Source organism: Actinomadura oligospora ATCC 43269 (genome assembly GCF_000518265.1).
Lineage (GTDB): Bacteria > Actinomycetota > Actinomycetes > Streptosporangiales > Streptosporangiaceae > Spirillospora > Spirillospora oligospora.
In genome coordinates this window covers 57,672-113,382 of the sequence record NZ_JADG01000008.1, presented here as the reverse complement: position 1 = coordinate 113,382, position 55,711 = coordinate 57,672, and the positions used below count along the sequence as shown (strand labels likewise).

Genomic DNA, 55,711 nt, shown 5'->3' with positions numbered 1-55,711 from the left:
GACTTCCTGACGCCGCGTCCGGACGAGTTCGAGCCGGGCTTCGAGGACGAGCTGGAGACCGTCCGGCGGACGCCCGCCGCCGTCGTCCGGCGCGACCTCTCGGCCGCGCACGCGCCCGACGACCTGCCCGAACCGCTGCGCGACACCTCCACGGCAGGGCTTCTTGAGGCGATCTGCGACGCCCTGCACCGGTTCTGGGAACTCGCGATCAGGCCGCACTGGCGGCAGATGCGGCTCGTCCTCGAAGCGGACATGACCTACCGCGCGCGACGCCTGGCCGTCGGCGGCGCGCGCCTGCTGTTCGCCGACATGCACCCGAACCTGCGCTGGCAGGACGGCGTGCTGCACATCAGCAAGATGATCAGCCATCACCACGTCGCGGCGAACGGACGCGGCCTGCTGCTCATGCCGTCGGTCTTCGTCCACAAACCCGCTCCGCCGCTGAGCCCGGACGAACCGCCCGTCCTGGCGTATCCGTGCCGGGGCGTCGGCACCCTCTGGGAGCCGCAGCCGCCTCCCGACCTGCCCGCATCGGAGGCGCTGCTCGGCGCGTCCAAGGTCCGCCTGCTGATCCTGCTCGCCGAGCCCCTGCCGACGATCGAGATCGCCCGCCGCCTGCGCGTGACGCCGAGCGCGGTCTCCCAGCATCTGCGGGTGCTGCACGCCACCGGCCTGGTGAGCCGGGCCAGGGACGGGCGCCAGGTGCTGTACCGGCGCACGTCCCTGGGCGACGGCCTCATCAGCCCGTGACGGAAGTCAGGCTGTGGCCGTCGTCAGCCCGTGACGGCCGTGAGGCGGCGGATGGTCATGGGCTCGGCGAGGATCCCGTCGAACACCAGCTCGACGTGCTTGAAGTGCGGCGTCGCGAAGTGCTCGGCCAGGGCGTCCGGGCCCGTCCACTCCTCGACGACGACCATCCGGGACGCGTCGTTGGGGTCGGTGTACGGCCGGTAGGCGAGGCAGCCCGGCTCGTCCAGGGACGGCTCGATCATCGCCTCCAGCGCCGTGCGGAGCCTGTCCTCCTGCCCGCGCACCGCCCGGATCTCCGCGACCACGAAGAGCGTCATGTCCTGCTCCCTCATCTCTCGTTCGTTCATGCCGCGTGAGTTCACGGACGGGCCGGGCCGGTGCCCGCGCCCGAAGCCTCGATGGCGGCGGAGACCTCGTCCAGGTCGGCCTGCGTCAGCCGGACGCCGGACGCACCGATCCAGCCGTCAACCTGCCGGGCGAAACGGGCGCCGACGATCGCGCCGGTGATGCCCGGCCAGGCGAGCGCCCACGCGATCGCGACCTCCGCGACGCTGACGCCGTGCCGCGCGGCGATCGGCCGCAGCGCCTCCGCGACCCGGAGGTTCGCGGTCAGGCCGGTGGTGAAGTCGGCGTGCCCGGTACGCCAGTCGTCGGCGGGCAGGCCCGCGACGCGCTCGGCGGAGAACGTGCCGGTGAGCAGCCCGGACTGGAGCGGCGAGTAGCCGATCACGGCGGTGTCGTGCTCCCGCGCCCAGGCGATCTCGGCGGCGGCCGAACGGTTGACCGCCGAGAACGGCGGCTGGATCGCGTCCACGTGCGCGATCGCCTCGGCGGCGTCCAGCAGCTCGGCCGAGTGGTTCGACAGGCCGATCGCGCGGACCTTGCCCTCGGCCTTCAGGTCGGCCATGACCTGCCAGTACTCCTCCAGCGGCGTGGCGTTCGGCGACACCGCGCCGAAGCCGCCGCCCGCGTACTCCAGGGACTCGCCGGTGTCGGGGTAGTGCACCTGGTACAGGTCGATCCGCTCGACGCCGAGGCGGCGCAGCGAGTCCTCGATCTCGCGGCGGACGCTGGGGGGCTTCATGATCCGGCGAGGCGCGGCCGACGGGTTCTCCGGGTCCCAGACCAGGCCCGCCTTGGTGAACACATACGGACGGTCGGCCTCCGGGAGCCCGGCGATCGCCTTGCCGACCAGCTCCTCGGAGTGGCCGAGGCCGTAGACGGCGGCGGTGTCGATCCAGTTGACCCCGGACCTGATCGCGTGCCGGATCGCCTCGATCGAGTCGGCGTCGTCGGTCTCGCCCCAGCCGAACGTCCAGCCTGCCCCGGCCACCACCCACGACCCGAAGCCGAGGCGGGTGACGTCCATGTCGGTGCGGCCGAAGCGAACAGTGTCGGTCATTTTCGTGGTGCTCCTTGCTCGGTGGATCGGATGACCATCACTGTGCTCGGGCGCGAGCGGCCCACCCAGTGCCCGCCCGTGCCTGGGCACGGCGTGACCAGGCTGCGCCGATCACCGCGCGCGATACTGGGGCCATGGCACTGGACAGGCGCGCGGAACTGGGCGAGTTCCTGAGGTCACGGCGGGCGCGGCTGCGGCCGGACGAGCTGGGCCTGCCGGACTACGGCGGACGCCGCCGCGTCCCCGGGCTGCGCCGCGAGGAGCTGGCCCTGCTCGCCGGGGTCAGCGTGGACCACTACGTCCGGCTCGAACAGGGCCGCACGCTGCACTTCTCCGAGGAGGTCCTGGACGCCGTGGCCCGCGCGCTGCGGCTGAACCCGGACGAGCGCGAGCACCTGTTCCGGCTGGCGCGGCCCTGGTCCGGGACGGACGCGCCGTCCGCGCCGCAGACCGTCCGGCCGGGGCTGCGGCGGCTGCTGGACGCGGCGTCCGACGTCCCCGCGTACATCGTCGGGCGCGGCACGGACGTCCTCGCGTGGAACCACCTGGCCGCCACGCTCATCACCGACTTCGGCGCGCTGCCGCCGGAGCAGCGCAACCTGGCCCGGCTCCTCTGCCAGGACGAGGGCATGCGCGCGCTCTACGAGGACTGGCCCGGCAAGGTCTCCGACATCGCCGCCTACCTGCGGCTGGACGCGTCGCGCCATCCGGACGACCCGCGCGCCGCCGCGCTCGTCGAGGAGCTCGCGGCGACCTGCCCCGAGTTCCGCGCGGCGTGGGCGGAGCAGCAGGTCAGGGACAAGACCCACGGCCGGTACGTCTACCTGCACCCGGCGGTCGGACGGATCGAGCTCAGCTACGAGACGCTCCGCCTCCCCGACGATCCGGACCAGGCGCTCATCGCGCACACGGTCGAGGAGGGCTCACCGTCCGAGGCGGCGCTGCGCATCCTGGCCACGCTCGCCCACCGCGCGCCCCTCACCGCTCACGAGCCGCGCGGTGTTCACGAGCCGCGCGGTGTTCACGAGCCGCGCGGCGTGACCAGGCCGGACTCGTAGGCGAGGACGACCAGCTGCGCCCGGTCGCGCGCGGACAGCTTCATCATCGCGCGGTTGATGTGGGTCTTCGCGGTCACCGGGCTGATCTCCATGCGCACCGCGATCTGGTCGTTGGACAGGCCCTGCGCGACCAGCGCGACGGCCTCGCGTTCGCGGTTGGTCAGCTCCTCCAGGCCCGTCCCGGCCCCGGTGCGGGCGGGCTGTGTGACGTACTGGCTGATCAGGCGCCTGGTGATGGACGGCGCGAGCAGCGCGTCGCCGCGCGCCGCGACGCGCACCGAGTGCAGGAGGTCCTCCGGCTCGATGTCCTTGACGAGGAACCCGGCGGCCCCGGCGCGCAGCGCGTTGAAGACGTACTCGTCGAAGCCGTAGTTGGTCAGGATGACGACGTGGACGCCGCACAGCTCCGGGTCGGCGGCGATGCGGCGGGTCGTCTCGATGCCGTCCATGACCGGCATCTGGATGTCGACGAGCGCGACGTCCGGCAGGCGCTCGCGGGCGAGCCGGAGGCCCTCGGAGCCGTCGGCGGCCTCGGCCACGACCTCGATGTCGTCCTCGGCGTCGAGCAGCGCGCGGAAGCCGCCGCGGAGCAGGGGCTGGTCGTCCACCAGCAGGACGCGGATCACGTCGCGGACACCACGGGCAGGTCGGGCGCGACGGGCAGCTCGGCCTCCACGCTGAACCCACCCTCGCTGCGGGGTTCGGCGCGCAGCCGCCCGCCGAGGGCGGTGACGCGCTCGCGCATGCCGAGCAGCCCGACACCGGGGACCGGGGCGCTGCCGGGCCTGGCCCTGCCGTCGTCGTCGACGCGGATCGCGAGCATCCCCGGACGGTAGTCGATCATGATGTTCGCCGTCGTCGCCGCCGCGTGCCGGGCGGTGTTCGTCAGCGACTCCTGGACGATCCGGTACGCCGTCCGGTCGACGGCGGTCGGCACGTCCTGCGGCTGGCCCTCGATCGTCAGGGTCGTCTCAAGGCCCGTCCCCCGGGCGCGTTCGACCAGGTCGGGGACATGGTCGAGGCCGTACACCGGGGTGCCCGAGTCGTCCCGCAGGGTTTCCAGCGTCGCGCGCAGCTCACGGGTCGCCTCGCGTCCGGCCTCCTGGATCGCCAGCAGCGCCTCCGGCACCCGCTCGCCCCGCTTGCGCGCCAGGTGGACGGCCACCCCGGACTGCACCTTGATGATCGAGATCTGGTGGGTGAGGGAGTCGTGCAGCTCGCGCGCGATGTGCAGGCGCTCCTCGCTGGCGCGCAGCCGCGCGGCCTCCTCGCGGGTGCGCTCCGCCTCGTCCGCGCGCCGCTCGGCCTGCCGCAGCGCCTCCCCGGCGGCCCCGGCGGCGATCAGCCACGCGATCTCCAGGACGCCCCGGGCCTGCACGAACGACTCGCCCACCGACCAGCCGTGCGGCGAGACCAGGGCCGCGAGCGGCAGCGTCAGCAGCAGCATCACGCTCGCCGCGATCGTGACCAGCCGGTGCCCGGCCCGGACCGCCGTGAACGTCGCGAACAGGTACGCGACGGCGGGCACCTCGAACCCGACCGCCTGGTAGCCCGCCACGCACATCCAGGCGGTGAACAGCACCGGGATCGGGGCGCGGCGGACGAACGCCATCGCGAGGCCGCTGACCACGATCAGCGCGTAGCCGCAGAGGTCCAGGCCGACGGCGGGATGCCCCTCGCCCGCGGCGGTGATCAGCAGTGCCGCCGCCAGGAAGGCGGCGACCAGCCAGTCCCTGTGCTTGGACCAGACGGCGGACAGTCCGGTGCTCATAGGCGCAACTTAACCAAAACCGGGCGTCGGCACCTCCTGCGCGCGGACGAGGGGACCGCTACCGCGAGCGCAGTAGATCCACGGCGTCCGCAGCAGAAACGGCCCGGAAATGCGGCGCGGGACGTATCGCGAATTCACCGCGTGAGGCGGACGACTCGCGCGATTTCAGCCGGAATCATCAATTCCGCAAGGCCGCAGACAACGGCATGAGGAGTTTGATGATGACGACCGAGACCTCCCGCGAGGACGGTGTCCTGGCAGGGCTCGCACGCTTCTGCTACCGGCGACGACGCCTGGTCCTGCTGGCCTGGATCGTGGGCGTGCTCGCGGTGGCGGTCGGCGGGTTCGGCTTCGGGGCCGCTTCGAGCAACGATTTCTCCGGCGGCGGATCCGGATCCGCCCGGGCACAGAAACTGATCGAGCGCCATTTCCCCGAGCAGCAGGGTGACACGCTCACCCTCGCCATCAAGGCCGACCGCGGGATCGACGACCCCGCCGCCCGGCAGACGATCGAGAAGGTCGTCTCGGTCCTGGACGCCTCGCCCGTCACGGGCCCGGTGACCTCGCCCTACACCGACGCGTCGCTGGTCACCAAGGACCGCCGGATCGCCCGCACGACCATCCCGCTGACCAGCCAGAACGTGAAGACGACCGAGGTCAGGCCGCTGGTCGACGCGGTCAAGGACGCGTCGGGCGGCGCCGTGACGCTCGGGCTCGCGGGCGACCAGGCGCAGAAGGCCGAGGCGCCCGCGCAGGGTCCGGGCGAGGCGGTCGGGATCCTGGCGGCGGCGATCATCCTGTTCATCGCGTTCGGCTCGCTCGTCGCGATGGGCCTGCCGATCGTCACCGCGCTGATGGCGATCGTCGGCGGGATCGCGCTGATGAAGCTGGTCGGGTACGTCTTCCCCGCGCCGGACTTCACCGCGATCGTCGCCGCCCTGATCGGGCTCGGCGTCGGCATCGACTACGCCCTGTTCATCGTGACCCGCTACAAGGACGCGCTGAAGGACGGCGACAGTCCGGAGGCGGCGACGGTCAAGGCCATCACGACCGCCGGGCACGCCGTGCTGTTCGCCGGGACGACCGTCGTGATCGCGCTGCTCGGCCTGGTCGCCATGGGGCAGAAGCTGATGACCGGCGTGGGCATCGCGGCGTCCGTGACCGTGCTGGTCACGATGGGCGCCGCGGTCACGCTGCTCCCCGCGTTCCTCGGCTTCACCGGCTACAAGATCAACTCGCTGCGTCGGCCCCGGCGCGGAGCCCGGGGCGAAGGCCCGGGCACGGGCACGGGCACGGCCCGGCGGACGCCCGCCGAGCGCTGGGCGACCGCGGTGCAGCGCCGTCCGGTGATCGCGGCCGTCCTCGCCGGGACCGGCCTGCTGGTGCTCGCCGCGCCCGCGCTGTCGATGCGGCTGAACATGGCCGACGCCAGCGTCCAGCCGCACGACCGCAGCAGCTACGCGGCCTACCGGATCCTGTCCGAGGGCTTCGGGCCCGGCTACAACGCGCCGCTGGTGTTCGCGACCCCCGTCGCATCCCGGGACACCGACCTGCGTCCCGTCGTCGAGGCCGTCGGGAAGACCGAGGGCATCGCCTACGTCACGCCGCCCCAGGCCAGCAAGGACGGCCAGGCCGCCCTCTTCATGGCCTTCCCCAAGACCGACTTCCAGGACAAGGCCACCCCGGACGTCGTGCACAGGCTGCGCGACGACGTCCTCCCCGGCGTCCCCGGCGGGAAGGACGTCCAGGTCGGCGGGCCGAACGCCGTGGCGATCGACTTCTCCGACGCCGTGGAGTCGCGGCTGCCGCTGATGATCGCGGTCGTGCTCGGGCTGTCCCTGATCCTCCTGGTCGCGCTGGTCCGGTCGGTCACGATCGCGATCCAGGCCGCGGTGATGAACCTGCTGTCGATCGGCGCCGCGTACGGGGTGCTGACCGCGATCGTCCAGTGGGGCTGGCTCGGCAAGGCCCTCGGGTTCCCGACCACCATGCCGGTCAGCAGTTGGGTCCCCATGATGATGTTCCCGATCCTGTTCGGGCTGTCCATGGACTACGAGGTCTTCCTGATCTCACGGATCCGCGAGGACTACGCCCGCACCGGCGACACCCGGGCGTCGGTGGCCACCGGCCTCGCGAGCACCGCCAAGGTCATCACGGCCGCCGCCGCGATCATGATCGCCGTCTTCATGACCTCCGTCCTCGGCCCGGACCTCGAGGTCAAGCAGATCGGGCTCGGCATGTCGATCGCCGTCCTCGTGGACGCCACGATCGTCCGGCTGGTGCTCGTCCCGGCCGTCATGGAGCTGTTCGGCAAGGCCAACTGGTGGATGCCGTTCCGCCGCACCCCGGCCCCCGTCCCGTCCCCGGTGGAGGAACCCGCCGGAGTCTGACCCCCCGAACGCGAGAGCGCGGGATTCCGGAAACGGAATCCCGCGCTCCCCCGTCTCCGGGGATCACGCCGTGGGGTCCGAAGGCGTTCCGGACGCGTGGCGGTGGGCGTTCGCCGCGCGGTTGACGGCCCAGGCGTCCGCCACAGGGCCGAGGTGCGCGAGCTTGTCCGGGTTGATGACCGTCCGGATGGCCTGGATCCGCCCGTCCAGGATGTCGATCGCCCACGTGTTGAGGATCCGGCCGTCGGTGTCGCGGAAGATCGCTCCCGGCTCCCCGTTCACCCGGTGCGGCGCGGCGACGACCCCGACCGCCGCGAGCGGCCCGGACATCGCGGCGAGCAGCCGCAGCACGTTCGCCGCGCCGACCACGCCCTTGCCCCACTGTGGCGCCTTGCCGCCGCTGTCGCTGACCATCTGGACGTCCGCCGCGAGCATCCCGGCCAGCGCGTCCACGTCGCCGTCGCGGAACGCGTCGAGGAAGCGCTCGGCGAGTTCGCGCCGCTCGCGCCGGTCGGCCTCGAAGCGCGGACGGCCCTCGTTCATGTGCCGCCGCGCCCGGACGGCGAGCTGGCGGCACGCGGCCTCCGACCGCTCCACGGCCGACGCGACCTCGGGGAAGCCGAACCCGAACACCTCGCGCAGCACGAACACCGCGCGTTCGAGCGGGCTCAGCCGCTCCAGGAGCAGCAGCGCGGCCATCGACACCGAGTCGGCCAGCTCCGCCGACCGCTGCGGGTCGTCGTACGGGTCGACCAGCAGTGGCTCGGGCAGCCACGGCCCGACGTACTCCTCCCGCCGGACGCGCGCCGACCGCAGCACGTTGATCGAGATGTTCGTGACCACCGACGACAGGAACGCCTTCGGCGAGTCGGGCACGGTGTCCGACGCCTCGTACCGCAGCCACGTCTCCTGGACCGCGTCCTCGGCCTCGACCACGCTCCCGAGGATCCGGTAGGCGATCGAGAACAGCAGCGGCCTGAGCTCCTGGAACTCCTCGTCCCGGGTCACGCGAGCGCGTCCTTGAACCCCTGCCGCCAGGACGGGTGGACGAGTTCCCAGCCCAGCTCGGCCTTGGCCTTGGCGTTGTTCGACCCGAGCCCCCTGGTCATCATCGACACCGCGACGTCTCCGGCCATCAGCTTCGCCAGCCACGCGGGGAAGTTCATCGGCGGCTTCGCGCCCGCGCATTCGGCCAGGTAGGGCAGCCATTCGCTGACCTTCGCCGGTTCGTCGTCGACGATGTTGTACACGCCGCGCGCCTGCTTCTCGACGGCCAGGACGGTCGCGCGGGCGGCGTCGTCCAGGTGGATCCACGACCAGACGCCCGTCCCGCCGCCGATCATCGGGAACTTCCGCTTGCGGACGAGTTCCGCCTGGTCGTCGGTCGCGCCCGGCCCGTAGAACCAGCCGTAGCGCAGCGCCGCGCCGCCCGCGTCGAGGACGGCCTTCTCGGTGTAGCGCAGCGACTCCATCGACTCGCGCGGGGCCGTGCTGGAGTCCAGGTCCAGCGGGTCCTGTTCCGGCGTCTTCCAGCCGCCCTCCCGGGGCCCGTTCCCGCCCGCGTTGCTCTGCGCGACGAAGTGCGGCACGCCGGACGCCTCGGCGGCGGCCAGCAGGTGGTCGGTCCCCTCGGTGCGCAGCCGCTTGGTGTTCCGGAAGTACCGCTCGGACCGCATGTTCGTCCCGGCGTGGGTGACGCCGAGCGCGGTCATCTGGTGGACGATCACGTCCGGCCTCGCGGCGGCGACGGCGGCGCGCACCGACGACGCGTCCAGGCCGTCCATGACGACCGCCTCGGCGCCCAGCTCCCGCAACCGTCCCAGCTTGCCGGAGCCGGTCGTCGTGGCGGTCACCTCGTGCCCGCCCGCCACCAGCAGGGGCACCAGCACCTGTCCGAGAACCCCGCTCCCACCTGCGACGAATACCCGCATGACCTCACCGATCCGACTTGTGATCCTGTCCCGACGTTCCCGAGACAAGACAGCCGCGCCACCTGTGACATGCGGGCGGAACCTCACGGTTTCACCCGGCTCGCCCTGCCCTCCAGGTACCGCTGCTCGGCGAGACTCGCGGTGGCCTTCGCGGCGCGCCGGTACAGCTCGTACGCCCCGGACGTGTCGCCGGTCTTCTCCAGCAGATGCGCCCGCACGGACAGCAGCCGGTGGTGGCGGGCCATCCGCTCGTCGCCGTCCAGGGTGGCGAGGAGGTCGAGCCCGGCCTCCGGCCCCTCGAGCTCGGCCAGCGCGATCGCCCGGTTCAGGGTGACCATCGGGTTCGGCGCGATCCGTTCGAGGACCAGGTAGAGCGCGTACACCTGCTTCCAGTTGGTGTCGGCGGCCGTGGCCGCGCTCGCGTGCGTCGCGGCGATCGCCGCCTGCAGCTGGTACGGCCCGAGCGTCGTGTCGGCCAGGGACGCCTTGACCAGGGCGGTCCCCTCGTCGATCAGCCCGCGGTCCCAGGCCGAGCGGTCCTGCTCGTCCAGCGGGACCAGGTCGCCGGACGGCGTCGTCCGGGCGTCGCGGCGGGCGTGGGTCAGCAGCATCAGCGCCAGCAGGCCGCTGACCTCACCGTCCTCGGGAAGCTGCGCGTGGACCATCCGGACGAGCCGGATCGCCTCCCTCGCGAGGTCGGCGCGGGACAGCTCGCCGCCCGACGACGCGATGTACCCCTCGTTGAAGATCAGGTACAGCACGTGCAGGACGACCCGCAGCCGCTCCTCCCGCTCGGCCGCCTCCGGCAGCGTGAACGTGCCGCCCGCGGCCTTGATCTTCTGCTTGGCCCGGCTGATCCGGGCCGCCATCGTCGACTCCGGCACCAGGAACGCGCGGGCGATCTCGGCCGTGGTCAGCCCGCCGACCGCGCGCAGCGTCAGCGCCGTCTGGGACGCCGCCGTCAGCGTCGGGTGGCAGCACAGGAACAGCAGGATGAGCGTGTCGTCGGCGTCCGGGACGTCCTCGGGCGCGGGCTCGGCGGCCTGCTCGGCCGCCAGGGCCGACTCGCGCTCGCGGCGCGCGTGTTCGCTGCGCATCTGGTCGATGAGCCGCCGGGACGCCACCGCCACCAGCCAGCCGCGCGGGTTGTCCGGCACTCCCTCTGCCGGCCACTGCACCGACGCCGCGAGGACGGCCTCCTGCACGGCGTCCTCGCAGCCCTCGAACTGCCCGTACCTGCGCACGAGCACGCCGAGGACCTGCGGCGCGAGCTCACGCAGCAGGTCCTCGAATCCCTCCCGGGGGTCGGTGGAGTCGCTCACGCCTCCAATTGTCCGTCAGAGAACATGACCTGGCGGACCTCGACCCCCAGGCCCTCGATGCCGGCGTCCGGGATCTGGGCGGCGAGCTCGATCGCGCGCTCGCGGTTCTCGACGTCGACCAGGTAGTAGCCGCCCAGGAACTCCTTGGCCTCGAGGAACGGCCCGTCGGTCACGACCGGCTGGCCGTTGCGCACCGACACCACCGCCGCCTGGGACGGGTCGGTCAGCGCCTGCGTGAGGACGAACTCGCCGGACGCCTTGCAGTCGGCCATGAACTTCCCGTGGCCCTCGCCGAGCGCCTGCTTCTCCTCGTCGGTCAGCGCGTCCAGCACGGCCGGGTTGATGTGCATGCTGATCAGGAACTGCATCTCGTGCTCCTCATGTTCTGTCTCGGGTCACCGGGACCCCGGAGGACCCTCGCCGGGGCCTGGTGGGCCCCTTCGACCCGTTGGTCGGAGCCGCGGCCGTCTTCTTGACATCCCTCGGGAGGATTTCTCGAAAAAACTGCTCCGATCGTGTCGTCCCCACGGTGTCAAGAAGCGCGTCCCCGCTCCGACCAGCATGCATGACGAACGAAACCGAACTGAAAGCCGATCGCCGGGCATGGCTGGGCCTGATCATCCTGGCTCTGCCGACCCTGATCGTCGCGATGGACATGACGGCCCTCCTCCTGGCCCTTCCGAAGCTGAGCGCCGACCTCGGCGCGAGCAACGTCGAGCAGTTGTGGATCAGTGACGGGTACGGGCTGATGGTCGCCGGGCTGGTCATCACGGCGGGCACGCTCGGCGACCGGATCGGCCGCCGGAAGCTGCTGCTGGTGGGGGCCGCGGGCTTCCTGGTCCTGTCGGTCGTGGCCACGTTCTCGGTGAACCCGCTGATGCTGATCGTCGTCCGGCTGCTGCTGGGCGTGGCGGGCGCGACGCTCACGCCGTCCACGCTCGCGCTGATCACCAACATGTTCCGGGACGAGCGGCAGCGCGGGAAGGCCATCGCGATCTGGGCGACCAGCCAGTTCGCCGGCGGCGCGCTCGGGCCGGTGCTGGCCGGGTTCCTGCTGCAGTACTTCTCGTGGGGCTCGGTGTTCCTGATCGCGGTGCCCGCGATGGCCGTGGTGCTCCTCGGCGGGCCGTTCCTGCTGCCCGAGTTCCGCGGCGACCGGTCCGGACGGCTCGACCCCGTCAGCGTCGTCCTGTCGCTGGTCGCGGTGCTGCTCATGATCTACGGCTTCAAGCAGCTCGCGATGCAGGACGAGCCGCTCGTGCCGGGCATCGCGCTCGCGGTCGGCGCGGCCGTCGGGCTGGTGTTCGTCCGGCGGCAGCTGACGATGGAGACGCCCCTGCTGGACCTGCGCCTGCTCCGCAACCGCCGGTTCACGGCCGTGCTCGTCTGCCTCGGCCTCGCCGGGACCGCCATGGCCGGGACGGGCCTGCTGGTCACCCAGTACCTGCAGAACGTCCTCGGGCACTCCCCGGCCACGTCCGCGATGCTGTTCGCGCCGATGGGCCTGGGCGTGGCCGTCGGCACCATGACCGCCCCGGCGTACGCCAAGCGGATGAAGCCGACGACGGCGATCGCGGGCGGCCTGGCCCTGTCCGCGCTGGGCTCCCTGCTGCTGGTCGCCGTCCACGGCTCGGGCTCGTTGCCGCTGGTCATGGCCGGGATCACCGTCCTCGCGGTGGGCACCGGACCGCTGTTCGCGCTGGGCACCGGGCTGGTCGTCGGGTCCGTCCCGCCGGAGCGCGCCGGGTCGGCCGCGTCGATGTCGGAGACCGCCAACTACTTCGGCGGGTCGCTCGGGTTCGCGCTGCTCGGCGTCCTGGCCGCGGTCGTCTACCGCGAGGGGACGGACGGCGCGTCCGACTCCCTCGCGGGCGCGGTCGCCGCGAGCCACAATCTGCCCGCGGGCCAGGGCGCGGAGCTGCTGCGCACCGCGCGCGACGCCTTCACGACGAGCCTGCACGTCACCGGCCTGGTCGCGGCGGTCCTCTTCGCCGCGCTCGCCGCGCTCACGCTGGCGGTGCGTCCCCGCGCTCCGAAGACCGTGGACGTGGTGCAGGAGGCCGAATCCGCCGCCCTGTAGATCGCTGTGGCACACGTCACGCGATCGGCCATGTCACGAAATCCCGGTGGCCGGAGTCATGTGTACGACCGGGCGGCACAACTGATCGGTGGGACCTCATGACTTCGGCTCTCGAAAACCTCCGTCGCGACTTCGGCGGCGACATCATCGAACCGGGCGACGCGGCGTACGCATCGGCCGCGCGCTCGGTTCTCGCGGCGGGAAGTCCCGCCTATGTGCTGCGTCCCGGGAACGTGGACGACGTCCGCGCCGCAATTCGCTTCGCGGTGGACGCGGAACTGTCCCTGTCGGTGCGCGGCGGCGGCCACGCCTTCTCGGGGTTCAGCACGAACGACGGCGGCGTCGTCATCGACCTCGCCCGCCTCGCGGACGTCGAGATCGCCGACGAGGACCGGCACATCGTCCGGATCGGCGGCGGCGCGACCTGGGGTCAGGTCGCGGACGTGCTCGCGCCGCACGGGCTGGCGCTCTCGTCCGGCGACACCCGCAGCGTCGGCGTCGGCGGGCTCACGCTCGGCGGCGGCATCGGCTGGAAGGTCCGCAAGCACGGCCTGGCCATGGACAACCTGGTCGCGGCCGAGGTGGTCACCGCCGCCGGGGACCTCGTGCGCGCGAGCGCGGACGAGAACCCGGACCTGTTCTGGGCGCTGCGCGGCGGCGGCGGCAACCTCGGGATCGTGACGTCCTTCGAGTTCGCCGCGCACCCGACCACGGACGTCTTCTTCGGGAAGATCACCTTCCCGGCCGCCGAGCTCTCCACCGTCCTGCCCGGATGGGCGGACCACCTGCGCGTCGCGCCGGAGGAACTCTCGTCCACGGTGAACTTCGCCAATCCCTTCCTGGGCGGCCCGGACGCCCCGGTCGAGATCCTCGTCGCCTTCGACGGCGACGACCCGGAAAAGGCCGCCGAGGCCATCGACCCGATTCGCGCGCTGGGCATGGTGACGTCCGACGACGTGACGCTGAAGCCCTATTCGGAAATCCTCGAGGAGGGCCTCGTCCCGCCGCCCGGATTCGGCTTCGTGACCCGCGCCGCATTCGTCGAGGCCGAGTCGGTTCCGGAATTCCTGGCCATTGTCGGCGAGGTCGGCACGGCGGCCGGATCGCCGTTCTTCTCCGTCCGCGGCGTCGGCGCTGCCGTGTCCCGGGTCCCGGCCGACGCGACCGCCTACGCGCACCGCGGCGCGGAGCTGATGTTCGTGGCCACCATCGGGGGCCCGGCCCCGGTCGTCGAGGCCGCCCGTCCCGGCCTGGACGCGGCCTGGACGGGCCTCGCCCCGCACGTCACCGGCGCGTACGCGAACTTCCAGACCGCCGCCACGGACGAGGACGTCGCCGCGATCTACCCGGACGCGACGTACAAGCGCCTCGCGGCGGTCAAGGCCCTGTACGACCCGGAGAACCTGTTCGCCGCCAACCACAACGTCCGCCCCGAATAGCGGAACGGCCCGCCCGGGGACACGATCTCCGGGCGGCCGTCCTGGAAGGTCAGACCGGGAAACGATCCCTGGACGGCCGTTCTCGCAGGTCAGACCATGAACTGGTCGTGGCGCGCGTAGAGCTCGGTCCACTCCTCGGGGCTGAGCTCCCGCCCGCTCTCGACGATCTCGGCCAGCGCCTCGAAGTACGGCTCGCGGGGCGCGCCCGGCGCGAACAGCACCAGCATCGCCGCCGGGCCGTCCGCGTTCCGGAACGCGTGGATCCCGCCGGGCGGCGCGTACAGGAAGTCGCCCGGCTCGCGGGTCGCCCAGGCGTCGCCGTCGTAGAGGTCGACCTTCCCCTCGAGGATGAAGAACGACTCGGAGAACGTCCGGTGGAAGTGGGGCGAACCGCCGGTCTGCGCGGCGCCCATCTCCCACCGGTACAGCCCGAAATGCCCGTCGGTGGTGGCTCCGGTGGCCAGGTGGTGCACGTTCGTGCGGCCCCCGCCGATGCTCAGCTCCGGCGGCGCGTCCGCGGTGCGGAACACCGCGCTGACCTCGCCCTCGTCGGCCAGGTAGGTCGCGTCCGGGTACGTCATCTCTTTCCCTCTCCTCAGCGGCTCAGCGTCGTCTCGCGCTGGACGCCCGACAGCTTCTCGGGGTTCCGGACGACGTACAGCCCCTTGACCTTGCCGTCCTGGACGTGGACGCCGATCACCGCGTCGAGCTCGCCGTCGCGGTACAGCATCAGCGCCGGGTTCCCGTTGACCTCGGCGGATTCCAGCGTCACCGGGCCGGACATGCGGCTGAGCAGCCCGGCCACCGTGTCGACGCCGACGAACGGCTCCAGCGCGGCCACGACGACCCCGCCGCCGTCGGTCAGCATCACCACGTCGGGAGCCAGGACGTCGAGGAGTCCTTGCAGGTCACCGGTCAGGGTCGCCTGCCGGAACGCCTCCACGGCGTCCTTCTTCTCGTCCGCCGACACCGCCTCGCGCGGACGCCGCGACGCCACGTGCGCGCGGGCCCGGTGCGCGATCTGCCGGACGGTCGCCGGGGCCTTGCCGACCGCGTCGGCGATCTCGTCGTAGCCGAGGTCGAACACCTCGCGCAGGACGAACACGGCCCGCTCGGTCGGCCCGAGCGTCTCCAGCACGAGCAGCATCGCCATCGAGACGCTGTCGGCGAGCTCCACGTCGTCCGCCACGTCGGGCGTGGTCAGCAGCGGTTCCGGCAGCCACGGCCCGACGTAGGACTCGCGGCGGCGGCCGAGCGTCCGGAGCCTGCTCAGCGCCTGCCGCGTCGTGATCCGGACGAGGTAGGCGCGCTGGTCGCGGACCTCCTCCAGGTCGACGCCCGTCCAGCGCAGCCAGGTCTCCTGGAGGACGTCCTCGGCGTCCGCGGCCGACCCGAGCATCTCGTAGGCGACGGTGAACAGCAGATTCCGGTGCGCGACGAACGCCCCGGTCGCCGCGTCGACCCGCCCCTCGTCAACGTGCGCGACGTCGCCCTTCGCCGTCTCATCCATGATCGTCCCCCTGTCCGTGCCGAACCTGCCGTACGAACGACACCGGACGCAGCCCCCCTGTGACGGTGATGTCCGTCACGTCGCGTTTCAGGCGGGACGCCGGTACTCCGGCAGCGGACGCGCGTTCCTCGCCTGGACGGCCCGCTCGACCCGCTCGGCGGCCCTCATCAGCGGCGACCGCGCCAGGGTGTCGCGGACGCACCGTCCGCCCTCGGTCTTCGGCACCATCAGCCGGACGTTCGGCCCGATCCTCTGCTTGCGGTCGACCAGCGGCCGGTGGACGGCGTCGAACCGCGCGAACGCGACCTCGTGGTCACCGCCCGCCGCGGCCAGCTCGCCCGCCAGCCGGTACGCGCCGACCAGGGCCAGCTCGGCGCCCGCGCCCGAGGCGGGGGACGCGCACCAGGCGGCGTCGCCGACGAGCGCGACGCGCCCGTTCGACCAGGAGTCCATCCGGACCTGGCCGAGCGCGTCGAAGTAGAACTCCGGGTCGGCCAGCGCCGCCGAGAGCAGCCCTCCGGTCGGCTCCCACGCGTGGTCGGCGAACGCCTCCGCGACCAGGCGCTTGTGCTCGGCGACGTCGCGGTGGTCGAAGTCCAGCTCCTCCGACCGGAACACGAAGTACGCCTTGGCCTGCGCGTGGTTGCCCGAGCGGTAGATCCCGGCCATCGTGCCCGGGGTGTTGAACATCGTGACCCAGCGGTCCTCGCCGAGCGAGGCGTCCGCGTCGGCGAACGCGAAGTAGTGGTCCTTGAACCGGACGAACCGCTCCTCGGGCCCGAAGGCCAGCCGCCGGACGGTCGAGTGCATGCCGTCCGCGCCGACGACCAGGTCGAAGCGGCGGGCGGGCGCGTTCTCGAAGGCGACCGTCACGCCGTCCGCGTCCTGCTCCAGCTCGCGGATCGAGTCGCCGAACAGGATCTCCACGTCGGTGATCTCGCGCAGCAGCGCGACCAGGTCGCCTCGCATGATCTCGACCGAGCCCGCCGCGCGGGTGTCGACGCGGGCGACGGCCCGGTCGGCGGCGTCCACGAACTTCATCCCGTGCACGTCGGCGGCCCGCTCGCGCACCCGCTCCATGATCCCCATCCGCTCGACGACGGCCGCCGCGTCGTCCCGGACGTCCACCCCGTTGCCCCCGGTCCGCAGCCCGGGGGCGCGCTCGACGATGGTCGGACGGAACCCGTGCCGGGCCAGCCAGTGGGCCAGGGTCAGCCCGGCGATGCTGGCTCCGGAGATCAGGACTCGCTCGTTCACGGCGGCCTCCCGCGCTAGGGTAAATGAAATAAGCGTTCCAGTTCGAGTATGTGGAAGGGGCATTCCACTTGTCAACACCCTCCGGCGCGAGGACTCCAGCCGAACCCCGCCGCCGCGCGGACGCCGTGCGCAACCGGCAGCTGGCGCTGGACGCCGCCATGACCCTGCTCGCCGAACCGGGCGCGTCCCTGACCGTCGAGGCCATCGCGAAGCGCGCGGGCCTCGGCGCGGCGACGGTCGTGCGCGCCTTCGGCGGCAAGGACGCCCTGCTCGACGCCGCCGTCTCCCGGCTGCTCGGACCCGTCGTCCAGCGCGCCCGCGACCTGCTCGCCGAGGCCCCACCCCACGCCGCGCTGCGCGCCTTCCTGCGCGAGCTGATCGACTTCCAGACCGCGCACCACGCGGTGAACGACCAGCTCGGCGGCCTGGATCTGCCCACCACCACCGCCCTGCGCGCGGACCTGGTCAGCGCCGTGAAGGAGATGATCGAGGGCGCGCGCCGGGACGGCGAGATCCGCGCCGATCTCGACCCCGCCGCCACGACCACCCTCATCGGCGAGACCGCCCTGGCCGTCGCCCGCGCCCAGCCATCCACGCCGGGCCTGGTCGACACGTACCTGACCGTCCTCCTGGACGGCCTCCGCCCACCCACCCCCTAGCCACCGCCTAGCGGTCGTCGCGGGCGACTCGCCTGACCTCGTCGTTCACGGCCCAGGCGTCCGCGACCGGTCCGAGGTGCCCGAGCTTGTCGGGGTTGATCACGATGTGGATGGCCTGGACGCAGCCGTCCGCGATGTCCAGCGTCATCGTGTGCAGGACGCGGCCGTCCCGGTCGCGGAAGACCGCGCGCGGCGCCGACGTGACCCCGGTCCGGCTGGACGTGACCTCGGACGAGTCGGTCGCGAACGCGCTGCGGACCGTCCGGGAGCACACCGACCGCCTGGACGTCCTGGTCAACAACGCGGGCGCGCCCGGTCACGCCGTCCCGCCCGCGGACGTCACCATCGAGGAGATCCACGCCGTCTACGACGCCAACGTGTACGGGCCGATCCGCGTCACCAACGCCTTCCTCCCGCTGCTCCGGAAGTCTGACGCCCCGAGGGTCGTGATGGTCTCCAGCGCGGCCGGGTCCTTCGCGGTCATCACCGACCCGGACCAGCCCGTCTCGCGGATGCACGAGCTCGCCTACAGCTCGTCCAAGGCGGCGCTGAACATGATCACCGTCCGGTACGCGCAGGCGCTCCCGGACATCAGGTTCAACGCCACCACGCCCGGCGAGGTCGCGAACCACACGTTCGCCGCCACCGACATGAACGGGCACCGGGGCCGGCTGACCGTCACCGAGGGCACCGACTCGATCGTCCGCCTCGCGACCCTCGCCCCGGACGGCCCGACCGCCACCTTCACCGACCGCCTGGGCCCCATCACCTGGTGACCTGGCCCCCACCCGTTGAGCGGACGCACCGCCCGTTGAGCGGGCACGCCACCCGATGACCGGGGGCTACGACCCGTCGCGCCCGTGAACGAAGCCGTTCAGCACGTCGAGCAGCACGCGCCGCTGCTCGGCGGGCTCGGCGGTGAGCGGATCCGCGCCGGTCAGATGCCGGAACACCAGCCCGTCCAGGCACGCGACGAACATCTGCACCTGCCCGTCGGGGTCACTGGCCCCGATGCCCGCGAGCGTCCGCCGCGCCAGCGCGCGGTAGTGGACGCGCGCCGCGTCCAGGACGGTCTGCAGCTCCGGACGCCGTCCCGCCTCCAGCATCAGCTCGAAGCGCGCCAGCGTCCGTTCGCGCATGACGCTCGTCCAGTACCGGATGACCTCCACGGCCGCCTCGGCGACCTTCGCCGGGTCGGCGCTGTCCCCGAAGATCTCCGCGTGGGCGACCAGATCGGCGGTGTCGGCCTCCACGAGCCGCTCGACCGTCGCCTGGAGCAGCGCCTGCCGGGTGCGGAAGTAGTACGAGCAGGACCCTTCCGGCAGCCCGGCGGCCTGGTCGACCGCCCGGTGCGTCAGCCCGCGCTGCCCGGCGCTCGCCAGCGTCGCGATCGCCGCGTCCGCGATCAGCCGCCGCCGCGCCGCACCATCAGCGGCCCGCGCCGCTCCGTCCGCCGCTTCCCTTCCCGTCCGGACGCTCGTGGTGACCGCCATCGTCGTCCCGACGGTCGTCTACGCCCTGCTCCCCGCGATCCTGCGCGCGCACGCGGCCCTGCGCCGCCGCTGACCGGTCAGACGGGGCGTCCCCAGCGGCCGATCCGGGCCTCGACGCCCTTGAGCTCCCACCACTCCCGGAGGTTCCCGGCGAGGATGGCCACCAGCGCCGGGGCGTTCACCTCCGGCTCCAGGTCGAGCGGATCCATCGGAACGTCGACCTCCCAGACCCCCAGCGAGGCCGAGTCGTCGGAGACGACCACCCGCACCCGCACCTCCGGCCGCGCGGACGTCCCGCCCGGCTCCACCCGTTCGACCCGCATCCGGACGCCTCCGACGGGCATGCCCAGCGTCTGGTTGAGCAGCCAGGCCAACTCGTCCCCGGACAGGGGCAGCTCGGCGGCCATCAGATGTTCTGGTGGACCGAGCACGGCCTGCGGGACGGCTCCCGCAGCCGGACGCTCATGCGGTCCCGGCAGTAGGCGGTGATGATCCCCTGCGGCCGGACGTCCTTCTCCCGACAGGCCCGATACCCCAACACGCGTCCCCCTCGGCAGGAGCTCGGCGAGCAACCCCCAGGGCGGCGGTCACTCCACAGAGAGACACGCTAAACACCCACGGTAGTCAACTGAACCCCCCGCGCGGCCAGGGGTCTGAGACCTGAGGGGGAGGGGGGAAGTGGTCCCGCAGCAGGACGATGGATCGGACGGGCGGTTCCTAGAGTTCTCATGATCGCGAAATCGGGAGGATGTTCATGCGCCGCCAGCTTCTCAGCCTCGGGTTGGCCGTGACGGCCGTCGTCACCCTCACGGCCTGCGACCCGGACATGGACAAGATCCACCGGGACGCCGCCGCCCTCACCGCGAAGGTGACGGCGGTGAGGCTGGACGGCATCCGATCCGGGAGCGTGAAGGTCGTGGGCGGCACGGCGAAGGCGTCCCTCACGCGGACGATCCACTACGCCGACAAGCGCCCGGACGGCCCGACCCACCGGATCGAGAACGGCGTGCTGGTCCTGTCCGGCTGCGACGTCTCGGACTGCTCGATCAGCTACGACATCAAGGTCCCGGCGGGCGTGCCCGTGAGCGGCGGGACGACCAACGGGTCGATCACGCTGTCCCACGTGGGCCAGGTGAACGTGACCACCCACTCCGGCAGGGTCGAGCTGGACGGCGTCTCCGGATCCGTCACGGCGCGCACGCACGACGGGCGGATCAGCGGCAGCGGGCTCGGCGGCGACTCCATCGACGTCCAGACCTCGAACGGGGCCGTCGACCTCACGCCGACCAAGCCGGAGAACATCCGCGCGAAGACGAGCAACGGCGCGATCACCCTGACCGTCCCGAAGGACGGCCGCTACCAGGTGACCACGCACACCAGCAACGGCAAGCGCGACATCGGCGTCCCGAACGACCCGTCCGGACGGCACCGGCTCGACCTGACGACCAGCAACGGGCGCATCGAGGTCCGCGCCGCCTGAGGGGAACCGCGAAGCGACGGCCGAGGCGGTCCGGGGAACGAGCCCCCGGGCCGCCTCACGGCGTCACGAGGTCGGCCAGCTCCGCTTCGAAGAGCTGCTCCGGGTCGAAGCCCATCCCGGCGAAGTGCCCGGCGAGTTCCAGGGACAGGACGCCGTGGCAGCGCGTCCAGAAACTCAGCGCCCGGTGCAGCACGGCGGGCGGGACGGATGGGTCCGCCCAGTGCCGGTGCTCGTCCAGGTGCGCGTCGAGCGGCGAGGCCGGACGCTCCGGCAGGGACGCGCAGACGCCGAGCAGCACCGTCATGATCTCGCCCGAGATGAGCGTGGTGTCGTCCGGCGCGTGGTAGCCGGGGACGGGCGTCCCGTAGATGAGGAAGTACCGCTGCGGGTCGTCGAGCGCCCAGCGGCGGAAGGCGCGCGCCACCCCGGCCAGGTCGGCGCCGTCGTCCGCCGCCGCGCGGACGGTGCTCGCGAGGCTTCGGTAGGCGTCCCGGATCAGCTCGGTGATCAGCTCGTCCCGGCCCGCGAAGTAGCGGTAGAGCGCGGGACCGCTCATCCCCATCCGCTTGGCGATCGCGTTCAGCGAGAGCGCGGAGGCGCCCGCCGAGGCGATCTGCTCCCACGCGTGCTCCTTGACCTCCTCGCGGACCTGAGCGCGGTACCGCTCACGCGGCGTCGTCGTCACCGTCCCGCCTCCCGACTCCCGGCTACACCTCGAAAGTTTCGTTAGAAGCTATCACGAACCCTGTTGACGCCCGCTTCGCATCCAGTTATAACTTCTAACGAACGCATGAGCCTCTAGTCAGGAGAACGCCGGATGCGCACCGCCTCCCTCGCCGCCCTCTCGCTCGCCGCCGCCACGACCGCCGCGCTGGGCGTCCTCGCCCCCGCCGCCCAGGCCGCCCCCGACCACCACCGCGCGCCCCGCCCGGCCCAGTGTCGGGGGGAGGGCGTCGACCCGGCGGCGAAGATCCGCTTCGAGACCGACGTCCTGATCAAGGCACCGCTGAGGACCGTCTTCACGGTGCAGACGGACGTGGAGCGCTGGCCGTCCTGGCAGCCCCGGGCCGTCCTCTCCGCGAAGCGCCTCGACCACGGCGGTCCGCTGCGCGCGGGCTCGAGCTTCCGCTGGACGACCCCGGCGCCGCCCACGCCCACGACCCCGGCGGACACGATGACCATCACCTCGACGGTCCACCGGCTCAAGCCGAACTCCTGCATCCTGTGGAGCGGCCCCGCGATCGGCGCCGACGTGCGCATCGACCGAGGCGTCCACCTGTGGACGTTCACCAAGGTCAGGGGCGGCGTCCGCGTCCACACCGAGGAGACCTGGACCGGACGGCAGGCCGAGGCCGACGTCCCCACCGCCACCAGACTCCTCGGCGAGGGCCTCAAGGACTGGGTGCGCAACCTGAAGACGGCCGCCGAAGCCGCCGCCTGACCAGCAAGAACACCGTCGCCCCGACCCGGAGAGACTCCGAGCCGGGGCGACGGCACGTCCACGGACTACTCGGACGCGACCCACTCGACGAACTGGACGATCACGCCGTTGGGGTCGGTGACCTGGAAGAGGCGCTCGCCCCAGGGCTCCTCGCGCAGCGGCATGGTGATCTCGACCCCGGCGTCGCGCAGCCGCTTCTCCTGCTCCGCGAGGCCGGACGCCAGCGTGAACGCCAGGATCAGGCCGCTCGCGCGCTGGTCGCGCTGCTCCGGCGGCAGCACCTCGATGCCCCGCGCCAGCAGGACGACGTCGACCGCGTCGGCACGCGAGAGCGAGGCGAACCCGTCGGCGGCCTGCTGGACGGCGTAACCGAGGTGATCGGTGAAGAACGCCTGGGAGGCGGCGACGTCGTCAACGGTCAGCGAAACGGTGGAGGCGGTGAACTGCAAGAAGGCTCCTTCTTCAGGGGTGGCGGAACGAGGGCGGGCAGCGGCAGGGGTCAGTAGCCGCGACGACGCGGGACGTTGCGCAGCCCCTGGGCCTGCCGACGTGCGCGGACGCCGTGCTCGGACGGCGGACGCCGCAGCTCGGCGCCCCGCCGCTGAGGCTGCTGCTTCGGCTCGGGTCGCTGCGGCGGCAGCCCGGCGAGGTCGACCGCCGGGACGGCGAGGTGGTGGGTGCGGTTGCGCATGGGCGTCCCCTTCGAACTAGACGTTCCCTCGTCGCAAACTTGCGACGGACGTAAACTTAGCCCGCCCCGCCCTGGGGTGTCAACATAAAAATACGACGAGGGTAAGATTGCGCCCATGGCCACTCAGACACCCGACCGCTCCACCCCGCCGCCCGCGCCGCCCGCAGGGCTGCGCGAGACGAAGAAGCAGGAGACCCGGCAGCTCATCTCCGACCACGCGACCAGGCTGTTCATCGCCCAGGGCTTCGAGCGGACGACCATCGCCGAGATCGCCACGGCCGCCCGCGTCGCCAAGAAGACCGTCACCAACTACTTCGCGCGCAAGGAGGACCTGGCCCTGGACCACCAGGACCGGTTCGCCGCCTCCCTGGCCGACACCGTCGCCCGCCGCGCCGAGGGCGAGTCGGCGCTGACCGCGCTCCGCCGCGCGTTCGCCGAGGACGTCGCCGCCCGGAACCCGGTCGCCGGTTTCTCCGGCCCGGAGTTCGCAAGCATGATCGCCGAGAGCCCGACCCTGACCGCGTGCCTCCGCGGCCTGCACGACCAGCGCGAACACCAGCTGGCCGGGGCCCTCGCGGACGCCACCGGCGCCACGCCCGGCGACATCACCGTCCAGACCGCCGCCGGACTGCTGGGCAGCGTCCACCGCGTCCTGTTCCAGCGCATCCAGGACCTCACCCTCACCGGACGCGCCAACGACGAGATCGCCCGCACCATCGCCGCCGAGGCCACCCAGGCTTTCGACCTCCTGGAGCCCGCCCTCGCCGACTACGCCCGAGCCTGAGCGGGAACCGGAAGCGCCCCCGCACGCGCCGCCCGCCGAATCGCATGCGGGACGGACGCGTGCGGGGTGGACGAATCAGTCGCCCGGCAGGACGTCCAAGCCGTCCAGGGCGATCAGGTCGAGCCGGGCCAGCCGGTCCGGGTCGGACAGGATGTCGATCGCGACGATCCGTCCGCCGGACACGGTGAAGCTCATGACCGAGAACAGCCTGCCGCCGAGGATGTTGACCAGGCCCGCGTTGCCGTTGACCAGCGCGGGGTGGGCGTCGGCGGCCGTGGCCATGCGCCGGAACGTGGCGGCCTGCGCCGCGACGGCCCCGGCGCCCCGGACCACCTTCATGCCGCCCGCCGGGAGCCCGGCGTCCGCGCGCAGCACCACCTCGGGGTCGAGCAGGCCGAGCAGCGCGTCGAAGTCGCCGCCCCGCGCGGCGGCCAGGAACGCGTCCACGGCCTGCCGCTGCCCCACCGGATCGGGGTCCGGAACCGCCGCCGCGCCCCGGACGCGCAGTCGCGCCCGGCTGGCGAGCTTCTTCGTCGCGTCCGGCGTCCGGTCGACGATCCGGGCGATCTGCGCGAACGGCATCCCGAACATGTCGTGCAGGACGAACGCCAGCCGCTCCGCCGGGGACAGCGACTCCAGCACGACCAGCAGCGCCAGCCCGACCGAGTCGGCCAGCATCACCTGCTCCTCGGGGTCGCCGCCGTCCTCGCGGGTGATCACCGGGTCCGGCAGGTGCTCCTCCAGCGACCGCTCGCCGCGGATCCGCCGGGCCCGCAGCATGTCCAGGCACACCCGCCCGACCACGGTCGTCAGCCATCCGCCCAGGTTGTCGATGTCCCCGGCGTCGGACCGCGCCAGCCGCAACCACGCCTCCTGCACCGCGTCGTCCGCCTCGGCCAGCGAGCCGAGCATCCGGTAGGCGACCGCCTTCAGGTGCGGCCGGTGGCCCTCGAACTCGGCGGCCAGAAAGTCGTGCGGCGTCATCGCTCGTCTCCGTCTCGTCAACCTGCGTCACACAGCTGACGGATCACCCCGGCCAAAGGTGACAGGGCGGATGGCGATCACGGCTCGACGCGCACATCACCCCAGAACGCGACGTGGTTCTTGATCCGGCGGGCGAGCGGGCTCGGGTGCGGGTAGTACCAGGCCGCGTTCCGCGCCTCCCGCCCGTCCACCTGGACGGTGTAGTAGCGGGCGACGCCCTTCCACGGGCACAGCGAGAACGAGCGCGTCCGGGTGAGGTACTCGTCGTGGACGGCCTCGGGCGGGAAGTAAACGTTGCCCTCCAGCAGCACCGGACGTTCCGTCTCGGCCAGAACCGTCCCGTTGAAGATCGCACGTGCCATCGCCACCGCCCCCTTTCCTCCCAGTCAAACACGCGAGGCCGCCGCTCACCCCAGCGACGAACGCCAGGTCCTCACCCTGGTCGCGCGAGGACTGTCCAACACCGAGATCGCCCAGCACCTGCACCTGAGCCTGGCCACCGTGAAGACCTACATCGGACGCCTGCTCACCAAGCTCCAGGCCCGCGACCGCGCCCAGCTGGTGATCGCCGCCTACGAGTCGGGCCTGGTCACCGCCGGCTGAACGGACCGGTCATCCGGCCCAGTTCCAGTCACTGATGGCCGCGCGCATCAGCCGCGCCGCGGTGGACGGATGATGCCCGGCGGCCCAGTACAGGGTCAGCGTCCGGCGGCATTCGGGACTGTCCACCGTGATCCAGGCGACCGGCCCGTCGATCGGGGCGAACCGCCGGGCGAACGCGGGCACGAGGGCGATCCCCAGCCCGGCCCTGATCAGCTCCGCGATGGCGCCCACCTCGTCCCCCTCGCAGACGATCCGGGGCGTGAGGTCCCGCGTCGCGAACAGCCGGTCGAGAAGCCGCCGCTGCCAGTGCCCCTTGTGCGCCGAGATGAACGGCTCGTCCGCCAGCTCGTCCACGGTCACCGACGTACGCCCCGCCAGCGGATGGTCCAGCGGCGTCACCAGCCACACCTTCTCCTCCAGCAGCCGGACGGACTCCAGCCCGTCACCGGGGATCGGCTGCGAGGCGACGCACAGATCGAGGTCCTGCGCCAGCAGGCCGCGGGCCATCTCCGCCGCGGGCATCTGGTGGAGCTCGACCTCGACGTCCGGATGGGCCCGCTTGAACGCGGCGAGCGGCCCCGTGAACGTCAGGAAGGTCTCCGACCCCAGCCGCACGCTGCCGAACCCCCCGTCGCCCGCCTCGGCGACGGCCCGCCGTCCCGCCTCGAGCTCCCCGAGCGACCGTTCGACGTACCCGCGGAAGAGCTTCCCGGCGTCGTTCAGCCGAAGCCGCCCGGCCCGGTCGAACAGCGGCGTCCCGAGTTCGCCCTCCAGCCGCGCGATGGTCCTACTCAACGACGGCTGGGCGACCCGGAGCTCCTCGGCCGCCCGGCTCAGATGCTCCAGGCGCGCCACCACCAGGAACTGTCGCAACGCGTTCAGATCCACGTCCACCTCCTCCGGAAGGCGTCATACACCTACGAACATAACCTCATAGCAATATTGATCTTAGACAGCAGTACACCACAGTCATATCTTCGAGGACGTCCATCACCCGAGACCAAACACAAGGAGGGGGCGCGCCTTGGCCACGACAACGCCCGACACCACGACAAGGCCCTCCTGGTGGGTCCTCAGAGCCGTGGTCAGCACCCACCTGGTGGCGATCTTCGGTCAGCCGGTCTTCGCGGGCGTCCTCCTGAGCGGCGACTACGACGGCCTGGGCCTGCACGAGGCGGGCGCCAACCTCACCACCTCCCTCGGCTACGTCCAGCTGATCGTCACGATCGTCATCTGGACGCGCCTGCGCCGCGCGTGGCCCTTCATCGCCACCCTCGCCCTGGTGCTGGCCGAGACCGTCCAGTACTTCGCCGGGATGGCGGGCGCGCTCTGGCTCCACCTCCCCCTGGGAGTCGCCACCATCGCCGCCCTGGTCGTCCAGTTCATCGACGTCTGGCGTCGCCCCCTGACCCGCGAGGAGCCCACGCATGCCTGACCACAGCGTCACGCGACGCCACGTCCTGGGCATCGGCGGAGCCCTCGGCCTGGTGACCTTCACCGGCGTGACGACGGCGGGCGCCCTGGCCCGCCGTCCCCCACGAACCGGCGACGAACTGACCAGCAAGGTCCCGCTGCCGCCCCCGTACCAGGTGCCGCTCCCACTCCCGAAGGTCCTGAAGCCCGTCAGCACCTCGGGCGGCGTCGACCGCTACGAGATCACCCAGCGCGAGACGACGGCCGAACTGCTCCCCGGCGTCCGCACCGGCCTCTGGACCTACGACGGCACCTTCCCCGGCCCGACGATCGAGGCCCGCCGGGGCAGGCCCGTCACCGTCCGGCACCGCAACGAACTGCCCGTCCCGACGGTCGTCCACCTCCACGGCGGACGAACCCCCGCGACGTCGGACGGCTACCCCACCGACCTGGTCCTCCCAGAAAACTGGCAAGCAGGCCAGCACGGCATGAGCGGCATGCACATGAGCACCGCCAACCCCATGAAGGACCCACGAGCGGTCGAATCACGACTCACCCGCGACTACACGTTCCCCACGGACCAGCGCCCGACGATGCTCTGGTACCACGACCACCGCATGGACTTCACGGCCCCGGCGATCTGGCGCGGCCTCGCCGGTCTGCACATCATCCGCGACGACGCCGAGGAGGCCCTGGGCCTCCCCACGGGCCCCCGCGAACTCCCCCTCGCGATCACCGACCGAGCGTTCAACGCCGACGGCAGTCTCCACTATCCCTCCGTGGACAAAACCCTCCGCGACAAGCCAGGCGTCCAGGAGGAGTACCTGGCCGGAGTCCTGGGCGACGTCATCCTCGTCAACGGCGCGCCCTGGCCCGTCCACGAAGTCGACGCGGCCCGCCATCGCCTCCGCATCCTCAACGCCTCCAACGCCCGCCACTTCGAGCTGGAGGCGGTCACCGACGACGGACGCCGACTGCCCCTCACCCAGATCGGCGCGGACCAGGGCCTGCTCGCAACCCCCGTCACCCACCGGACCCTCCCCATGGCCCCCGCCGAGCGCTACGACGTCGTCATCGACTTCGGGACCATCAAGGTCGGCACCCGCGTGAGGCTGCGGAACCGCCTGGGCAAAGGCCGCACCCGCGAGGTCATGGCCTTCCAAGTGGCCCGCCAGGCCAAGGACGACAGCCGCGTCCCCAGGACTCTTTCCACCGACCTCCCGACCTGGCGCCGCGCCGAAGCCACCCGCGTCCGCGACTTCTCCTTCCGCGCCGGACGCATGAACGGCGGCCACGGCTGGCTCATCGGCGGCAAGCCCTTCGAGCCGTCCCGCACCGACGTCACCGTCCGCCTGGGCGCCACCGAGATCTGGCGACTGGTCGCGGACGTCCACCACCCCGTCCACCTCCACCTGGTCGGCTTCAAGATCCTGACCCGAGGCGGCCGAACCCCCCGCCCCCAGGACGCGGGCCTGAAGGACACGATCTCCCTGAGCCCCGGCGAGACCGCCGAGATCATCACCCGCTTCGACGGCTACCGGGGCCGCTACCTCTTCCACTGCCACAACGCCGAACACGAGGACATGGGCATGATGGCCAACCTCGAAGTCATCTGAGCCGTCCCGCGACGTTCTTCTCCGCCCTACCGTCTACGCGGTGCGAGTCCGGCCTCGAAGGCGATGATCGCCAGGTGGACGCGGTCCCGGGCCTCGAGCTTGGCGAACAGGCGCGCGACATGGGTCTTCGCCGTCGCTGCGCTGATCACCAGCCGCTCGGCTATCTCGGTGTTCGACAGTCCCTGTCCGACCAGTGCCAGCACCTCGCGCTCCCGGTCGGTGATCTCCGCGATGGGACTCGGGTCCGCGGCGGGCCCGGCGTCCGGTTCGGGGGCCGAGCCCGCCGCGGGGGCGGACGTTCCGGCGAAGTCCGCGATCAGCCGCCGGGTCACGCTCGGTGCGATCAGCGCGTCGCCGGCCGCCACCACGCGGATCGCGTCCAGGATCGCGTCCAGGGCCATGCTCTTGAGAAGGAATCCGCTGGCCCCGGCGCGCAGCGCGCCGTAGACGTACTCGTCGTCGTCGAAGGTCGTCAGGACCAGCACCTTGGGCGGGTCCGGCTCGGCGGTCGCCTGCCGGGTCGCCTCGATCCCGTCCATGCCCGGCATCCGGATGTCCATCACCACGACGTCCGGACGCAGCTCACGCACCAGGCGCACCGCCTCGTGGCCGTCGCCGGCCTCCCCGACCACCTCAAGGTCGTCGGTGTCGCCGATCAGGATCCCGAGCCCGACCAGCAGCAGCGGCTGGTCATCGACCAGCAGCACCCGCACGCTCATGCCGGGAGCCTCGCCGTCACCCGGAATCCGCCCTCCGGACGCCGGCCGGCGCTGAACTGGCCGGACAGCAACGTCACCCGCTCGCGCATGCCGAGCAGGCCGAAGCCGCTCCCGCCGGCCGCGGAGAGTCTCCGACGGCCCTGCCCGCCGAGACCGTCGTCCCCGTCGTCCACCACCTCGATCGTCACTCCTTTCGGCTCGTAACCGACCGCGACCCGGCACGTCCGCGCCCCGGAGTGCCGCACCACGTTCGTCACCGACTCCTGGATGATCCGGAACGCCGACAGTTCGATCTCCGGCGGCAGTGGACGCTGCTCGCCCCGCCAGGTCACCTGGACCCGCACCCCGGCGTCGGCCGTGCGTTCGGCGAGCCGCGGGACGTCGGCCAGGCTGCCGGCCGGCGCCAGCGGAGCGGCCTGCGGCATGGCGTCGTCCGGCTCGGCGCGGCGTAGCGCCCCGAGCATGCGCTGCAGCTCGAGCAGCGTCTCCCGGCTGGTGGTCTCGATGCCGGTCAGCGCCTGCCGCGTCTGCTCGGGCTTGGTCTCGACGACCCGTGCCGCGGCTCCCGACAGCACCGTGATGATCCCGATGCTGTGCGCGACGCTGTCGTGCAGTTCGCGGGCGATCCGCAGCCGCTCGGTCAGGACGGCGCGGGCCGCCCTCTGCTCGTCCAGGGCTTCGAGGTATTCACAGCGTTTGCGATACACCCCCCCGACGACCCACGCGACCGCGAAACACAACGCGAGCCCCCCGGCGAACTGGACCGCGTCGCTGACGGTCTGCCCGGGGGTGTGGGTGACGTTGACGAACGCGGCCGGGACGGCCGCGACGGAGCCGACGGCGGCGGCCTTCGGCCGCCGGACGGCGAGGTACCCGCCCAAGGCGACGAGCAGGACGAACACGATCGAGGGCCGCGCGCCGAAGATGTCGCCGAGGACCGCTTCGCCCAGGACCGCCGCGAAGACCGCCGCCGGCAGACGGCGCACGAGCAGGACCGGAAGGGCGAGCACGAAGAAGAGCCCGGTCCGAGAGGCCGGCATCGTCCAGACGAGCATCAGCGCGTAGAAGCAGGTGGTGGCCAGCACCGCGACCTGTGACATCAGCCAGGTCACGCGCTTCGATGTCGAAAGCCGCTGGAGAAGCTCTTCCATACGCAGATCGTATGCAGCGGCGTCGGCTCCGCGCGTCGCCCCGGGGATGTACGCCGGTACACCGCCGGGCCGATGGCCTGGGGATACGGTGACATCCGCCGGCCGACGCGACGGATGGCGTCCTGTTCGTAGGTTCGTGGCCATGACGATTGCACCGCTGATCGATCTTCGCGACACAACGAAGAAATACGACGACGGCCCGTCCGCGCTGGCCGGTGTGACCTTGTCCGTGGCGGCCGGTGAGTGCGTGGCGATCCTCGGCCATTCCGGCAGCGGGAAGTCCACGCTGCTGAATCTGATCGCCGGCCTGGACAGGCCCACCAGCGGCAGTGTCACCGTCGACGGCACCCGCGTCGACCAGCTCGGTGAGACCGGTTCGGCGAAGTACCGCCGGGCCTCGATCGGCATGATCTTCCAGTTCTTCAACCTGCTCGACGACCTGACCGTGCTGGACAACGTCATGGTTCCGGCGCAGCTGGCCGGGATGGGCAAGGGCGAAGCGAAGCGGCGGGCCGTCGAGCTGCTCGGCTCGCTGGGCATGGACCGGCATGCCGGCGCCTACCCGCAGCGGCTGTCCGGCGGGCAACGGCAGCGGGTGGCGGTGGCCAGGGCCCTGATGAACAAGCCGGCGCTGCTGCTGGCCGACGAGCCCACCGGCGCGCTGGACTCGAGCTCGGCCGAGGACGTTCGCCGGCTGCTGCTGGACCTGAACGGCGAGGGCCAGACCATCTTGTTGGTGACCCACGATGTGCAGCTGGCCGCGAGCACCGCGGGCCGCACGATCGAGCTGGTGGACGGCGCGGTCGAGCGGGACGTCATCAACGACGGCAGCGGTGCCGGCCTGGCCGCCCGCACGCCGCTGGCCCGTCCGGCGGGAGGGGTCGGATGACACCGCGCAAGCCGCTGATGCCCCGGCGCCTCCTCGACGTCGGATTCCCTGCCATGGCCCGCCCGCTGTCGGCGGTGAACCGGTGAGCGCCTTGGGCAAGGTCGTACGCTCCGGCGTGGGCCGGCGTCGGGTCCAGTCCCTCGTCATGGCCCTGACAACGTTCGCCGCGGTGACGTCCTCAGTACTCTCCCTCGGCCTGCTGGCCGTCGTGCAGGCCCCGTTCGACCACGCCTTCAGTGCTCGGAACGGGGCGCACCTGGCGGTCCAGTTCGACGGCTCGAAGGCCACGGCCGCGCAGGCCGCCTCCACCGCGCACGCCGCCGGCGTCACCGAGGCGTCCGGGCCGTACCCGATCGCCGCCGCCCTGGACACGACCGTCGGCACGGACTGCCCCAAGAAGGATTCCGCCGGTCACGACAACGGTCCGATCACCGTGAGCACCCGGCCCGACCTCGGTAGCACCTCCGGGATGGACCAACTCGTGCTGACCCAGGGGCGCTGGCCGACCGGCCCGGGCGAGATCGCCCTGCCGTGGCAGCACTATGCCACCGACTGCTTCGGCGCTTCGGTGGTGTTCTCCTCCCTGCCGGGCAAGCCGTCGTTCAAGGTCGTCGGCTTCGGCGGCTCGGTGACCAACAGCGCGACCGCCTTCGCCACCGCCGACGGTTTCGCGCGGCTCACCGCTGCCGGCGCCAAGTCCGACAGGCAGATGCTCTACCGGTTCGCCAAGGCCGGGACCGCCGCCGACATCACCACCGGCAAGCGGGCGGTGGCCGCCGCCGCGCCGGCCGGCGCGGTCGCGGGCGGACAGTCGTACCTGACCGCGGAGCAGCAGGCGACCGGGAACGCCAAGGCCTACGTGCCGTTCCTGATCGCCTTCGGGATCCTCGGGCTGTTCATGTCGGTGCTGATCATCTCGATCGTGGTCAGCGGGGCCGTGGCCTCGGGAATCCGGCGCATCGGGATTCTGAAGTCGTTGGGCTTCACCCCTTCGCAGGTGGCCCGCGCCTACACCGCGCAGGCCATGATCCCGGCGACGTTCGGCGTAGTGCTCGGCACGGTCTTCGGCAACCTCCTGGCCGTGCCGATCCTGGACGGGGCCACCAAGCAGCTCGGCGCGGCCAGTACCACGATTCCGTTGTGGGTCAGCGCCGTGGTGCCGCTGGGCACCCTGCTGATCGTCGGCGTCACGGCTCTGATCCCGGCACTGCGAGCCGGCCGGATGCCGACGGTGCGGGCTCTGGTGGTCGGCCGCGCCCCCAAGACCGGGGGCGGCCGGACGGCACAGCGTCTGGCCTCGCGGCTGCCGCTGCCCCGGGCCGTGTCGCTGGGTCTGGCCCAGCCGTTCGCCCGGCCGGGCCGGGCCGTACTGGTCGGTGCGGCGGTGCTGTTCGGCGTGGTGAGTGCCACGTTCGCGGTGGGGCTGGAGTCCGGGTTCAACAGGTACCTGGACACCAGCACCTCAGGCTTCAGCGTCGCGTCGAAGATCGTGATACCCACAGCCGACGTGGACGTGCCCTGGGGTCTCTACGGCCCCAACGACCCGCGCCACCATCACCTGGATGCCGCCAAGGTGGCCGCCGCGCTCGCCGGGACCCCGGGTACGAAGGCCGCGTTCGGCTGGGGCGAGAGCGGCGCGACCATGGTCGGCGGCCCGCCCGGCGGCGAACCGACGACGGTGTTCACGGTCACCGGTGACTTCTCCTGGACGGGCCTGGAGCTGCTGTCCGGCCGCTGGTACTCGGCGCCCGGCGAGGTCGTGGTCGGCGACAAGCTGGCCTCGGCGGCGGGGATCCACGTCGGTGACAACGTCACCGTGGTGCAGCAGAACAAGCGCGTGTCGCTGAAGGTCGTCGGCATCAACTTCGACACCAACATGGGCGACTACACGGCCATGACGGATGCGGCCTCCTTCACCGCCGCCGGTCTGACCCCGCGCATCGACCAGTTCAACGTCGAGCTGGCCTCGAACGTCAGCGGATCGGACTGGTCCACCTCGGCCGCCGCCGCGCTGACCCCGCTGAACGCCTCGGTCCTGTCGAACTCGAACGCGGGCAAGAACATCGTGGTGATCATCATGGGCGCCCTGGTGGCCACGCTCACGCTGATGTTGATCGCGGTCGCCGCGCTCGGGGTGCTGAGCATGGTCGTGCAGGACACCCGGGAGCGGGTTCATGATCTGGGGATCTTCAAGGCCCTCGGGATGACACCCAGGCAGACCATTGCCATGGTTCTGACCTCGGTGACACTCACCGGCCTGATCGCCGGGCTGATCGGGGTCCCGCTCGGGGTCGCGGTGGAGAAGGCGACGCTGACCCCGATGGGGAACGCGATCGGCCGGCACCTGCCGCCGAGCGTGTCCCACGTCTACAGCGCCGGGCTGCTCATCCCCCTGCTGGCCGGCGGAATCGTGATCGCCCTACTCGGCGCACTGCTCCCGGCCAGCTGGGCCGCACGAACCCGAACCGCCACCGCACTGCGGACCGAGTAGCCGCAGCAAAAGCGTGCCGAGCACGACGCAGCGCGGCAAGAACGCCATGCCGACCTCCCCGATAGGGAGGTCGGCATTGGTGTTTCCCTCAACACAAGGCCCCAAGCCCGCCACCCGGACCACCAAGCTCAGCCACAAGGGGGGCGTGGGGGGCGGAAGCCCCCCACATCGGGGGGCTCCGGGGGGTCGTCCCCCCGGGAAAAACGAAGTAGGGCCAGCAGCTCGCGCTTTTTGCGAGCACACTGACCCTAGGACCTACGTGGGCGAGGAGGGATTTGAACCCTCACATCCTTTCGGACACACGGACCTGAACCGTGCGCGTCTGCCGTTCCGCCACCCGCCCTGGGTGTCGCCCCGTTTCCGGGTGCAGGAAGAGATTAGCACGGTCAGGGGGGTGGTTCGGCAACCGGATACTTCTAGCGAACCTTGACACCGATACGATCGTCTACCAGTGGGGAAGGGAGGTGCCCGTGGGCGTCATTCAGCGCTTCGAGCGACGGCTCGAGGGCATGGTCGAAGGTGCCTTCGCCCGGGCGTTCAAGTCCGAGCTCCAGCCGGTCGAGGTGGCCAGCGCCGTGCAGCGCGAGATGGACGACCGGGCCGCGATCGTCGCGGCGGGCCGCACCCTGGTGCCGAACGACTTCGTCGTGGAGATCTCGCAGCAGGACGGCCAGCGGCTCCAGGTGTACGCCGACAGTCTGAGCCAGGAGCTGGGGAACCTCGCGCGGGAGTACGCGAAGGAGCAGGGGTACTCCTTCGTCGGCCCGGTGCGCGTCCGGTTCGAGAACGCCGACGACCTGGCGACGGGCATGTTCCGTATCCGGTCCGGGGTGATCCGTGGCTCCACGGTGGAGGGCGGGGAGATCCGCCGGCCGCCGTCGGACTATCCGCGCGCGCCCGGTGGCGCGTTCGGCGGGAATCCGCGGCTGCTGGTCACCACGACGATGGACAACGGCCCGGCTCACCAGAGCACTTACGAGATCAACACCCCGGTCACCCTGCTCGGCCGCGGCACGGACTGCGACCTTCGTTTGGTGGATCCGGGGGTTTCGCGGCACCATGCCGAGATCCGTGTAGAAGGTCCCGAGATCGTGCTCGTCGATCTAGGGTCGACCAACGGTTCCTTCGTCAACGGTCAGCCGATCCGGCGGGTCACCCTCGTGGACGGCTCCCGTGTGACGATGGGGCGCACCACACTCGTGTTCCGCCGCGATAGGGAGTAACCCCGACTCCGATGTCCGACTTCACCCTCACGCTGATCAAGCTGGCGTTCCTGGCGGTGCTCTGGCTCTTCGTCATCGCGGCCGTCGGAGTGATCCGCGCCGACCTCTTCGGGTCGAAGGCCGCGACGAAGGCCGCGTCCCGCGCGGCGGACCGGGCCTCCCGGGCCGCCCAGCCGCGTCCGCCCAAGGCCGCCGCGCGCCCGCCGCAGGGACCGCCTCAGGGAGCTCCGCAGGGGCCGCCGCCACGTGGGGGCCAGCGGGGAGGGGGAGGCCCCTCCCGGCTCGTGGTCGTCCAGGGTGAGCGGACCGGGACCGTCATCGACCTCACCGGGGTCCCGATCACGATCGGGCGGGCGAACGACTCCACGCTGATTGTGACCGACGACTACGCTTCGAGCCGACATGCCCGGATCTACGCGCAGGACGGCCAGTGGATCGTGGAAGATCTCGGTTCGACCAATGGGACCTACCTGGGCCGCACGAAGGTGACCCGTCCGATGCCGGTGCCGCCGGGCGTCCCGATCCGTATCGGCAAGACCGTGATCGAGCTGCGCAAATGACTCTGGGAATCCGCTACTCCGCCCGGTCCGACGTGGGCATGCTGCGCGAGGGCAACGAGGACTCCGGCTACGCGGGCGCACACCTGCTCGCGGTCGCCGACGGGATGGGCGGCCACGTCGGCGGCGAGATCGCCAGCGCGGCCGCGATCTCCGAGATCCGCAAGCTGGACAAGGCCATGCCCGCGGCCGAGCTGCTCGCCGCGCTCGAGCACACGGTCAAGGCGGCGAACGAGAACCTGCACCGGATCGTCGAGTCCGACCCGGCGCTGCAGGGCATGGGCACCACGCTCACCGCGATGCTGTGGGCGGGCAACCAGATCGCCCTGGTGCACATCGGCGACTCGCGCGCCTACCTGCTGCGCGACGGCAGCCTGTTCCAGATCACGCACGACCACACGCTGGTGCAGTCGCTGGTCGACGAGGGCCGGATCAGCCCGGACGAGGCCGCCTCGCACCCGCAGCGCTCGCTGCTGCTGCGCGCGATGGACGGCCGCGGCGAGATCGACCCGGACCTGTCGCTCCGCGAGGCCAAGGCGGGCGACCGCTACCTGCTGTGCTCGGACGGCCTGTCCACGGTGGTCACCGCCGAGACGATCTTCCAGGTGCTGACCGAGGCGGACGACCCGGACGGCGCCGTCCGGCAGCTGATCGACCTGGCGAACCGGGGCGGCGGGCCGGACAACATCACCTGTGTCTGCGCGGACGTCGTGGAGCTGGGCAACCAGCCGCCGCAGCCCGGCCCGGGACGGGCCGTGGGCGCGGCAGCGAGCGCGGCCCCTCCCACGGTCCCCGGAGACCCGAACGCGCCCGGCGGTCCAGGCATGCCGCCCGGAGGCCCGGGCGCGCCCGGCGGCCCCGGCGACACGCCCGCGAGCCGCGCCGCGCAGCTGCGCGACACGATGCCCCACCAGCCCGTCGCGGTGGACGAGATGCCGCCGCCGATGCAGCACCCCGGCGGCCCGCAGGGCGGGCCCGGCGGGACCGGTCCGCAGGCGACCGTCCCCGACCCGCGCTACCAGGAGCCGCCGCAGTACGCCGCCGAGCAGGAGTACCAGCCCGCCGGACGCCGTGAGCGCCGCGCCGCCAAGCGCGCGCAGCGCGGCCCGCGCCGCTGGCTCTGGCTGGTCATGGTGGCGGGCCTGTTCGTCGTCGCCGTCGTCGGCGGCGGGGTGTTCTTCATCCAGAGCGCGCGCGGCGGCTACTACATCGGCGAGCAGAACGGCAACGTCGTGCTGTACCGCGGCACGACGCAGAAGATGCCGCTGATCAGCCTGTCCCGTAAGGCCGACAAGCAGCCGAACCCGCCGATCAAGGTGTCCGACCTCCCGCAGGACCGCGCCCAGGCCGTCCGCGCGACCTACACGGTGAAGGGCCCGTCCGCGCTGGACGACCTCGCCCGGGCCGTGTGCAAGTACAGCCTGCGCGACGAGGGCGGGAAGGTCGCGGTCAAGCGCGGCGTCGAGCAGAACGACTGCTCGCCCACGACCGTCCGGCCGGGCACGATCACGCTGGCCGAGCTGCCGACGTCCGACCAGAACTCCGTCCGTGACGGGAAGTTCTCCTTCATCGGCGTCGCCGCGGCCGACAAGAAGATCGCCGAACTGACCGCCCGGGTGGACCTGTGCCGGGGGGCGCACCCCACGATCAAGGACTGTCCCGGGCCGTCGAGGGGCAGGTCGTAACGCCCATGCACGCTCTCGGGGAGCAGATCAAGGCGCAGATCCCGTATCAGCGCCGCAACGCGGCCTCGCTGGCGCTGCTGGTGTTCGCCATGGTGCTGACGCTCGCGGCGTTCGCCGAGGTCGGCCTCGCCCGTGACGGGTCGATCCCCGCCGGGCTGTTCGGCTACGGCGGCGGCCTGGTCGTCCTGGCGCTGATCGCCTACGTCGCGCAGCTGCGGTTCGCGCCGTTCGCCGACCCGCTGCTGCTGCCTCTCGCGGTCGCGCTGAACGGTCTCGGCCTGGCCATGATCTACCGGCTCGACCTGGACACCAGCCACGACCGCAAGGTCGCCGAGCTGGCCGGCAAGAAGGTCATCAAGGACGCGGCGGACGCTCCCGGCCAGCTCATGTGGACGTTCGTCGGGATCGCGCTGTTCGTGGCCGCGATCGCGATCATGCGGGACACCAGCAAGCCGGACGCGAAGCTGTCGTTCACGCCGAAGACCGCGCAGCGCTACACCTACCTCATCGGCCTCGGCGCGATCATCCTGCTGATGCTGCCGATCGTTCCGGGCATCGGCGCGGAGATCAACGGCGCGCGGGTGTGGATCAACGTCGGCGGGTTCTCGGTCCAGCCGGGCGAGTTCGCCAAGCTGATGCTGGTCGCGTTCTTCGCCGGGTACCTGGTGAACAAGCGGCAGGCGATGTCGCTGATCGGCAAGAAGATCGGCCCGATCTCGCTGCCGCGCGCCCGCGACCTCGGCCCGGTCATGGTGATCTGGCTGCTGTGCCTCGGCGTCCTGTTCATGCAGAAGGACCTCGGCACCGCGCTGCTGTACTTCGGCCTGTTCGTGTCGATGCTCTACATCGCCACGCAGCGGGTGTCCTGGGTGGTCATCGGTGTCGGCCTGCTGGCCCTCGCGGTGTTCGTGGTCACGCTGCTGCCGTTCATGGCACACGTGAACCAGCGCATCGACATCTGGCAGAACCCCCGGCCGTACTTCGACGGCGGCTGCCTGATGTCCAACGGCAAGGTCGTCCCGGTCAACCCGAACACCGACATCTACAAGCAGGCCAAGGTCACCCTCCTGGCGAAGGCCCAGCAGCAGGAGGCGGCCGGGCAGAAGGCCCTGGCGGCGCAGACCCGGATGGTCGGGGCCGGCTGGTGGGCCTGCACGAAGATGGGCGGCGAGTACTCCGACAGCGCCCAGCTGATGAAGGGCATGTTCGCGCTCGGCCAGGGCGGGGTGCTCGGCACCGGGCTCGGGCAGGGCAAGCCGTGGCAGACGCCGCTGTCGTTCTCCGACTTCATCTTCGACTCGATGGGCGAGGAGCTCGGCCTCACCGGCCTGATGACGCTCCTGCTGATGTACGCGCTGATCGTCCAGCGCGGCATGAAGACCGCGGTCGCGGCGCGCGACCCGTTCCTGAAGCTGTTCGCGGGCGGTGTCTCGTTCGTCCTGGCGCTGCAGGTGTTCGTGATCGTCGGCGGTGTGACCAAGCTCATCCCGCTGACCGGTCTGACGACGCCGTTCCTGTCCCAGGGCGGGTCGTCGCTGATGGCGAACTGGATCCTGATCGCGATCCTGGTCCGGATGAGCCACGACGCGCGCAAGCCCGCGCCGCAGGCCATCCAGGACGAGGGGATGACGCAGATCGTGAGCCTGCGATGACCTTCCGGCAGGGGACCTCCCGGCCGCCGGGCCACCGCCCGGCGGCCGGTCGTCCGACATCCCCCCGTTCCGCCCCCGTTCCCCTGCCCCGCCTTCCCCGTAGCCCCCAAGCCCCCCAGCGAGGAGACGCCGCGTCGTGAACATGGACAAGCCGGTCCGGCGGGTCGCCGTGTTCGCCCTGCTGCTGTTCTTCGGGCTGATGGCCCAGGTGAACTACGTGCAGGGCAGCGAGGCCGACAAGCTCCGGAACGACACGAACAACACGCGCAGCTTCAGCGACGTGTTCAACAACCCCCGCGGCAAGATCACCGCGGGCGGCGAGGTCCTCGCCTGGTCGACCCCGACCGGCAAGGACAACCCCAAGTACGGCCGCAACTACAAGGACGGCAAGATCTTCGCGCCGGTCACCGGATACTTCAACGGCGGCGGGTCCAAGGTCGAGCTGTCCTACAACCGCCTGCTCGCGGGCACCGACAAGCGGATCACCCACCAGCGCTGGTTCGACCAGTTCATCGGCAAGAAGCCCGAGGGCGGCAACGTCGACCTGAGCATCGACCCGGCGGCCCAGCGGATCGCCTACGAGCAGCTGGTGAACGGCACGTCCCGGCGGTCCGGCGCGGCGGTGGTGGACATCAAGACCGGCGCGATCAAGGTGCTGGCCTCCAACGCGACGTTCGACCCCAACGAGGTCGCCCCCCAGAAGGGCGAGGCCGGCGGCAAGCGGCTCGAACAGCTGGACAAGGCCACCAGCGTGATCAAGCCGCTGGTCGACAACGGGATGAGCCAGGTGTTCCCGCCCGGTTCGTCCTTCAAGACGGTCACCGCCGCCGTCGGCATGGAGGAGCTGAACCTGGACGAGAACTCCCAGGTCCAGTCCGGCCAGCTGACCCTGCCGGAGTCGGGCCAGCCGCTGCCGAACTCCCACGACGGCGGAAGCTGCGCCGGCACGGCCTCGCTGAAGGGCGCCTTCGCCGAGTCCTGCAACACCACGTTCGGCAAGATGGCGCTGGACCTCGGCATCGACAAGCTGAACGCGGGCGCGGCCAAGTTCGGGTTCGGCCAGAACGTCGCGGTCGAGCCGCTGATGAAGGCGGCCAAGAGCGAGGTCCCGGTCTCGGTCGCCGACCTGGCGACCGGCAAGACCATCATGACCGGCAAGGACGCCACCGCCCGCTCCGGCATCGGCCAGGAGAACGTCCGGGCGACCCCGCTGCAGATGGCCATGGTCGCCGAGGCGGTCGCCAACGGCGGCAAGATCATGCGGCCGTACGTGGTGCAGCGCGCCACCGCCAAGGACCAGTCCGAGGTGTACAAGGCGTCCCCGCAGGTGTTCTCCCAGGCCATGAAGCCGGATACGGCGAGCCAGCTCAGGGACATGATGCGCGCCGTGGTGTCGGAGGGCACCGCGAAGAACCTCTCGGGCGACAACATCGCGGGCAAGACCGGCACCGCCGAGCAGGGGGCGGGCATCCCGAACGCCCGCTGGTTCGTCGGTTTCGGCCCGATCGAACACCCCCGCTACGCGTTCGCGGTGGTCAGCGAGGGTGACGGGGACGGCGCACACGGCGCCGGCCCGATCGCCGCCGCCATCATGCGGGCGGTGATGAAGAAGTGAGCACGGGTACTCTCTCGGGGAGCCAGGTCGGGGCGCGCCTCCGCCGGGCCGGGACGCGTCCCGGCCTCGACGGGGCCGGGCGCCCCGGCCGGAGCGGGGCGCTCCGCCTGGCCGGGTCCCGTCCCGGCCACGGCCGGACGCGCCACGACTCCGTCAACTCCGACCCCGGCTCCGCCGCGTCCCCGCGGCGGGCGGCTAGGTTCGGGGGACAGGGTGACGACGTACGAGGGAATGTGCACAGATGAGTCAACCTCGGCTGCTCGGCGGCCGCTACGAGCTGGAGTCCGTGATCGGACGCGGCGGCATGGCCGAGGTCTACCGTGCCCGTGACCTGCGGCTCGACCGCGTGGTCGCGGTCAAGACGCTGCGCCCGGACCTGGCCCGCGACCCGATCTTCCAGGAGCGGTTCCGGCGCGAGGCGCAGTCGGCGGCGTCCCTGAACCACCCCTCGGTGATCGCGGTGTACGACACCGGTGAGGACACCATCGGCGACACCACCATCCCGTACATCGTCATGGAGTACGTGGACGGTTCGACGCTGCGCGACCTGCTGCGCGAGAACCGGGCGCTGATGCCGCAGAAGGCGCTGGAGATCACCGACGGGATCCTGCGCGCCCTCGACTACAGCCACCGCGGCGGCATCGTCCACCGCGACATCAAGCCGGCCAACGTGATGCTGACCCGGCAGCACGAGGTCAAGGTCATGGACTTCGGCATCGCCCGCGCGATGCACGACTCGGCGTCCACGATGACCCAGACCGCCCAGGTGATCGGCACCGCGCAGTACCTGTCGCCCGAGCAGGCGCGGGGCGAGCGGGTGGACGCCCGCAGCGACCTCTACTCGACCGGCTGCGTGCTGTACGAGCTGCTGACCGGACGGCCGCCGTTCACGGGCGACTCCCCGGTCGCGATCGCCTACCAGCACGTCCGGGAGGAGCCGACGCCGCCGTCCCAGATCGATCCGGACATCCCGCAGTGGGCGGACGCGATCGTGCTCAAGGCGATGGCGAAGGACGCCGCGAACCGGTACCAGAACGCCGCCGAGTTCCGGCAGGAGGTCCAGCGGGCCCTGCACGGGCAGCCGGTGTCCTCGACCGCCGCGTCCACGATGATGCTGGGCGCGGCGCCCACGGCCGTCCACCAGGGGCAGCCGCAGCACACCCAGGTCATGGGCGCGACGCAGGTCCAGCGGCAGGACGGCTACGACCTCCCGCCCGTCCAGTACGGCGACTACCGGCAGGACGCCGACTACGACCGCGGCGGACGGCACGGCCAGGGCGGCGGTGGCGGCGGGAGCAAGGCGGCCATGTGGATCGGCGCGGCCGTGGCCGTGCTGGCGATCGCGGCGCTGCTCGGCTGGCTGGTCGCCCCGAACGGCGGCAACGACAACGTCAAGGTCGCCACGGTCGCCAACATGACCCTCGAGGACGCCACCAAGGCCCTCAAGGACCAGGGCTTCACCGTCGCCGCGGATCCGCAGAAGGAGTACAACAAGGACGTCGGCAAGGGGAAGGTCATCCGGTCCGACCCCGCCGAGGGCACGTCGTTGAAGAAGGGCACGATGGTCTCCCTCGTGGTGTCCCGCGGGCCGGAGCCGCCGAAGAAGGTGGACGTCCCGGACGTCAGCGGCACCCCCGAGGCCGACGCGAAGAGCACCCTGGAGGGCCGGGGCTTCAAGGTCGACATCAAGCGGATCGCGTCCAACGAGGTCCAGCAGGGCATGGCGATCAAGACCGACCCGCGGGGCGGCGAGCAGGTCGCGCCGAACTCCTCGGTCACGCTGTACGTCTCGTCCGGGGCGCAGGACGTCGCGGTGCCGAACCTGCAGCGCCTGCCGAAGGACATGGCGTGCCGGCGGCTCCGGACCCTGCACCTGACGTGCGTCGTCCAGGAGCAGGCCTCGCCGGACGCGACGATCCCGCCGGGCGCGGTGTGGAACGTCAGCCCGGCGGTGGGCACCAAGCTGCCGTCCGGATCGTCCGTGACGATCATCGTGACGCCGGCCCAGCCGCCCGCCAGCACCCCGCCGGACGAGAACCAGCCGGGTGGTCCGCCGCCGCAGCAGTGACGGCCGCCTGAACGCCGAAGGCCCGGTCCCCCTGGCGGGGGCCGGGCCTTCGTGGTGCGTGCCGTCCTTCGCCAGGACGTCCGGACATGGGAGAGGGCCTCCGCCACTCGGGGGCAATGGCGGAAGCCCTCTCGCTATGGTCTTCGTACCTGGAGGTATCGGCGTTACATGAGCCACTCAGAATTTTCGCCGCAAACCCCACAGGGCCCGATCAACCGGATTCCCCGCAGGCGAGGAGCCAGTTCCGGAAGAGCCGGTGGCCACATGCGGACAGTACGGACTCGGGGTGGAACTGGACGCCCTCGACGGGCGCGGTCCGATGCCGGAGCCCCATCACCACGCCGTCCGGGGTGCGCGCGGTCACGTCCAGCTCGCCGTCCGGGACGGTCTCGGGGCGGACGGCCAGCGAGTGGTACCGGGTCGCCGTGAACGGGTTCGGCAGCCCCGCGAACACGCCCGCGCCGTCGTGCTCGATCGGGCTCGTCTCCCCGTGGACGATCCGCGGCGCGTGATCGACCGTCGCGCCGAAGACATGGCCGATCGCCTGGTGGCCCAGGCAGACGCCGAGCAGCGGGACGCCGCGCTCCACGGCGTCCCAGACCAGGTCGAGGCTGACGCCGGCGTCCGCGGGGTGGCCGGGACCAGGGCTGATGAGGACACCGTCCACGTCCCGGGCGTCGGTCACGGAGACGTCGTCCCGGTCGGCGACGCGGCAGTCCGCGCCGAGCTCCCTCAGGTACTGGACGATCGTGAAGACGAAGCTGTCGTGATTGTCCACGACGAGAACACGCACCCCTCCATTCTCCCCGGAATCACCACAACACGCCGAACGGCGGTCGAGGTTCGTGCGCGGAGCGTAATCTCTCGGAACCCCTCCGAGATCAGAAAGGCTCCCCCATGCTGTTTCGCGCCCTCCTGGCCGGCGTCCCGCTCGCCTTCCCCGCCCCGCCCGCGTCCTTGTACGGGACGTTCGACTACCGGGACGTCCGGGGACTGTCGGGCCACGGCCACTGGGGGCCGCCGCACGGCATGGGGCACGAGTACCTCAGGGTGAGGGTCTGCGCCCGGGACGTCCGGCCGGACGGACGCGCCGTCCGGATGACCGTCGCCCTGAAGGAGCCCGGCACGCCGACCACGCTGTACGTGGACGCCGTGAACCGCCACGGGGTGGGCTCGACGTCCTGCTCGTCCCTGGTCAGCCTGGGCGCCGAGTGGATGCTCGCGCGCGGCGGCACGATCGACCGGCACGGGGTCTATCGCCCCGGCCCCTGGCGTCGCCTCCGCTGATCAGGGGGCGGGCCTGCCGGAGCTGGGCGGGGTGGTGGCGGGGGCGCCGTTCATGACGCCGTGGTCGAACTGGATCTGAGGCTCGACCCACGGGAACACGGCGTACCAGAGGATCACGGCCACCACGAGCACCAGCCCGGCCGCGACCGCCGTCTTCAGCCGCCGGTCGCCGGGGAGCAGCCGCCAGATCAGCGTGTACATCGTCCGTCCTCCTACTTTCCGGTGACCCGCGGGTACTGGGCGGACAGCTGGCCGAAGACGATCAGGCGCTCGGCCGCCGAGTACATCGGATGGCAGGTGGTGAGGGTGATCATCCGCTTGCCGGCCCGCTGCCCTGGGTGGAACGGCACGGGCGCGGTGACCTCGACGTCCGTCGGGTCCACCACCCGCTTCTCGGTGACCTTGTAGACGTACTTGCCGTCCCGGGTGTCGATGTCGATCTCGTCCCCGGGCTTCAGCTCGCCGACCCGGTTGAACGGCGCGGAGTAGGTCGTCCGGTGGCCGGAGACCACGAAGTTGCCGACCTCGCCGGGCAGCTGCGTGCCGGGGTAGTGGCCGGGACCCTTGCGCAGGTCGGCCAGGGAGACGCCCTCGATCACCACGTACCGGTAGGACGACCCGAACCGGGGGATCCGGATCAGCGCCAGGCCCTTGCCCAGCTTCACCCGCTCCGTGGTGATCTTCCCGGCCCCGGCGGGCTGCCCGGACGCCCAGGAGCGCATCATCTCCTTGGAGAGCTTGTTCTGCTGGTCGTGCGTGTAGCGGCCCGTCCCCCACAGCTCGTAGGTCACGAACAGCAGCAGGATCAAACCCGCGGTGATGCACAGCTCGCCCAGTCCGCGGATCAGCACCCGCACCGGCCCGCCCCTTTCCCAGCCCACCGCCGCGTGCGCCGCCGTCCGTGCGGAGGGCGCGGCCGGGACGTCCTGTCCGGGGTCACTCCGGCGGACGGCCTCCGGCGGCGTCGTCTCCCGCGTCCGGCGGCACCGTGGCGTGCTTCATCGTCACGTTCCCGGTGTAGGCGGGCAACGTGACCCGCCGGAGCCTGTGCACCGACCAGCCGAGCCCGTAGGCCCGCACGTACCGCTGGTACACCGAGATCGCGGGGGAGGCGTCCAGCGCGGCGCGAAGCCGGCCCGGGTCGCCGACGGCGGTGATCCGGAACGGCGGCGAGTACACCACCCCCTGCAGGATCAGCGTATTGCCCACGCACCGGACGGCGCTGGTGCCGATCACCCGCTGGTCCATGATCTGCATGCCGTGGGCGCCGCCCGCCCACAGCGCGTTCACGACGGCCTGCACGTCCGCCTGGTGGACGACCAGGTCGTCGGGTGTGGCTCCGGTGGGCGGCGCGTCCTGGGCGGCGCGCGGCGCGTCGTCCAGGACGACCCGGACGCCCTCCCCGCCGACCGGGGTCATTCCGGCGCGCGCGGCGAGACGGTCGGCGTCGCCCTGGGCCCGGTTCACGCGGGCGTCGGCGCGTCCGGCGGCGCGGGACAGGCCGTCCACGTCCTTGCGCAGGCGGTCGTAGCGGGCGCGTTCGCCCAGCGTGCGGCGCTGCTCGGCGGTGATCAGCTCGGTGATCCGGGTCCGTCCGGTGTCGCGCAGGTCGGTACCGCGGGCCGTGCTCGCGCTCGCCGCGAACAGGGCTCCCGCCAGGACCGTGAGAGCTGGGATGATGCTTCCCCACGCTCGACGCCGTACGCTGCTCACCAGCGACTACGCTAACCGACAAACCACCCAAGCGCGGACCGGTGCCGCCGGCCGACCGCCCGAGGAGACAGAACCCACGTGGCCAAGTCCAAAGTGCGCAAGAAGGCCGTCTACACGCCGCCGCAGAAGTCCAAGGCGCCCGAGGTCAGCCCCCGTTGGCTCGCGCCGACGATGGTCGTCCTCTGGCTGATCGGCCTGGCCTGGATCGCCGTCTACTACATCAGCGCCGCCACCGGCGTCGACATCCCGCTGATGACCGGCCTGAAGAGCTGGAACCTGCTGATCGGATTCGTGGCGATCATCCTGGGCGTCGGCCTGTCCACCAAGTGGCGCTGACCGTTACCCACTTCTCCGCCGCCTGAATCCACCAAAGTTATCCACAGGCTGGGGATAGTCTCCCCAGCACCCCGACCAGCCGCGTCTCCCCTCAGGAGCCGCGGCCTGAAGCGCTGCCCGCGCCCCCTCCGTCCCGCGGGCAGCACCACGCCACCTTCCTCCCCACACCCGGCGTGCCGCCCCGCCTCGCCCGCTGGCGCCGTGGAGGCCAGTAGCCACTCGGAGAGCGCCGCGGGAAGAAGGCCATCAGCCCCCGTCGTCCACAGGCTGGGTTCCCCGGAGGATGAGTACCGCCCTGGCGCGCCGGACAGTGAGCCCTCACCTCGCCTCCCGGGCGTGTCACTACGCGACCATCCCCGCACGTAGCCGACCCAGCACCGCGCCACGCCCCCTACACAGCACGTCCAGCCCGTCCACGAAGAGGTGCGACGCAAGCCAACAGCCGGAGGGGTGGTGCGGCGCAACGCGGGCCTCACAGGTGTGGGCAGTGCGGCACCGCCAGCGCGACCAGTACGGCCGAGCCGACGCGGGCGGCGCGGCAGGGGCCACATCACGCGAGCTGGCGCATGCAGAACGACACGATGCGGCGCGATGCGGGCACGGGCCAACGCAGCACGGCACAGGCGACCGGCGCGGGCGCGCGGTACTGAGGCGGCTGGGGACGCGGCTGTGCTGTGCTTCCCGGGGCGACGTGGGCTGGCAGGGCCTTGAGGCCGGAACGTCGGCGGTGGGCGGGTGGGGCGTTGGCTGGGGGCTGAGGGGGTCAGGTGAGGCCGTTGGTCGCGTCGGCGGTGAAGGTGACGGCCTTGACCAGGATGAGGGCGACGAACAGGGCCAGGACGGCGAGGGGGGCGGCGATGTGCAGCCAGCGTTGCCGGACGGCCGGGGCGTAGGCGTAGACGAACGCGACGGCGAGGCCGGTCGCGAGGCCGCCGACGTGGCCCTGCCAGGAGATCCCGCTCACCGAGAAGGTGAAGATCAGGTTGATCGCGAGCAGGAACAGGATCGGCCCGGTGGGCGCCCCGCTCCGCCGCGCGACCACGAAGAACGCGCCGAACAGGCCGAAGATCGCGCCGGACGCGCCGACCGCGCCGGTGTAGGGCGCGACGAGCAGCAGCAGGACGTTCCCGCCCAACCCGGACAGCAGGTAGAGGGACAGGTACCGCGCCCGGCCGAGCGCCATCTCCAGCGGAGGACCCAGCACGTACAGAGCCCACATGTTCAGCAGGATGTGCGCGAAACCGAAGCTCGTGCCGGTCGGCTGCTGGTGCAGGAACATCGAGGTGATCAGCCGGTACCACTCGCCGTCCAGGACGCCGGCGGCGAGCGTGCCGTCCGGGCGCGTCCAGGCGCCGAGCATCATGTAGTCGGGGACGACCGCCTTCGAGGCGATCTCGCCGACGTAGGCCAGCACGCACACCGCGATCAGCGCGTACGTCACGACGGGCTGGTCCGACGACCGCCTGCCCATCGCGGCCGCGCGCGGGCGGCGCACTCCCTTGTTGCCCTCGGCGACGCACTCCGGGCACTGGTGACCGACCGCCGCGTCGCGCATGCAGTCCGGGCAGATGTACCGATCGCAGCGGGTGCAGCGGAGATGTGCCTCCCGTCCCGGGTGCCGGTAGCAGGTCGGGACCGGCGTCTCGGGGGCGGGCTGTTGGTCGGTGCTCATCGTGGCGGCTCCGTGGGGCCTGGGTGGTGCGGCGGGGCCGGTCCGCGCGCCGGACGAACCGGAGCGTGGACCGGGCGGAGGTCCGGGGGACGGGCCCCGGTCCGTGTGGACCGGGGCCGTCTCCCCCTACCTAGTCTTAGGACTGGCGCCGCTCGATCGTCACCGACTCGATGACGACATCGCTCTTGGGACGGTCGTTGCGGCCGGTCTCGGCCTTGACGATCGCGTCCACCACACCGGTGCCCTCGATCACCTTGCCGAAGATCGTGTGGCGGCCGGTCAGGTGCCGGGTGTTCTCCACGTTGGTGGTGATGAAGAACTGCGAACCGTTGGTGCCGGGTCCGGCGTTCGCCATGGCCAGCAGGTACGGACGGTCGAACTTCAGCTCGGGGTGGAACTCGTCCTCGAACTCGTAGCCGGGGCCGCCGGTGCCGCGCCCGAGCGGGTCACCGCCCTGGATCATGAATTCCTTGATCACCCGGTGGAAGATCGTCCCGGCGTAGAGAGAGGTGCCGGTCTTGTCCTCACCCGTCTCGGGGTGCCGCCAGGGCTTGGTCCCCTCGGCCAGGCCGACGAAGTTCTCCACCGTCTTCGGAGCCTTGTCCGGGTACAGCTGAACCACGATCTTGCCCAGGTTGGTGTTCAGCGTCGCAAAGATTTCCTCAGCCACTCGGGCCCCCTCCTCATCGAGATGCTTGCGTCTGAGCCGGTCACGGCGCATGTCACCGGCGGCGTTCCTGCCCACCCTGAGTAACGTGTTGATCACTCTTACAGGGTTTACCTTCCGCTGCATGGGAAGGCTGCCTGACAGGACCTCGCAAACAGGGAGGTTAGCGTGTCCCTAAAGATGAGTATCCGTCGGCGCCAGAAGGCCGACTCCCGGTTCGGCCGCGCGCGGACGTCGTTCCGCCAGGGCATGTCGGCCTGCCGGCACGGCGCCTCGATGGCGCGCGAGCGGATGGGCCCGGCGGCACAGCAGGGCCGGGAGGCCGCCGCCGAGCGCATGTTGGCCTTCCGGGGCTGGAGCGCCCCGAGGCTGCGTGACGCCGCCAAGTACGTCGAGTCGGACCTGAGCCCGAAGGTGAGCTCCGCGCTCTCCGAGACGGCCCACCGCATCGAACCGCGCCGTCCGGCCCGCCGGGCCCGCGCCGTCACGGTCGCTCTGCTGGCCGGAGTGGCGGCCGCCTGCGTCGCAGGAGTCGTCCTCACCCGCCGCAACGCCGCCCAGACGGCCCACATGATGACCGACGAGTCCGCCGCCGACTCGGCCGAATCCCAGCCGATCGACCACGTCTCGTCCCACACCAAGTAACCAGGGCGAACCCGCCACCCCGGACGAAGGACCCGCTAAGCCGGGTCCTTCTCCATTCCCCCTCCCCCAATCCCGCCAGCCCGCCGCCGAGCACGGCACCCACCCGACTACGAGCCCCCACCCCTCGGACATCCCAGGCACCCAGACCTCGAACCTGAGACCTGAGGCCCTGAGCCCCGGTGAGCCTGAGTGCCTGAGCCCCGGTGAGCCTGAGTGCCTGGGCCCCGGTGGGCCTGAGGGCCTGGGACGCCTGAGGGCCAGGGCCCTGGGAGGGCTGAGGGACCTGAGGGCCTGGGGCCTGGGAGGCATGGAGGCCTGGGAGGCATGGAGTGGAGGCCTGAGGGCTGAGGACCTCGCGGGGTGGGGCTGAGAGCCTCGGGGCACCATCGCACCGCACCACGACGCACCACGACGCACCGCACCGCACCGCAGCGCGACGCAGCGCGCCGCACCGCAGCGCACCGCACCGCAGCGCGACGCAGCGCGACGCAGCGCGACGCAGCGCACCGCAGCGCACCGCAGTGCAGCGCACCGCACCGCACCGCACCGCACCGCACCGCAGCGCAGCGCAGCGCAGCGCAGCGCAGCGCACCGCACCGCACCGCACCGCAGCGCAACGCAGCGCAGCGCAGCGCAGCGCACCGCACCGCACCGCACCGCACCGCACCGCAGCGCACCGCACCGCAGCGCACCGCAGCGCACCGCAGTGCAGCGCACCGCACCGCAGCGCAGCGCAGCGCACCGCACCGCACCGCAGCGCAGCGCTGAGTTCGCGAAGGCCGCTGAGTTCGCGAGGGCCGCGACGTCGAGCTCGTGGATGAGTCGCTCACACCCGTCCTGAACAGGGCATCAGCGCTGGCGCGCCTCAGTATCCAAACCCTCGACGCATGCAGGATCGTCCTTACAGGACGCGTTCGTCCGCTGTGCGGCGGTAGGCGGACCTTGGGGTTACTACCAACCGGTACGGTGGCGCCATGTCGCCGACATCGCGTCCGCTGGGGCAGCAGCTCACCGGGCTCCTCAAGCGCAGAGCCCGGCAGGGCCTGCACCTGGCCGTGCACAGGGGCTGGGAGTGGATCCAGCGGCACGGCGAGATCACCCCCGAGACGCCGGGCCGACGCCGCTTCGCCCACCTCGGTGAGGGCGTGTGCATCGGCTTCCCGTCCGGCGCGATCTACGGGGAGCCGTGGATCTCCATCGGCTCCCACACCCTCGTCGGCACCCACGTGACGATCTCCGCCGGTTTCGTCCCCGGCCTGGACCTCGGCCCGGACGTCATCGTGAAGATCGGCAGGGGCTGCTCGCTGGGCCGGGGCACCCACATCGTCGGCCACCAGTCGATCGAGATCGGCGACGACGTCTTCACCGGCCCGAACGTCTACATCACCGACCAGAACCACACCTACGCGGACCTCGACATGCCCGTGGGCCGCCAGTGGCCGGAGAACAACCCGGTCGTCATCGGCACCGGCTGCTGGATCGGCACCGGCGCGATCATCCTCCCCGGCACCAGACTCGGCCGGAACGTCGCCGTCGCGGGCGGCGCGGTGGTCCGCGGCGAGTTCCCCGACCACTCCGTCATCGGCGGCGTCCCCGCCAAGGTCCTCCGCAGCCACACCCCAGAAGAGGGCTGGCAACCCCCACTCCGCAACCAGCCCCTCATCTCCCTGGACGAACTCGCCGCCCTCTCCCTGGACGGCATGGAAGGCCTCCAGCTCCTCCAAGACAAACTCCGCCAAGCCACCCCACCCCCCACCGAACTCCAAGAAGAAGCCGGCTGACCCCTCCCTCCCCAACACAACACGCTCCCCCACACCCCAAACGCCCCGAACACAACGCGTCCCCCCACTCCCCAGCAAACCCCCCACCGCAGCCCAACGCGCCCCGGCGTGGCCCGGCACGGCCCGGCGTGGCCCGGCACGGCCCGACGCGGCGTGGCCGACGCGGCGTGGCCGACGCGGCGTGGCCGACGCGGCGTGGCCGACGCGGCATGGCCGACGCGGCATGGCACAGCGCGGCCCGACGTGGCCAACGTGGCCGGCACGATGCTGCCCCAGCACAGTGAACCCACCACGTCCCGGCAAGGCACCACCCGAGGTGGCCCAGCACGATGCGGCCAGCACGGCCTTGGCCCAGTACAGCCCCGGCGCAAGGCGGCCCGGCAGAGTCAGCACGGCCCGGTACGGCGCGCTCCGAAGCGGGCGGCCCGACCTGCCCAGACGCTGGCACGCCGCAGGCGCGGCATGACCCCGACGCGGCATGACACGGTTCGGCGCAGCGCAGCGCGCTTTGGCGCAGCGCAGCGCGCTTTGGCGCAGCGCAGCGCGCTTTGGCGCAGCGCAGCGCGCTTTGGCGCAGCGCAGCGCGCTTTGGCGCAGCGTGACACGGCGCGGCGCGGTCAGGGATCATCTGCTGGCTGGACGATCAGCCGTTCCGGGCGGCGGCGCTGCCCCGCGATCTCACTGCGACCCAGTGGGCCGATCTTCATGCCCTGATCACCTCCCGTCCGGTTCGGGGTCGGCGGGTGCCGGCCCTCGACGACTGACGGGATCCATCCTCGGCGGCGGTGCACGGTGAACGCCAGCCGGGCGCCGAACTGTGGATAACTCCTTCCGAGGTGGTGTTTTTCCAGGTCATGAAACGCGGACGGGCCGCTGACACCGAAGTGTCAACGGCCCGTCCGGGCGTTCTGGCGCCTAGTTGAAGCGCGCGCGGCTGCGGTCGGAGCCCTCACGGCGGGGGCCGCCGTAGGAACCGTCGCGACGGCCGGCACCGGCACCGGCACCACGCGGGCCGCCGCCACGGCGGTCGCCCGAGAAGCCGTGCTCGCCCCGGGGTCCACGGTCGCCCGAGAACTCGCGGCGGTCGCCGGAGTAGTTGCCCCTGCGGTCGCCCTCGCTGCGGAAACCGCCCTCACGGCGGTCGTTCCCGTAGGAACGCTCACCGCGGTAGCCGCCCTCACGACGGTCGTTACGGAAGCCGTTGTCGCGGCGGTCGTCCCCGTTGGGGCGCTCGCGCCGGTCGTCGTTACGGCGGAATCCGTCCCCGCGGGAGTCGTTGCCACCGCGGTTGCCGTCGAAGCCACGGTCGCGACCGCGGTCGCCGCGGTACCCGTTGCCCTGGCCGCCACCGCGCCGCTCGCCGTCGGAATCCCGGCGGAAGCCGTCGGAACGTCCCTCACGGTCGAAATCGCGACGGCCGCCACCGCGGGGGCCGTCGTCACGGAAACGGCGCTGACCGTTGAAACGGCCGCCACGGCGGCCCCCACGGCCCGGCTCACGACGCGGGCGCTCGGGGATGACCGGGCCCTGGATCGGCACACCGGACGGCTCCCGTGCGCCGGTGAGCCGGGTCAGCTCCTCGTCACCGGACGTGACGCGGTGCTTGGGGGCCTCGATGCCCGCGCGGCGGGTCATCGCGGAGGTCGAACGCACCTGGTGGGGCAGGACGAGCGTGACGACGGTGCCCTTCTCGCCCGCACGCGCGGTGCGTCCGGCGCGGTGCATGTAGTCCTTGTGGTCGGCCGGCGGGTCCACGTGCATGACGAGGCTGATGCCGTCGACGTGGATGCCGCGCGCGGCGACGTCGGTCGCCACGAGGACGTCGAACGTGCCCTCGTGGAACTCGGCGATCGTGCGCGTGCGGAGGCCCTGGGACTTGCCGCCGTGCAGGCCGGCCGCGCGGACGCCCGCGTCGGTGAGCTGCTTGGCGAGCCGGTCCACGCCGTGCTTCGTGCGCGCGAACAGGATCGTCCGGCCCTCACGGTTGGCGATCTCGGCCGTGATGGCCGCCTTCTCCTTGGGCGCGACCAGGAGGAGGTGGTGGTCCATCGTGTCGACGGACTCGTCCACGGGCCCGATCGCGTGGTTGACCGGGTCGTTCAGGTAGCGCTTGACGAGGACGTCCACGTCGTTGTCCAGGGTGGCGGAGAACAGCAGACGCTGACCGCCCGGACGAGCCTCGTCCAGGATGTCGGTGACATCCGGGAGGAAGCCCATGTCGGCCATGTGGTCCGCCTCGTCCAGCACGACCATCTCGAGGTCGGACAGGTCGGCGGCGCCCTGGCGCATCAGGTCCTTGAGGCGGCCCGGGGTGGCGACGACGATCTCGACGCCGCGGCGCAGCGCGTCGATCTGCTTGAACATCGACGTCTGGCCGATGACGGTCTTGAAGTGCAGGCCCAGGGACCGGCCGAGGGGCTCGAGGTTGGTCACGACCTGCTGGGCGAGCTCGCGCGTGGGCACGAGGATGAGGCCCAGCGGACGCCGCGGCTCAGCGCGGCGGCCCTCCAGGCGCGCGAGCAGCGGCAGGCCGAAGGCCAGGGTCTTGCCCGAGCCGGTCTTGCCGCGGCCGAGGACGTCCCGTCCGGCCATGACGTCCGGGATCGCGGCGGCCTGGATCGGGAACGGGGACTCGATGCCCTGGCGGGCGAGCGCCGCGACGAGCGGCTCCGGCAGGCCGAGGTCGGCGAAGCCGGGTTGTGCCTCGGCCCTCGCGGTGTCCGCGACGTCCTCCGCAGGGGTGGACGGGGCATGGGCAGCAGAAACGTCGGTCACGCAATACCTTCCGAGAGGGGGCGCGTCTCGGGAGGCACCACAGGGGCCGGGAGGCGGCCGTGATTCGTGCGCTGCAAGGACGAGCCAGTCGTGACGTCGCCGCAGTTCGGGCGAGCGTCATAAGAGCGATTTGTTCATCCTAACGTCGGGACGCCCCCTGCTTATGCCCATCTCGAACGGACGGTCACGTCACACACGCCACTTCGGCGGTGTCCGTCCGCGTGCGCGCAGGTGATCGCGTTTCTCCTGCCGCTGTAGGCCCGACCTCGGGTGCGATGCCCCACGAGACCTTCGGACGAAGGGCTTCTGCGGGGGCGGCTGGACCGCCTGTCCACGGGGAAAAGCCTCCCTGCGACCAGGTTATCCACAGTTCGGGCGCTGGCTGGAAGAGCTCCGGACCGGCGGCGACGATGGTCACGTGGACCTGCTTCGAGCCCGCCGCGGAGGGTGCGGATGCGGCGTCCATGTCCACCGCCGCGCCTGCGTCCCGCGTCCGTTCCGGGGGGAGGCGGATCTGGGGCGCAGGTCGCGGCCAGGGGGCCCAGACCCTTTTTCGTTTCTGGAGAGGGCCGGGGCTCCCTGGAACACAGGTAAATCATTTCGGGCGAAGGGGCGTTCTTCGCCCAGCACAGGAAAAGGAGGTGATGTCCCTGGTCAGCAGGCGCAGGTGATGCCGGCCACCGGAGCGGTCAAGGGGTCAGGAGAACGACGGCTGACACCGGCGGCGGTCTCGACGGGGTACCCCTCGCGGGCCCAGTACTCGAACCCGCCGATCATCTCCTTGACCCGGTAGCCGAGCCGGGCCAGTTCCAGAGCGGCCTTCACCCCACCGTTGCAGCCCGGTCCCCAGCAGTAGACGACCACGAGCGCGTCCCGATCGAGAACCACGTCGTGACGAGCGGCGATCTCCGGCCGGGGCAGGTGCACGGCCCCCGCGACGTGTCCCATGTCCCACGCCTCCTGGGCACGCGAGTCCACCACGATGACCTTGTCCGTCCCGTCCCCCCGCATCTGGGCGAACAGGTCCGACGGGTCGGTCTCGAAGGCCAGCCGCGAGGTGAAGAACCGCACAGCCGCGCTGTCGGTCTGGATCTCATCAACGGTCACGATCGACTCCTTACTGTTTCGTGCGAGGTCAGGGCTTCCAAGCCAGGAACCCCTTGCGTGGACGGCCACGGCCACGGCTGCGTCGGGGCTGGCCCGCACCGACCGAGGTCACCGCCCGAGACGGCCCGTCCTGACGGTGGTCGCCGTCCGGGGCGGCCCATCGTGGCTGTGATCGCCGCTCGGGATGGCCTGTCCTGACCGTGGTCCCCGTTCGGGACGCCTGACCGTGATCGCCGTCCACGGCCCGCCGTGCCCGCGATCGCCGTCCAAGCCCGTCGTGGCCGTGGTCCGCCGTCCGGGGCGGCCCGTCGTGGCCATGGTCACCGTCCGGGGCCCGTCGTAGCCGTGACCAACGTCCGGGGCGGCCTGTCGTCGCCGTGGTCGCCGTCTGGGGCCTGTCGTGGCCGTGGTTGCCGTTCGGGATGGCCTGTCCTGGTCGGTGGGCCCGTCGGGGTGGGGCGCGATGGTTGTCCTGATCGGTGGTCGCTGTCTGGGGTGGCTTGTCCTGATCGAGGTCGGTGTTCGAGATGGGGTGGGGGTGGTCTGTCCTGATCAATGGTCGTTGGTTGGGTCGGGCTGGGATAGTGGCGTGAATGCCGTTGTTCGTTAAGATCTGGCCATGATCGGAGTGGGGCGAGGGCACGAGGTCGCGGTGCTGGCCTTTGACGGGATGGCGCCGTTCGAGCTGGGCGCGGTCGTCGAGGTGTTCGGGCTTCCACGGCCTGAGTTGGGTGTGCCCTGGTATGACCTGCGGGTCTGCGGGCTGACGCCGGGGCCGTTGCGGATGGTCGGCGGATTCGTCATGACGCCTGATCAGGGACTGGAGGCGTTCGCCGCCGCCGACACCTTGATCGTGGTGGCCGTGCCCGATGTCCGGGGGGAGGTGCCCGAGGCGCTCGTGGACGCCTTGCGGACGGCGCATGCGCGAGGGGCTCGGGTGGTGTCGAACTGCTCCGGGGCGTTCGCTCTGGCCGCAGCCGGGTTGCTCGACGGGCGGGCCGCCGCGACTCACTGGCAGTACGCGGACCTGCTGCGACGACGCTACCCGGGGATCGATGTCACGCCGGACGTCCTGTACGTGGACGGCGATGACGTGATCACCGGCGCGGGGAGTGCGGCCGTCCTTGATCTGTGTCTGCATCTGGTCCGCAAGGACCACGGTGCGCGGGTCGCCAATGCCGTCGCGCGGCGTCTGGTCGTCCCGCCCCATCGGGACGGGGGTCAGGCGCAGTTCGTCGAGGCCGCCGTTCCGGAGCCGGCAGCGAACGACGCGGTGGCGCGCGCCATGGACCATGCCCTGGCCAACCTGACGAGCCCGCTGACGATCGCCGAACTCGCACGGGTCGCCTGCCTCGCGCCTCGCACCTTCATCCGACACTTCAGTCGGCAGACCGGCACCAGTCCGCTGCGCTGGGTCCTACATCAGCGGATCATGGCCAGCCTGCCGCTCCTGGAGGAGGGCTCGACCCCGGTGGAGAAGATCGCGGCCGTGGTCGGGTTCGACAGCCCGGCCACCTTCCGCCATCACTTCACCCGGATCATGTGCACCTCTCCCTCCGCCTACAGGAACACCTTCCGGACAGAGGCGGGCGCGGGCCAATCCT

Annotated in this window: 56 protein-coding genes, 1 tRNA gene and 1 pseudogene (2 of these 58 only partly in view); 26 read left to right on the top strand and 32 right to left on the bottom strand. The window is 71.6% G+C overall.

Going from position 1 to position 55,711, the window contains the following annotated elements:
* Positions 1–750 carry the 3' portion of an ArsR/SmtB family transcription factor gene (locus P696_RS0112340; RefSeq protein ID WP_026412583.1) on the top strand. It extends 210 nt beyond the left edge of the window, so only the last 750 of its 960 coding nucleotides appear in the window; the start codon falls outside the window, past its left edge; the stop codon is at positions 748–750.
* A gap of 23 nt (positions 751–773) precedes the next feature.
* On the opposite strand, the gene P696_RS0112335 is transcribed toward P696_RS0112340, so the two are convergent.
* On the bottom strand, positions 774–1,097 hold the full coding sequence (locus tag P696_RS0112335) for a putative quinol monooxygenase (protein WP_211245715.1): 324 nt from the start codon (positions 1,095–1,097) through the stop codon (positions 774–776).
* 11 nt (positions 1,098–1,108) lie between these two features.
* Positions 1,109–2,152: an aldo/keto reductase gene (locus P696_RS0112330; protein WP_026412581.1), complete on the bottom strand. Its 1,044-nt coding sequence runs from the start codon at positions 2,150–2,152 to the stop codon at positions 1,109–1,111.
* Between the two features lie 134 nt (positions 2,153–2,286).
* Between P696_RS0112330 and P696_RS44990 the strand changes: the two genes are divergently transcribed.
* Positions 2,287–3,210 carry a helix-turn-helix transcriptional regulator gene (locus P696_RS44990; RefSeq protein WP_084337344.1) on the top strand — a complete coding sequence of 308 codons (924 nt, stop codon included), beginning with the start codon at positions 2,287–2,289 and terminating at the stop codon, positions 3,208–3,210.
* On the opposite strand, the gene P696_RS0112320 is transcribed toward P696_RS44990, so the two are convergent.
* Both P696_RS0112320 and P696_RS0112315 read right to left on the bottom strand, forming a co-directional pair.
* The gene (locus tag P696_RS0112320; protein WP_026412580.1) at positions 3,174–3,836 is read right to left on the bottom strand and encodes a response regulator; all 663 of its coding nucleotides are present in this window, start codon (positions 3,834–3,836) and stop codon (positions 3,174–3,176) included. The genes P696_RS44990 and P696_RS0112320 overlap by 37 nt on opposite strands.
* A complete protein-coding gene (locus P696_RS0112315; protein WP_026412579.1) occupies positions 3,833–4,981 on the bottom strand; it encodes a sensor histidine kinase in 1,149 nt (382 codons plus the stop codon). Before P696_RS0112315 ends, P696_RS0112320 begins: the two co-directional genes overlap by 4 nt.
* Positions 4,982–5,199: 218 nt before the next feature.
* Here P696_RS0112315 and P696_RS0112310 point away from each other — a divergent pair, with 218 nt between their 5' ends.
* Entirely contained in the window at positions 5,200–7,371 is a 2,172-nt protein-coding gene (locus tag P696_RS0112310) for an MMPL family transporter (RefSeq protein ID WP_084337342.1), read from the top strand.
* 63 nt (positions 7,372–7,434) lie between these two features.
* Here P696_RS0112310 and P696_RS0112305 read toward each other — a convergent pair whose 3' ends face one another.
* The 4 genes from P696_RS0112305 to P696_RS0112290 all read right to left on the bottom strand — a co-directional run bounded on the left by P696_RS0112305 (position 7,435) and on the right by P696_RS0112290 (position 10,992).
* On the bottom strand, positions 7,435–8,379 hold the full coding sequence (locus P696_RS0112305; protein ID WP_026412577.1) for an RNA polymerase sigma-70 factor: 945 nt from the start codon (positions 8,377–8,379) through the stop codon (positions 7,435–7,437).
* The gene (locus tag P696_RS0112300; RefSeq protein ID WP_026412576.1) at positions 8,376–9,302 is read right to left on the bottom strand and encodes an NAD-dependent epimerase/dehydratase family protein; all 927 of its coding nucleotides are present in this window, start codon (positions 9,300–9,302) and stop codon (positions 8,376–8,378) included. Before P696_RS0112300 ends, P696_RS0112305 begins: the two co-directional genes overlap by 4 nt.
* Before the next feature lie 83 nt (positions 9,303–9,385).
* Positions 9,386–10,624, bottom strand: a complete 1,239-nt coding sequence (locus P696_RS0112295) for an RNA polymerase sigma factor (protein WP_034484533.1) — start codon at positions 10,622–10,624, stop codon at positions 9,386–9,388.
* A complete protein-coding gene (locus P696_RS0112290; RefSeq protein WP_026412574.1) occupies positions 10,621–10,992 on the bottom strand; it encodes a YciI family protein in 372 nt (123 codons plus the stop codon). Before P696_RS0112290 ends, P696_RS0112295 begins: the two co-directional genes overlap by 4 nt.
* Positions 10,993–11,189: 197 nt before the next feature.
* Between P696_RS0112290 and P696_RS0112285 the strand changes: the two genes are divergently transcribed.
* On the top strand, positions 11,190–12,704 hold the full coding sequence (locus P696_RS0112285) for an MFS transporter (RefSeq protein WP_026412573.1): 1,515 nt from the start codon (positions 11,190–11,192) through the stop codon (positions 12,702–12,704).
* Between the two features lie 98 nt (positions 12,705–12,802).
* Complete coding sequence (locus P696_RS0112280; RefSeq protein WP_026412572.1) at positions 12,803–14,143, top strand: FAD-binding oxidoreductase; 1,341 nt, start codon at positions 12,803–12,805, stop codon at positions 14,141–14,143.
* Positions 14,144–14,232: 89 nt separating this feature from the next.
* Here P696_RS0112280 and P696_RS0112275 read toward each other — a convergent pair whose 3' ends face one another.
* From P696_RS0112275 to P696_RS0112265, 3 genes are all read right to left on the bottom strand, one after another.
* Positions 14,233–14,724 carry a cupin domain-containing protein gene (locus tag P696_RS0112275; RefSeq protein WP_026412571.1) on the bottom strand — a complete coding sequence of 164 codons (492 nt, stop codon included), beginning with the start codon at positions 14,722–14,724 and terminating at the stop codon, positions 14,233–14,235.
* 14 nt (positions 14,725–14,738) lie between these two features.
* Entirely contained in the window at positions 14,739–15,653 is a 915-nt protein-coding gene (locus tag P696_RS0112270) for an RNA polymerase sigma-70 factor (protein WP_026412570.1), read from the bottom strand.
* A gap of 87 nt (positions 15,654–15,740) precedes the next feature.
* Positions 15,741–16,910, bottom strand: coding sequence for an FAD-dependent monooxygenase (locus P696_RS0112265; protein ID WP_026412569.1), 1,170 nt, complete (start codon positions 16,908–16,910; stop codon positions 15,741–15,743).
* A gap of 68 nt (positions 16,911–16,978) precedes the next feature.
* On the opposite strand from P696_RS0112265, the gene P696_RS52325 reads away from it, so the two are divergent.
* Entirely contained in the window at positions 16,979–17,569 is a 591-nt protein-coding gene (locus P696_RS52325; RefSeq protein ID WP_157429649.1) for a TetR/AcrR family transcriptional regulator, read from the top strand.
* 7 nt (positions 17,570–17,576) lie between these two features.
* Here P696_RS52325 and P696_RS56890 read toward each other — a convergent pair whose 3' ends face one another.
* Positions 17,577–17,717 carry a hypothetical protein gene (locus P696_RS56890; protein ID WP_170026422.1) on the bottom strand — a complete coding sequence of 47 codons (141 nt, stop codon included), beginning with the start codon at positions 17,715–17,717 and terminating at the stop codon, positions 17,577–17,579.
* On the opposite strand from P696_RS56890, the gene P696_RS44975 reads away from it, so the two are divergent.
* Positions 17,704–18,345, top strand: coding sequence for an SDR family NAD(P)-dependent oxidoreductase (locus tag P696_RS44975; protein ID WP_245627631.1), 642 nt, complete (start codon positions 17,704–17,706; stop codon positions 18,343–18,345). The two genes, P696_RS56890 and P696_RS44975, sit on opposite strands and share 14 nt — an antisense overlap.
* Before the next feature lie 66 nt (positions 18,346–18,411).
* Here P696_RS44975 and P696_RS44970 read toward each other — a convergent pair whose 3' ends face one another.
* From P696_RS44970 to P696_RS58725, 3 genes are all read right to left on the bottom strand, one after another.
* Entirely contained in the window at positions 18,412–19,062 is a 651-nt protein-coding gene (locus P696_RS44970; protein ID WP_084337338.1) for a TetR/AcrR family transcriptional regulator, read from the bottom strand.
* A gap of 77 nt (positions 19,063–19,139) precedes the next feature.
* Positions 19,140–19,469, bottom strand: a complete 330-nt coding sequence (locus tag P696_RS0112240) for a hypothetical protein (RefSeq protein ID WP_026412568.1) — start codon at positions 19,467–19,469, stop codon at positions 19,140–19,142.
* A complete protein-coding gene (locus P696_RS58725; protein ID WP_281174932.1) occupies positions 19,469–19,603 on the bottom strand; it encodes a hypothetical protein in 135 nt (44 codons plus the stop codon). Before P696_RS58725 ends, P696_RS0112240 begins: the two co-directional genes overlap by 1 nt.
* Before the next feature lie 213 nt (positions 19,604–19,816).
* Between P696_RS58725 and P696_RS0112230 the strand changes: the two genes are divergently transcribed.
* On the top strand, positions 19,817–20,542 hold the full coding sequence (locus P696_RS0112230; protein ID WP_026412567.1) for a DUF4097 family beta strand repeat-containing protein: 726 nt from the start codon (positions 19,817–19,819) through the stop codon (positions 20,540–20,542).
* A 55-nt stretch (positions 20,543–20,597) separates the two neighbouring features.
* Here the strand turns inward: P696_RS0112230 and P696_RS0112225 are convergent, their stop codons facing one another.
* On the bottom strand, positions 20,598–21,227 hold the full coding sequence (locus P696_RS0112225) for a TetR/AcrR family transcriptional regulator (RefSeq protein WP_026412566.1): 630 nt from the start codon (positions 21,225–21,227) through the stop codon (positions 20,598–20,600).
* A gap of 132 nt (positions 21,228–21,359) precedes the next feature.
* Between P696_RS0112225 and P696_RS0112220 the strand changes: the two genes are divergently transcribed.
* Positions 21,360–21,983 carry an SRPBCC family protein gene (locus P696_RS0112220; RefSeq protein WP_026412565.1) on the top strand — a complete coding sequence of 208 codons (624 nt, stop codon included), beginning with the start codon at positions 21,360–21,362 and terminating at the stop codon, positions 21,981–21,983.
* Positions 21,984–22,048: 65 nt separating this feature from the next.
* Here the strand turns inward: P696_RS0112220 and P696_RS0112215 are convergent, their stop codons facing one another.
* Together P696_RS0112215 and P696_RS0112210 are read right to left on the bottom strand one after the other, a co-directional pair.
* Positions 22,049–22,432 carry a VOC family protein gene (locus tag P696_RS0112215; protein ID WP_026412564.1) on the bottom strand — a complete coding sequence of 128 codons (384 nt, stop codon included), beginning with the start codon at positions 22,430–22,432 and terminating at the stop codon, positions 22,049–22,051.
* Between the two features lie 50 nt (positions 22,433–22,482).
* The gene (locus P696_RS0112210) at positions 22,483–22,674 is read right to left on the bottom strand and encodes a hypothetical protein (RefSeq protein ID WP_026412563.1); all 192 of its coding nucleotides are present in this window, start codon (positions 22,672–22,674) and stop codon (positions 22,483–22,485) included.
* A 115-nt stretch (positions 22,675–22,789) separates the two neighbouring features.
* On the opposite strand from P696_RS0112210, the gene P696_RS58720 reads away from it, so the two are divergent.
* Positions 22,790–23,458 (top strand): TetR/AcrR family transcriptional regulator, encoded by a 669-nt coding sequence (locus P696_RS58720; RefSeq protein ID WP_026412562.1) that lies wholly within the window; start codon positions 22,790–22,792, stop codon positions 23,456–23,458.
* A 75-nt stretch (positions 23,459–23,533) separates the two neighbouring features.
* On the opposite strand, the gene P696_RS0112200 is transcribed toward P696_RS58720, so the two are convergent.
* Complete coding sequence (locus P696_RS0112200; RefSeq protein ID WP_026412561.1) at positions 23,534–24,442, bottom strand: sigma-70 family RNA polymerase sigma factor; 909 nt, start codon at positions 24,440–24,442, stop codon at positions 23,534–23,536.
* A gap of 77 nt (positions 24,443–24,519) precedes the next feature.
* Positions 24,520–24,804, bottom strand: a complete 285-nt coding sequence (locus P696_RS0112195; protein WP_026412560.1) for a DUF427 domain-containing protein — start codon at positions 24,802–24,804, stop codon at positions 24,520–24,522.
* 58 nt (positions 24,805–24,862) lie between these two features.
* Between P696_RS0112195 and P696_RS58020 the strand changes: the two are divergent.
* Positions 24,863–25,045 (top strand): annotated as a pseudogene (locus P696_RS58020) (response regulator transcription factor); the annotation flags it as partial.
* 9 nt (positions 25,046–25,054) lie between these two features.
* Here the strand turns inward: P696_RS58020 and P696_RS0112185 are convergent.
* Positions 25,055–25,933, bottom strand: a complete 879-nt coding sequence (locus P696_RS0112185) for a LysR family transcriptional regulator (RefSeq protein WP_026412559.1) — start codon at positions 25,931–25,933, stop codon at positions 25,055–25,057.
* Between the two features lie 136 nt (positions 25,934–26,069).
* Between P696_RS0112185 and P696_RS44960 the strand changes: the two genes are divergently transcribed.
* Entirely contained in the window at positions 26,070–26,480 is a 411-nt protein-coding gene (locus tag P696_RS44960; RefSeq protein WP_051467416.1) for a hypothetical protein, read from the top strand.
* Positions 26,473–28,074, top strand: a complete 1,602-nt coding sequence (locus tag P696_RS0112175) for a multicopper oxidase family protein (RefSeq protein ID WP_026412558.1) — start codon at positions 26,473–26,475, stop codon at positions 28,072–28,074. Before P696_RS44960 ends, P696_RS0112175 begins: the two co-directional genes overlap by 8 nt.
* 26 nt (positions 28,075–28,100) lie before the next feature.
* Here P696_RS0112175 and P696_RS0112170 read toward each other — a convergent pair whose 3' ends face one another.
* On the bottom strand, positions 28,101–28,793 hold the full coding sequence (locus tag P696_RS0112170; RefSeq protein ID WP_026412557.1) for a response regulator: 693 nt from the start codon (positions 28,791–28,793) through the stop codon (positions 28,101–28,103).
* The gene (locus P696_RS0112165) at positions 28,790–29,944 is read right to left on the bottom strand and encodes a sensor histidine kinase (protein ID WP_211245713.1); all 1,155 of its coding nucleotides are present in this window, start codon (positions 29,942–29,944) and stop codon (positions 28,790–28,792) included. The genes P696_RS0112170 and P696_RS0112165 overlap by 4 nt, the downstream gene beginning before the upstream one ends.
* Positions 29,945–30,086: 142 nt before the next feature.
* Here P696_RS0112165 and P696_RS0112160 point away from each other — a divergent pair, with 142 nt between their 5' ends.
* Both P696_RS0112160 and P696_RS0112150 read left to right on the top strand, forming a co-directional pair.
* Complete coding sequence (locus P696_RS0112160; protein ID WP_026412555.1) at positions 30,087–30,833, top strand: ABC transporter ATP-binding protein; 747 nt, start codon at positions 30,087–30,089, stop codon at positions 30,831–30,833.
* Between the two features lie 145 nt (positions 30,834–30,978).
* The gene (locus P696_RS0112150) at positions 30,979–33,324 is read left to right on the top strand and encodes an ABC transporter permease (RefSeq protein ID WP_211245712.1); all 2,346 of its coding nucleotides are present in this window, start codon (positions 30,979–30,981) and stop codon (positions 33,322–33,324) included.
* Positions 33,325–33,584: 260 nt separating this feature from the next.
* Here the strand turns inward: P696_RS0112150 and P696_RS0112145 are convergent.
* Positions 33,585–33,667: transfer RNA gene (locus P696_RS0112145), tRNA-Leu, on the bottom strand.
* Between the two features lie 127 nt (positions 33,668–33,794).
* On the opposite strand from P696_RS0112145, the gene P696_RS0112140 reads away from it, so the two are divergent.
* From P696_RS0112140 to pknB, 6 genes are all read left to right on the top strand, one after another.
* Complete coding sequence (locus tag P696_RS0112140) at positions 33,795–34,547, top strand: FHA domain-containing protein (protein ID WP_026412553.1); 753 nt, start codon at positions 33,795–33,797, stop codon at positions 34,545–34,547.
* Positions 34,548–34,558: 11 nt separating this feature from the next.
* Entirely contained in the window at positions 34,559–35,107 is a 549-nt protein-coding gene (locus P696_RS0112135; RefSeq protein ID WP_026412552.1) for an FHA domain-containing protein FhaB/FipA, read from the top strand.
* The gene (locus P696_RS44955; protein WP_084337336.1) at positions 35,104–36,789 is read left to right on the top strand and encodes a Stp1/IreP family PP2C-type Ser/Thr phosphatase; all 1,686 of its coding nucleotides are present in this window, start codon (positions 35,104–35,106) and stop codon (positions 36,787–36,789) included. Before P696_RS0112135 ends, P696_RS44955 begins: the two co-directional genes overlap by 4 nt.
* A gap of 5 nt (positions 36,790–36,794) precedes the next feature.
* Positions 36,795–38,441, top strand: coding sequence for an FtsW/RodA/SpoVE family cell cycle protein (locus P696_RS0112125; protein WP_026412550.1), 1,647 nt, complete (start codon positions 36,795–36,797; stop codon positions 38,439–38,441).
* A 142-nt stretch (positions 38,442–38,583) separates the two neighbouring features.
* The gene (locus P696_RS0112120) at positions 38,584–40,056 is read left to right on the top strand and encodes a peptidoglycan D,D-transpeptidase FtsI family protein (protein ID WP_034484681.1); all 1,473 of its coding nucleotides are present in this window, start codon (positions 38,584–38,586) and stop codon (positions 40,054–40,056) included.
* A gap of 241 nt (positions 40,057–40,297) precedes the next feature.
* Entirely contained in the window at positions 40,298–42,124 is a 1,827-nt protein-coding gene (gene pknB / locus P696_RS44950) for a Stk1 family PASTA domain-containing Ser/Thr kinase (protein ID WP_034484527.1), read from the top strand.
* Positions 42,125–42,335: 211 nt separating this feature from the next.
* Here the strand turns inward: pknB and P696_RS0112110 are convergent, their stop codons facing one another.
* Positions 42,336–42,917 carry an anthranilate synthase component II gene (locus P696_RS0112110; protein ID WP_026412548.1) on the bottom strand — a complete coding sequence of 194 codons (582 nt, stop codon included), beginning with the start codon at positions 42,915–42,917 and terminating at the stop codon, positions 42,336–42,338.
* 104 nt (positions 42,918–43,021) lie between these two features.
* On the opposite strand from P696_RS0112110, the gene P696_RS0112105 reads away from it, so the two are divergent.
* Entirely contained in the window at positions 43,022–43,411 is a 390-nt protein-coding gene (locus P696_RS0112105; protein WP_026412547.1) for an IF-2B domain-containing protein, read from the top strand.
* Here P696_RS0112105 and P696_RS0112100 read toward each other — a convergent pair whose 3' ends face one another.
* The 3 genes from P696_RS0112100 to P696_RS44945 all read right to left on the bottom strand — a co-directional run bounded on the left by P696_RS0112100 (position 43,412) and on the right by P696_RS44945 (position 45,124).
* Entirely contained in the window at positions 43,412–43,612 is a 201-nt protein-coding gene (locus tag P696_RS0112100; protein WP_026412546.1) for a hypothetical protein, read from the bottom strand.
* An 11-nt stretch (positions 43,613–43,623) separates the two neighbouring features.
* Positions 43,624–44,268, bottom strand: a complete 645-nt coding sequence (locus P696_RS0112095; protein ID WP_245627630.1) for a class E sortase — start codon at positions 44,266–44,268, stop codon at positions 43,624–43,626.
* A 79-nt stretch (positions 44,269–44,347) separates the two neighbouring features.
* Complete coding sequence (locus P696_RS44945; protein ID WP_051467415.1) at positions 44,348–45,124, bottom strand: DUF881 domain-containing protein; 777 nt, start codon at positions 45,122–45,124, stop codon at positions 44,348–44,350.
* A 78-nt stretch (positions 45,125–45,202) separates the two neighbouring features.
* On the opposite strand from P696_RS44945, the gene P696_RS0112085 reads away from it, so the two are divergent.
* Positions 45,203–45,460 carry a cell division protein CrgA gene (locus P696_RS0112085; protein ID WP_026412544.1) on the top strand — a complete coding sequence of 86 codons (258 nt, stop codon included), beginning with the start codon at positions 45,203–45,205 and terminating at the stop codon, positions 45,458–45,460.
* A 763-nt stretch (positions 45,461–46,223) separates the two neighbouring features.
* Here the strand turns inward: P696_RS0112085 and P696_RS0112080 are convergent.
* Together P696_RS0112080 and P696_RS0112075 are read right to left on the bottom strand one after the other, a co-directional pair.
* Positions 46,224–47,132 (bottom strand): rhomboid family intramembrane serine protease, encoded by a 909-nt coding sequence (locus P696_RS0112080; RefSeq protein WP_026412543.1) that lies wholly within the window; start codon positions 47,130–47,132, stop codon positions 46,224–46,226.
* 136 nt (positions 47,133–47,268) lie between these two features.
* Positions 47,269–47,802 carry a peptidylprolyl isomerase gene (locus P696_RS0112075; protein WP_026412542.1) on the bottom strand — a complete coding sequence of 178 codons (534 nt, stop codon included), beginning with the start codon at positions 47,800–47,802 and terminating at the stop codon, positions 47,269–47,271.
* A 177-nt stretch (positions 47,803–47,979) separates the two neighbouring features.
* On the opposite strand from P696_RS0112075, the gene P696_RS0112070 reads away from it, so the two are divergent.
* Both P696_RS0112070 and P696_RS0112065 read left to right on the top strand, forming a co-directional pair.
* Entirely contained in the window at positions 47,980–48,444 is a 465-nt protein-coding gene (locus P696_RS0112070; protein WP_034484525.1) for a hypothetical protein, read from the top strand.
* Positions 48,445–49,418: 974 nt separating this feature from the next.
* Entirely contained in the window at positions 49,419–50,225 is an 807-nt protein-coding gene (locus P696_RS0112065) for an acyltransferase (RefSeq protein WP_034484522.1), read from the top strand.
* Between the two features lie 915 nt (positions 50,226–51,140).
* Here P696_RS0112065 and P696_RS44940 read toward each other — a convergent pair.
* Both P696_RS44940 and P696_RS0112055 read right to left on the bottom strand, forming a co-directional pair.
* Positions 51,141–53,000 (bottom strand): DEAD/DEAH box helicase, encoded by a 1,860-nt coding sequence (locus P696_RS44940; protein WP_084337334.1) that lies wholly within the window; start codon positions 52,998–53,000, stop codon positions 51,141–51,143.
* A 654-nt stretch (positions 53,001–53,654) separates the two neighbouring features.
* Positions 53,655–54,107, bottom strand: coding sequence for a rhodanese-like domain-containing protein (locus P696_RS0112055; RefSeq protein WP_245627629.1), 453 nt, complete (start codon positions 54,105–54,107; stop codon positions 53,655–53,657).
* A gap of 619 nt (positions 54,108–54,726) precedes the next feature.
* Between P696_RS0112055 and P696_RS0112045 the strand changes: the two genes are divergently transcribed.
* On the top strand, positions 54,727–55,711 hold the 5' portion of the coding sequence (locus P696_RS0112045) for a helix-turn-helix domain-containing protein (RefSeq protein WP_026412538.1). 2 nt of this gene lie beyond the right edge of the window; the window shows 985 of its 987 coding nt (coding positions 1–985); its start codon is at positions 54,727–54,729; only part of the stop codon is in view: it crosses the right edge, with 1 base visible at position 55,711.

Coding starts and splice junctions, on each gene's coding strand:
- P696_RS0112335 (WP_211245715.1), bottom strand. CDS start 1,097: ATGAACGAACGAGAGATGAGGGAGCAGGACATGACGCTCTTCGTGGTC.
- P696_RS0112330 (WP_026412581.1), bottom strand. CDS start 2,152: ATGACCGACACTGTTCGCTTCGGCCGCACCGACATGGACGTCACCCGC.
- P696_RS44990 (WP_084337344.1), top strand. CDS start 2,287: ATGGCACTGGACAGGCGCGCGGAACTGGGCGAGTTCCTGAGGTCACGG.
- P696_RS0112315 (WP_026412579.1), bottom strand. CDS start 4,981: ATGAGCACCGGACTGTCCGCCGTCTGGTCCAAGCACAGGGACTGGCTG.
- P696_RS0112310 (WP_084337342.1), top strand. CDS start 5,200: ATGATGACGACCGAGACCTCCCGCGAGGACGGTGTCCTGGCAGGGCTC.
- P696_RS0112300 (WP_026412576.1), bottom strand. CDS start 9,302: ATGCGGGTATTCGTCGCAGGTGGGAGCGGGGTTCTCGGACAGGTGCTG.
- P696_RS0112290 (WP_026412574.1), bottom strand. CDS start 10,992: ATGCAGTTCCTGATCAGCATGCACATCAACCCGGCCGTGCTGGACGCG.
- P696_RS0112285 (WP_026412573.1), top strand. CDS start 11,190: ATGACGAACGAAACCGAACTGAAAGCCGATCGCCGGGCATGGCTGGGC.
- P696_RS0112280 (WP_026412572.1), top strand. CDS start 12,803: ATGACTTCGGCTCTCGAAAACCTCCGTCGCGACTTCGGCGGCGACATC.
- P696_RS0112275 (WP_026412571.1), bottom strand. CDS start 14,724: ATGACGTACCCGGACGCGACCTACCTGGCCGACGAGGGCGAGGTCAGC.
- P696_RS0112270 (WP_026412570.1), bottom strand. CDS start 15,653: ATGGATGAGACGGCGAAGGGCGACGTCGCGCACGTTGACGAGGGGCGG.
- P696_RS44975 (WP_245627631.1), top strand. CDS start 17,704: ATGTCCAGCGTCATCGTGTGCAGGACGCGGCCGTCCCGGTCGCGGAAG.
- P696_RS56890 (WP_170026422.1), bottom strand. CDS start 17,717: ATGACGCTGGACATCGCGGACGGCTGCGTCCAGGCCATCCACATCGTG.
- P696_RS44970 (WP_084337338.1), bottom strand. CDS start 19,062: ATGGCGGTCACCACGAGCGTCCGGACGGGAAGGGAAGCGGCGGACGGA.
- P696_RS0112240 (WP_026412568.1), bottom strand. CDS start 19,469: ATGGCCGCCGAGCTGCCCCTGTCCGGGGACGAGTTGGCCTGGCTGCTC.
- P696_RS0112230 (WP_026412567.1), top strand. CDS start 19,817: ATGCGCCGCCAGCTTCTCAGCCTCGGGTTGGCCGTGACGGCCGTCGTC.
- P696_RS0112220 (WP_026412565.1), top strand. CDS start 21,360: ATGCGCACCGCCTCCCTCGCCGCCCTCTCGCTCGCCGCCGCCACGACC.
- P696_RS0112210 (WP_026412563.1), bottom strand. CDS start 22,674: ATGCGCAACCGCACCCACCACCTCGCCGTCCCGGCGGTCGACCTCGCC.
- P696_RS58720 (WP_026412562.1), top strand. CDS start 22,790: ATGGCCACTCAGACACCCGACCGCTCCACCCCGCCGCCCGCGCCGCCC.
- P696_RS0112200 (WP_026412561.1), bottom strand. CDS start 24,442: ATGACGCCGCACGACTTTCTGGCCGCCGAGTTCGAGGGCCACCGGCCG.
- P696_RS0112195 (WP_026412560.1), bottom strand. CDS start 24,804: ATGGCACGTGCGATCTTCAACGGGACGGTTCTGGCCGAGACGGAACGT.
- P696_RS0112175 (WP_026412558.1), top strand. CDS start 26,473: ATGCCTGACCACAGCGTCACGCGACGCCACGTCCTGGGCATCGGCGGA.
- P696_RS0112170 (WP_026412557.1), bottom strand. CDS start 28,793: ATGAGCGTGCGGGTGCTGCTGGTCGATGACCAGCCGCTGCTGCTGGTC.
- P696_RS0112165 (WP_211245713.1), bottom strand. CDS start 29,944: ATGGAAGAGCTTCTCCAGCGGCTTTCGACATCGAAGCGCGTGACCTGG.
- P696_RS0112160 (WP_026412555.1), top strand. CDS start 30,087: ATGACGATTGCACCGCTGATCGATCTTCGCGACACAACGAAGAAATAC.
- P696_RS0112150 (WP_211245712.1), top strand. CDS start 30,979: ATGGCCCTGACAACGTTCGCCGCGGTGACGTCCTCAGTACTCTCCCTC.
- P696_RS0112135 (WP_026412552.1), top strand. CDS start 34,559: ATGTCCGACTTCACCCTCACGCTGATCAAGCTGGCGTTCCTGGCGGTG.
- P696_RS44955 (WP_084337336.1), top strand. CDS start 35,104: ATGACTCTGGGAATCCGCTACTCCGCCCGGTCCGACGTGGGCATGCTG.
- P696_RS0112125 (WP_026412550.1), top strand. CDS start 36,795: ATGCACGCTCTCGGGGAGCAGATCAAGGCGCAGATCCCGTATCAGCGC.
- P696_RS0112120 (WP_034484681.1), top strand. CDS start 38,584: ATGGACAAGCCGGTCCGGCGGGTCGCCGTGTTCGCCCTGCTGCTGTTC.
- pknB (WP_034484527.1), top strand. CDS start 40,298: ATGAGTCAACCTCGGCTGCTCGGCGGCCGCTACGAGCTGGAGTCCGTG.
- P696_RS0112105 (WP_026412547.1), top strand. CDS start 43,022: ATGCTGTTTCGCGCCCTCCTGGCCGGCGTCCCGCTCGCCTTCCCCGCC.
- P696_RS0112100 (WP_026412546.1), bottom strand. CDS start 43,612: ATGTACACGCTGATCTGGCGGCTGCTCCCCGGCGACCGGCGGCTGAAG.
- P696_RS0112080 (WP_026412543.1), bottom strand. CDS start 47,132: ATGAGCACCGACCAACAGCCCGCCCCCGAGACGCCGGTCCCGACCTGC.
- P696_RS0112070 (WP_034484525.1), top strand. CDS start 47,980: ATGAGTATCCGTCGGCGCCAGAAGGCCGACTCCCGGTTCGGCCGCGCG.
- P696_RS0112065 (WP_034484522.1), top strand. CDS start 49,419: ATGTCGCCGACATCGCGTCCGCTGGGGCAGCAGCTCACCGGGCTCCTC.